Consider the following 56,868-nt stretch of genomic DNA (forward strand, 5'->3'; position numbering starts at 1 on the left):
AGCGAGCTGGATTCCACCGTAGTGTGCTTGGCGCCGTCGTTGCCTTTGGTCAGGGTCGGGCAGGCCTCGAGCACCTGATCGCGGAAACAGTGGCCTTCACCGAGCAGCAGCAGGCTCTTGTCGTTGAGCAGGCCGGCGTCGATGGACTCTTTCTTGGTCCACGGGTGCTGGGCCGGCATCAGGACGTAGAACGGCTCGTCGTAAAGCGGCAGGGTCAGCACGTCGGCTTCATTGAACGGCAGGGCGATGATGATCGCGTCGAGCTCGCCGTTGCGCAGTTTGTCGCGCAGCACGTGGGTGAAGTTTTCTTCGATGTACAACGGCATCTGCGGGGCAACCCGGTGCAGTTGTGGAATCAGATGCGGGAACAGGTACGGGCCGACGGTGTAGATGGCGCCGACTTTCAGCGGCGCGGTCAGCTGATTCTTGCCGGCCTGGGCCAGTTCGCGAATGCCTTGGGCCTGTTCCAGGACCTTCTGCGCCTGGGCGACGATGCCTTCGCCGACCGGGGTCAGGCGCACGGCGCTTTTGCTGCGCTCGAAAATCAGCACACCGAGTTCGTCTTCAAGTTTCTTCACGCCCACCGACAGCGTCGGCTGACTGACGTGGCAACGCTCGGCGGCATGGCCGAAGTGCTGCTCTTGGGCGAGGGTAACGATGTAGCGTAATTCTGTGAGGGTCATAGCAAGCGTCCATGAAGATGCGCGCCAAGCATACCGGCTGCAATCGATAGACGCACGTTATCAGACTGCGGGCTGAGTGCGACACCGGTCGAGGACGGTTTGCCGCTGGCAGATATGCAAAAGGCACCTTTCGGTGCCTCTTCCTGTTCACGCTGAGCCCTGTGGGAGCGAGCCTGCTCGCGAAAGCGGTGGGTCAGGCAAAAAATGTGCTGACTGACACGACCTCTTCGCGAGCAGGCTCGCTCCCACAGGTTGCGGTGTATCTATCGGCGGCGTTCGAGCGAATAAACAAACGGCGCAACAATTTCGATCGAGCCGTTGTTGAGCATGTCGGCCGGCGGTTTTGGCAGCGGTTGGGCGCGGCGGATCATGTCCAGGGTGGCCCGGTCCAGATCAGCGTTGCCAGAGCGGCCCACCAGTTCGAACGACAGCACATTACCTTCGCCATCAACCACGAAGCGCAGACGATTCAAGCCTTCCTTGCCACGCGATTGCGCACTCTGCGGGTACTTCTTGTACTTCTGCAGATGCGCGAGCAGGGTGCCTTGCCAACTGGCCTTGGCCGCCAACTGAGCCGGCGACGGACCTGGTGCAGGCTGGGCGGATTTCTCCGTCGGCGCCTGGGTCGGCTGAGTGTCGGCCGGTTTTTCCTCGGAAGGTTTTTCCTTCGGCGGCTCGGGCAGCTTTTTCTCGACCGGCTTCGGCGGTTTTGGCTTGGGCTTCGGCTTGGGTTTGGGTACCGCGATTTCCGCTTTCGGTGCTTCAGCCAGTTTCGGAATCGGCAATTCTTCCACCGGAGCCGGTGGCTGCGGCGGTGTGACGACTTTCGGCGGAGCCGGCGGTGGCGGGGCAGGCAACGGGGCCAGCTCGACCATCATTGCCTGCGGCGGCAATTCGATGGGCGGGCGGGCAGTCCAGTTCAGCGCCAGCGCGATGGCCAGCGCATGCACGCCCAGCACCACGGCCAGGCTACCGCTGTAACGCGTCAGCTTATGGCGCGTCGTGATCATTTCTTGGCTGCCGTCTCAAGACCGACCAGACCAACCTTCAGGTAACCGGCGGCGCGCAGGCTGTCCATCACGCTCATCAGGTCGCCGTAATCCACGCCTTTGTCGGCCTGGAAGAAGATGGTGGTGTCTTTCTTGCCCTGGGTCTTGGCGTCGAGGGTAGCGCCGAGGGTTTCGGCTTTCACTTCATCGTCACCGAGGAACAGGCGCTGGTCAGCTTTCACACTGAGGAACACCGGTTTCTCCGGCCGCGGCGCCGGTTTGGCGGTCGAGGCGGGCAGGTCGACTTTGATGTCTACAGTGGCCAACGGCGCGGCCACCATGAAGATGATCAACAGCACCAGCATCACGTCGATGAACGGCGTGACGTTGATTTCGTGGTTCTCGGCCAGATCGTCGTCTGCGCCTTCTTTCAAATGCAGGCCCATGGCCGATTACCCCACTTTAACCATGTGCGGCTGCGAGCTGCGCTCAGGCTGGTGGTCGAGATCGCGGCTGACCAGCAGCAGGACTTCTGCCGAGGCATCGGAGACCTGCGCCTTGTAACCGGCGATGGAGCGGGCGAAGACGTTGTAGATCACTACCGCAGGAATCGCCGCAACCAGACCCAGTGCAGTGGCCAGCAGGGCTTCAGCGATACCCGGTGCGACAACGGCGAGGTTGGTGGTCTGGGTTTTGGCGATGCCGATGAACGAGTTCATGATGCCCCACACGGTACCGAAGAGACCTACGAACGGTGCGGTCGAACCGATGGTGGCGAGGACGCCGGTGCCGCTGCTCATGTTGCGACCGCAGGCCGCTACGAGGCGCTCAAGGCGGAAGCTGACGCGTTCCTTGATACCCTCTTTCTCGCGGCTGTTGACCGACAGGCGCATCTCTTCGAGCGCGTCGTGCACCAGCAGGTTGGCGAGGGTGCCTTCTTTACCAGCGGTGGCGCTGGCTTCCTTGAGTGTGGTGGCTTTTTTCAGTGCGGCGATTTCGCCACGCAGACGACGCTTGGCGCCCATCAGCTCGAAGCCTTTGGCGATCCAGATAGTCCAGGTGATGATCGATGCGATGGCCAGACCGATCATCACGATTTTCACGATGATGTCGGCGTTCTGGTACATGCCCCACGGCGACAGGTCGTGGGCCATGCCCAAGGTGTTGTCGGCTTCGAGGACTTCAGGTGCGTCGGCCGCGTCGACAGCCTGCACCGGATCGGTGGCGGCCGGTGCAGCCGGAGCGGCAGCGGGTGCGCTCTGCTCGGTGGCGGCTGGGGTGGCGGGCGCTTGAGCGTCGGCGAAGGCGGCGGTCGGTGCCAGCATCAGGCTGAGCAACAGAGCCGCGACGGCGCTCCAGGCGCGAGGTCGAGTGGTTGGCGAAGCGGGAGTTTGATTACGTGTCATGCTGGCCGGACCTGAGATAGAAAAACGTTGTTGCTCTTCCAGGCCTCGTGAGGCCGAGAACAAAAGTGGCGTGCATTATTGCAAGTAATTCTTGTTAACAAAAGTAATAGAGTAACTTTTTTTCCTTCATCGCTAGCCGTTCGTCCTGTGCCAGAGCTAGTCTGTGCCTTTCCGATGGGAGTTTTCTGATGTCCGCGCCTTCTGTTTTGATTGCCGGTTGTGGTGATGTCGGCAGTCGTCTGGCCACGCAATTGCTGGCGGCTGGCTGGCAAGTCCATGGCCTGCGCCGGGATGTTTCCAAACTGCCGGAGGGTGTCATCGGCGTCGCCGGCGATCTGTTCAACGAAGAATGCCCGGCGACCTGGCCGGTGGGTGCCGTGGATTATCTGGTGTATTGCGCTGCGGCCACCGACCACGATGAAGAGGGCTACCGCAAGGCCTACGTGCAAGGCTTGCAGAACGTGCTGAGCTGGCTGGACGACTATGGGCAAGTGCCTGAGCGGCTGATCTTCGTGTCGAGCAGCAGCGTGTACGGCCAGCAGGATGGAGCATGGGTGGATGAGACCTCCGAGACTGTCGCGGCCGGATATTCAGGTCGCTTGATGCTCGAAGCCGAGCAGGTCGCGCTCAATAGCGGCATCCCGGCAAGTGTGCTGCGCCTGACCGGCATTTACGGCCCGGGTCGCGAGTGGCTGTTGACTCAGGTGCGTCGCGGCTACCGCGTGGCGATTGATCCGCCGCTGTATGGCAATCGGATTCATGCCGATGATGCAGCGGGGCTGCTGGCGTTCTTGCTGGAAAAAGACCGCGAGGGCGTCAAGCTGGACCAGCTCTATATCGGTGTGGATGACGCGCCGGCGCCGTTGGCCGAAGTGGTGGGCTGGTTGCGCGAATATCTGGGTGTGACTGAATGGGCCGAAGACGCCAGCGTGCGGCGCACTGGCAGCAAGCGTTGCAGCAATGCGCGGGCGAAAGCGTTGGGGTGGGTGCCGAAGTATTCGAGTTATCGCGAAGGCTATGCAGCGATTCTTGAAGGTAAGTGCTGAATTTTCAGCAACACAAAAACCACTGTGGGAGCGAGCCTGCTCGCGAATGCGGTATGTCAGTCATTATCAGTTTGACTGACCCACCGCGTTCGCGAGCAGGCTCGCCCCCACATTTGATCTTCTGAGATTTCGGAGGCAGGTTACTGCTTTTCCAGCAACCACTTGCGCTCACCCGCGGCGAACTGCGGTTGCTCATCCGCTAGCGCAGCGTTGACTGCTTGCAAAATCTCAAGCTCCTTGCCCTTGCGCACAAAGATCCAGTTGTTGCCCTGGCCATTGAGTTGCAGCCACATGCTGTCGTTGCCATTGCTCATCGATGCGCAATCGCCCGCCAGGCACAAGGCATAACGATCAACGCCCGGCAGGCCGGTCACCTGGCCGTCTGCCTGGAACTGCACAGTGCCGCCTTCACCCTGGCCGCTGGCGATGGTCCAGTTGCCGCCCAAATACGCTGAATACAGAGCGCGTTCGAAGCTTGCACCGATTGGCGCGCCTTCCGGCACCGGGATCTGTGCGCGATCGAAAACTTGTTCGGGTTCGTTGTCACTGGCAGCTTGCTGCAAAAGTCCACCGTCGCGTTTCAGTTCGCTGGCGGAGCTGCCATAGAAGTCGACTTTCCAGGCGCCGGACTCTTCGCCCAGCAGCCGTCCTTCGACGTTCTCAAAACCGTTGGTGTAGCGGGCCTGACCGGCCTTGGTGTTGACGTCCCATTCCAGATTCGGGCCGTAAGCCTGCAGCGCTTCACGCAGGGGACCGCCCTTGGCGGCGGCATCGATTGCCACCTGATTGATCCAGGTGCCGCTGATGTCACGGTCGGCAGGGTCGCTGGCGCAGCCGCCGAGAAACAGGGCGAGCAGCGAGAGAGCTAGCGCTTTGCGCATGGTGGAATCCTTCAAAACCTTTTCTTGCGGCAGTCGGCGTGGCGTGGAGGCCGCGCCGTGCGCATCACTCGATGACCAGAATGGCATCCATTTCAACCTGCGCACCCTTCGGCAGGGCGGCCACGCCAATGGCGGCGCGGGCAGGGTATGGCTGGTCGAAGTACTTGCCCATGATCTCGTTGACCTTGGCGAAGTGGCTCAGGTCGGTGAGGAAGATGTTCAGTTTGACGATGTCCTTGAACGAACCGCCGGCGGCTTCGGCCACGGCTTTGAGGTTCTCGAAGACCTGGACGGTCTGGGCTTCGAAGCCTTCAACCAGTTCCATGGTTTTCGGGTCCAGAGGAATCTGGCCCGACATGTAAACGGTGTTGCCTGCCTTGATCGCCTGGGAGTAAGTGCCGATGGCGGCCGGGGCCTTGTCGCTGGTGATGACGGTTTTGGTCATGTAGGACTCCTTGTAATAGGCAGGTTATGCACGCATGCGGGTGATGCGGATCACCCCGGTCAAAGCGCGCAGTTTCTTGATCACGCGGGCCAGGTGCACACGGTCGTGAACGCTGACCACCAACTGCACGACGCTGATGCGACCATCGCGTTCGTCCATGCTGATTTTCTCGATATTGCCGTCGGCCGCGTTGACGCTGCTGGCCAGCAGGGCGATCAGACCGCGCTGGTGTTCCAGCTCGACGCGCAGCTCGACGTTGAATTCGCCGGTGACATCCTTGGCCCACGAGAGCTGGATGCATTTTTCCGGGTTGTGCCTGATTTCACTGATGTTGCGGCAGTTATCCAGGTGCACGACCATGCCTTTGCCCGCCGACAGGTGCCCGACAATCGGGTCGCCGGGGATCGGCGTGCAGCACTTGGCGTAGCTGAGCACCAGGCCTTCGGTGCCGCGAATCGCCAGCGGACCTTCCGGGCTCGGCAGTTGCTCACCTTCGCCGAGCAGGCGACGGGCAACGACATAGGCCATGCGATTGCCCAGGCCGATGTCTTCGAGCAGGTCTTCGATCAGTTCGAGGCGGTACTCGGTAAGCATTGCCTTGACGCGCTCTGCCGGGATCTTCTCCAGGGAGCTGTCGAAACCGTTGAGCACCTTGTTCAGCAGGCGTTCGCCGAGGCTGATGGACTCGGAGCGGCGTTGTAGCTTCAGCGCATGACGAATGTGCGTGCGCGCCTTGCCGGTAACGACGAAGTTGAGCCACGCCGGATTTGGCCGTGCGCCGGGGGCGCTGACGATTTCGACCGTGGAGCCGCTTTGCAGCGGTTCGGACAGCGGCGCGAGACGACGATTGATGCGGCAGGCGATGCAGCTGTTGCCGACATCGGTGTGCACTGCGTAAGCAAAGTCGACTGCCGTGGAGCCTTTTGGCAGCTCCATGATCCGGCCTTTGGGCGTGAACACGTAGACCTCGTCCGGGAACAGGTCGATCTTCACGCTTTCGATGAATTCCAGCGAGTTGCCGGCACGTTGCTGCATCTCCAGCACGCCTTTGACCCACTGGCGGGCGCGGGCGTGAGTGCCTTTCGGTTGCTCGTCACCGCTGGATTTGTACAGCCAATGGGCGGCGATGCCGTTGTTGGCCATTTCTTCCATTTCGCGGGTGCGGATCTGGATCTCGATCGGTACACCGTGCATGCCGAACAACGTGGTGTGCAGCGACTGATAGCCGTTGGCCTTGGGGATCGCGATGTAATCCTTGAAGCGCCCTGGCAACGGTTTGTACAAATTATGCACAGCACCCAATACGCGGTAGCAGGTATCGACCTTGTCGACGATGATCCGGAACGCGTAGACGTCCATGATCTCGTTGAAGGCCCGACGCTTGCCGCGCATTTTCTTGTAGATGCCGTAGAGGTGTTTCTGCCGACCGCTGACTTCGCCCTGGATGCCGTCGATGGCGAGGCAGTGACCAAGGGATTCTTCGATCTTGTTGACGATTTCCTTGCGGTTGCCCCGGGCGCGCTTGACCGCCTGGTAGATCCGCGCGGAACGCATCGGGTGCATGGCCTTGAAGCCGAGGTCTTCGAATTCGATGCGGATCGCGTGCATGCCCAGCCGGTTGGCAATGGGCGCGTAGATCTCGAGAGTTTCCTTGGCGATGCGCCGGCGTTTTTCGCCGGACAGCACTTCCAGCGTGCGCATGTTGTGCAGGCGGTCGGCGAGCTTGACCAGGATCACCCGGATGTCGCGCGCCATGGCCATGGCCATTTTCTGGAAATTTTCCGCCTGGGCTTCGGCCTTGGTCTCGAAATTCATCTGGGTCAGTTTGCTGACCCCGTCGACCAGTTCGGCCACGGTTTCACCGAACTGCGCTTGCAGCGCTTCCTTGGCGATACCGGTGTCTTCGATCACGTCATGCAGCATCGCGGCCATCAGGCTCTGATGGTCCATGTGCATGTCGGCAAGAATATTGGCCACGGCAAGAGGATGCGTGACGTACGCCTCACCACTGCGACGGCGTTGACCGTCATGGGCTTGTTCGGCGTAGAAATACGCTCGGCGGACCAGGTTGACCTGGTCGTTGCCGAGGTAGGTCGATAAGCGATCGGCGAGGGCGTCTATGCTCGGCATGATGATTCCTGCCGAAAGCTGTGACCCCGCGCCGTGCTACGTCGACCAGGCATAGGCTTAGACGGCCTCGTTCGACTCGTCCTCGAACGCTGCGAACAGCGGTTCATCCTGGACGATTTCCTGCTCGGCGATGAACTCGTAGCTCATCAGGCCTTCAGCAATTTCACGCAGCGCGACAACGGTCGGCTTGTCGTTTTCCCACTGCACCAATGGCTCTTTGCCGCCGGTGGCCAGTTGACGGGCACGCTTGGTAGAGAGCATGACCAGCTCAAAGCGGTTTTCCACGTGTTCTAGGCAGTCTTCAACGGTTACGCGGGCCATGGTATTCCTCGGAGCGAATGCAATATGCGCGCTGCCCGGTTGGGCGAGCGGACTGAGCAGTTTAAAAAATCACCAGCGATTAGGGAAGCGCTGATTTTTTGACCAGACCCTTCAACGCGCTGCAAGCACCAATGTAAAGCGCTTGCAGGCATTTTGGGAAGTGTTGTTTCAGCCGAGCAATTCAGCCAGCAATTTGCCGAAACGCACTTGCTGGCGTTTCTGTTGCAGCTGATTGGCGCGGAAAATCGCTTTCAGATCGTCCAGCGCATGGGCGAAATCGTCGTTGATGATCAGGTAATCGTAATCGACGTAATGGCTCATCTCGCTGACCGCTTCGCGCATGCGGCCGTCGATGATCTCGTCGCTGTCCTGGCCACGGTTGGTCAGGCGCTGGTGCAGGGCTTGCAGCGATGGCGGCAGAATGAAGATCGAGCGCGCCTGCGGCATCAGCTTGCGCACTTGCTCGGCGCCTTGCCAGTCGATTTCCAGAATCAGGTCGTGACCTTCGTCCAGGGTCTGTTGCAAACGGCTTTGCGAGGTGCCGTAGAAGTTGCCGAAGACTTCGGCGCGCTCAAGGAAGTCGCCGTGCTCGCCCATCTTCACGAACTCTTCGCGGGTCACGAAGTGGTAGTTCACGCCATCCACTTCGCCCGGACGCATGGCGCGGGTGGTGTGCGAGACCGAAACGCGGATCTCCGGATCGGCGTCGGTCAAGGCCTTGACCAGACTGCTCTTGCCCGCGCCCGAGGGCGCGGAAATGATGTACAGGGTGCCGGTGTGTTGGGTCATGTCAGGGTAGCCTTACTCAATATTCTGCACTTGTTCGCGCATCTGCTCGATCAACACCTTGAGGTTGACGGCGGCCTGGGTGCTGCGCGGGTCGAAGGCTTTGGAGCCCAGTGTGTTGGCCTCGCGGTTGAGCTCCTGCATCAGGAAGTCCAGACGCCGCCCGGCGGCACCACCGGACTTGAGCACCCGGCGAACTTCGATGATGTGAGTGCTCAGGCGATCCAGTTCTTCGGCCACGTCGCTTTTTTGCGCGAGGATGACCATTTCCTGTTCCAGGCGCTGCGGGTCGAGCTCGGCCTTCATGTCGGCGAAGCGGTCGAGGACCTTCTGGCGCTGGGTGGCGAGCATCTGCGGCACCAGTTCTCGCAGGGTCACCACGTCTTCTTCGATGGACGTCAGGCGGTCGTTGATCAAACGAGCCAGCTCCGCGCCTTCGCGCTCGCGGCCAGCCTTCAGATCCTTCAAGCCCTGATTGAACAGCGCCAGCGCTTCGGCGTTCAGCGCTTGCGGGTCGGTCGCATCGGCCACCAGCACGCCGGGCCAGGCCAGCACTTCCAGCGGATTCAGCGCAGCCGGATTCTTGATCAGCCCGGCAACGGTTTCCGCAGCGGCCACCAGTTGCGCGGCGCGCTCGCGGTCCACTTGCAGCGGTTTGCCGGTGCTTTCTTCGGTGAAGCGCAGCGTGCACTCCAGTTTGCCTCGCGACAGGCCCTGACGCAGCGCTTCACGCACGGCGCCTTCGAGGTCGCGGAACGATTCGGGCAAACGCAGATGCGGTTCCAGATAGCGGCTGTTGACCGAGCGCAGTTCCCAGCTCAGGGTGCCCTGAACGCCGGCTTTCTCGACGCGGGCGAAGGCGGTCATGCTGTGCACCATGGCGGTGACCTCGCAATGCAGATCGGCGCGAAACGCTGTTTCGCAGGCGCGATTTCAATGAATTTAAGCCGACTGGCAGCAAAGGCGCAGGATTGTAGCGCAGTGCGGCGAATGCGCCCAAACACACGGTGTGACGGTGTGACAAACCGCTGCAGCCCGTCGGTTATGCGCGCTTGAGGGGCTTCGGTCGTCGGCCGGCGGTTTTAACCAGTGCCCACTCGCGGTGCAGCGCTCTATAATGCTCGGCAGTTTTCCGTCCTCAGTACAGGTATCCCTATGAAACGTCCAAGTGGTCGCGCTGCCGATCAGCTCCGCTCGATCCGCATCACCCGCAACTACACCAAACACGCCGAGGGATCCGTACTGGTCGAATTCGGTGATACCAAAGTCATCTGCACCGTCAGCGTCGAAAATGGCGTGCCGCGTTTCCTCAAAGGTCAGGGCCAGGGCTGGTTGACTGCCGAGTACGGCATGCTGCCGCGCGCCACCGGCGAGCGTAACCAGCGTGAAGCCAGTCGTGGCAAGCAGGGCGGTCGTACTCTGGAAATCCAGCGCCTGATCGGCCGCTCCCTGCGCGCGGCACTGGATATGTCCAAGCTCGGCGACGTGACCCTGTACGTCGATTGCGACGTGATCCAGGCCGATGGCGGTACTCGCACCGCGTCCATCACCGGCGCCATGGTTGCGCTGGTCGATGCCCTGAAAGTGATCAAGAAGCGCGGTGGCCTGAAAGGCGGTGACCCGCTCAAGCAGATGATCGGTGCGGTCTCGGTCGGCATGTACCAGGGCGAGCCGGTGCTGGATCTGGACTATCTTGAAGATTCTGCAGCTGAAACCGACCTGAACGTGGTGATGACCAGCACCGGCGGTTTCATCGAAGTGCAGGGCACCGCAGAAGGCGCGCCGTTCCAGCCTGACGAGCTCAATGCCATGCTGGAACTGGCCAAGCAGGGCATGAACGAAATCTTCGAGCTGCAGAAGGCTGCACTGGCCGACTGAGGTTTTTGACCACAAGGGGGACGTGATGAGTGACGAGCAAGAGTTGCTGCCCAAACCGAGCCAGGAGGTTCGCCAATGGGCGATGTTCTGTCACTTGTCCGCCTTGCTGGGGATCTGGATTCCGTTCGGCAATCTGATCGGGCCGCTGATCCTTTGGCAGATGAAGCGCGAGAAGGACCCGTTCATCGATGCGCAGGGTAAAGAGGCGCTGAATTTTCAGATCACGGTGGCGATAGCCTCAATGATCTGCTTCCTGCTCATGCTGCTGATCATTGGTTTCTTCCTCTTTGGTTTGCTTGCAATCGCGGCATTGGTCCTGACGATCATTGCAGGGGTCAAAGCCAACGAAGGTTTCCCGTACAGATATCCGTTCACTTGGCGACTGATCAAGTAACAGTCTCTTGTATCGCAATATGGAAATGCCCCGGCTTATCGGGCATTTTTATTTGTGCAACTCAATAATTGGTTTTTGTTGTAGGACTAGTCTTTTAACGATGTGCGGTTTGGCATTTATTTGCTGATATTTCTCTATTACATGTTTGGTCACAACTGATCGACCACGTGCTTATTCTCGTTCTTGTTATTGACGCGAGCGGGTTGTTAAAGTTGCCCGATGCAATGTTTCGATTGAAACATTTCGATATGTTCAAGCCATCGATGGCACTTGAATTCCCCAGTAATCAGTGTTGATAAAATCAGCCGGTTCACCCGTCGAGCCCAGGTAAACGCTCGCCTCGTGAATACTTAGCCAAGAATAATCCACATGATTGAGCTCGATTTCTACGGCACGCTCGTGGCCGCTTCTTTAGTACTACTGCTCGGACGCGGACTTGTTGCGCGTGTTGGCTTTCTGCGAAGTTACAATATTCCTGAACCGGTAGCGGGCGGCCTGGTGGTTGCCGTGCTCCTGTTGATATTGCGCACTTTCGATATTGAAGTCCGCTTCGATACATCATTGCAAACCCCCCTGATGTTGGCTTTCTTTGCCACGATTGGCTTGAGTGCCGACCTTGCCAGTCTGAAGAAGGGCGGGCGCATCGTCGGTATCTTCCTGTTGGCGGTCATTGGCTTGCTGGTGGTGCAGAACGCCATGGGCATCGGATTGGCAACCTTGCTCGGACTCGATCCTTTAATGGGCTTGCTGACGGGTTCGATCACATTGGCCGGAGGCCACGGTACGGGCGCCGCATGGGGCGCGGTATTCAGCGAGAAATATGGCCTGGCGTCGGCTTCAGAGCTGGCGCTGGCCTCAGCGACGTTCGGTCTGGTGCTCGGTGGGCTGATCGGTGGGCCCGTCGCGCGGTTGCTGATCAAGCGCGTGCAAGTGCCGGGCTGCAGTCCCCAGCAAGCGCCGCGACTGCCGAAAGGCTTTGAACAGCCAAACAAGGAACGCTCGATCACGCCGTTTTCGTTCGTCGAGACGCTGGCGCTAATTGCCGTCAGCCTGCTCGCTGGCAACCTTCTGAATGGCTTGCTGCATGGCACTGCGTTCGAACTGCCGACGTTTGTTTGCGTGCTGTTTGTAGGTGTGGTGTTGCGCAACAGTCTGTCAGCACTTGGCTTGTATCAGGTGTTCGAGCGTGAAGTTTCCGTGCTCGGCAATGTCAGCCTCTCGCTGTTTCTGGCGATCGCGCTGATGTCGCTGAAGCTTTGGGATCTGGCGGCGTTGGCATTGCCGATCTTTATCATTCTGGCCGTGCAGGCGCTGGTCATGGCGCTGTTCGCGATTTTCGTGACGTTCCGGGTGATGGGCAGCAACTACGATGCCGCAGTGCTGGCTGCGGGACATTGCGGCTTCGGTCTGGGCGCCACGCCGACAGCGATTGCCAACATGCAAGCGGTGACGCAGCGCTATGGGCCATCGCAAATCGCGTTTCTGGTAGTGCCGATGGTAGGAGCGTTCTTCATCGATATCGTTAACGTCATCGTGATCAAGCTGTACCTGGCCTTGCCATTCTTCGCTGCCGTCTAGAAAGCATGGCGCATAAAAAATGCCCGCATCTCACGATGCGGGCATTTTTTTTGGCTGCGAGGACGCTTAGATGGTCAGCGTCCAGTCGTAGTCGACGATCAACGGCGCGTGCTGCGAGAACCGTGGCTGACGCGGCAGGCGTGCACTGCGCACCGAGCGACGCAGGCCCGGGGTCAGGATCTGGTAATCGAAACGCCAGCCCAGATTGAGCATCTCGGCCTGTTCGTTATCCGGCCACCAGCTGTACTGGTCGCCTTCGCGGCTGACTTCGCGCAGCGCATCGACATAGCCCATGTTGCCGACAATCTCGTCCATCCAGGCGCGTTCCGGCGCCAGGAAGCCTGGAGATTGCTGGCTGTCGCGCCAGTTCTTGATGTCGAGTTTCTGCTGCGCAACGTACAGCGAGCCACAATAAATGTACTCGCGACGTTTGCGTCGCTGTTTGTCCAGGTACTTGCCGAAATCGTCCATGAGCTTGAACTTCTGGTTCAAGTCTTCATCGCCGTTCATCCCCGAAGGAAACAGCAAGGTGGCAATACTGACTTTGTCGAAATCTGCTTGCAGGTAGCGCCCGTAGCGGTCGGCCGTCTCGAAACCGAGACCGCTGATGACAGCCTTCGGTTGCAACCGCGAATACAAAGCCACGCCGCCTTGGGCAGGGACTTCAGCATCGCAGGCATAAAGGAAGTAGCCATCCAGTTGGAAGGCTGGGTCATCCAGTTCAAAGGCGGAGGCACGGGTGTCCTGCAGGCAGATGACGTCGGCATTCTGGGCTTGCAGCCAACTGAGCAAACCGCGCTCGACTGCCGCCTGAATACCATTGACGTTCACACTGATGATCCGCATAAATGGCCCCAAAAATCGCGTGCGTGTATGATACACGGCGTCAAGCTAATTAGCTAAATCCGTGGTATTTGGGGTTTTTTTCATGCAAGCGTATCAGCGCGATTTCATTCGTTTTGCCATCGATCGCGGCGTTTTGCGCTTCGGTGAGTTCACCCTGAAGTCCGGGCGCACCAGTCCCTACTTCTTCAATGCCGGCCTGTTCAACTCCGGTTCGGCCCTGGCCCAGCTGGGGCGTTTCTACGCCGCCGCCATCGCCGAGAGCGGCATCTCCTTCGACGTCCTGTTTGGCCCGGCTTATAAAGGCATTCCGCTGGCGGCCACGACCGCCGTTGCGCTGGCCGAACATCACGACCGTGACCTGCCATGGTGCTTCAACCGCAAGGAAGCCAAGGCCCACGGCGAGGGCGGCAGCCTGGTTGGCGCACCGCTGACTGGCGAAGTCTTGATCATTGACGACGTGATCACCGCCGGCACCGCGATTCGTGAAGTGATGCAGATCATCGCTTCTCAGGACGGCGCCAAGGCCGCCGGTGTGCTGATCGCACTGAACCGCCAGGAGCGTGGCAATGGCGAATTGTCGGCCATCCAGGAAGTCGAGCGCGACTTCGGCATTCCGGTGATCAGCATCGTCTCGCTGAATCAGGTGCTGGAGTTCCTCGCCGACGATCCGCAGCTCAAACAGCATTTGCCAGCCGTGGAAGCGTACCGCGCGCAGTTTGGCGTGTGACCAATGTGGGAGCGAGCCTGCTCGCGAATGGCCGTCACCTGTCAGCGATGTGAGGCACATTAGGCGTTCGCGAGCAGGCTCGCTCCCACAGAAAAAAGACCCGGTTCAGGCAGGCTCAACCGGGCCTTTTTTTGTTGGCGATCAACGCAGATTTCGCCATTTCATCAGCAGTCTCAGCGCCAATGCAGCGTTCACTAGCGCAAACACCAGCAGCGCAACAACCACCATCACGTACAACGTGCGATCCACATCGAAATCCCACAGGTCCAGCGTGCTGCTGTGCATGATCCCGACTGCTGCCGGCAAGTTAACGTAAAACAGCGCCACGAAAGCGCACGTCAATGGCAATGCTCGCCAGTAGAAAGCAGCCATCACCTTGTCTCGACTGCGCTTGCGGCCCTGCGAACCTTTTTGAAATTCATCCTCAGCCAGCGCTTCATTGAGCGCCGGCCACGCCAGATTGAACATGAACGTGGTCAGGGTCAGCAGCAAGCCACTGACCGCGACGATGTCACTGAACGGCATTCAGACCCAGCGTTGCACAGAGCAATGCGTGGGAATCTTCGCTGATCTCGAACTGCCCGGCGCTGCCCTTGCGTTTGGTGATGGGTTTGAAGGTCGGCTCGTTCTGGGTGATGAGCATGTTCAATTCATCGCGGATCACGTCCGAGCTGATCACCACCAGAAACACGTTTTGCGCATGCTCGGCGGACTGGATTACGGCGCGCATGCTGTGCTGCAGGATGTCGTCGAGCTGGTTGCGAAAACGCGAAACGGTGTTTTTCAACAGGGTTTTGCTTTGGCTCTGGGTCAGCTGAAAGATCGTCGAGATCTGCGATTCGGTCGGCAGGGTTTGCCCGAAGTAACTCTGAATCAGATACAGCAGGCGATCTTGCTTGGCTTCGTCGGCCCGGCTGGGCATGCCGCCCTCGACCAGCATTTTCAGGTATTCGGTCAGGCTGGCTTTGGCGATGCGCTCCAGCGCATGGGCGATTTCAGCGTCGCCGATGCGCAAGGTCTTTTTCACCGGTTCCTTCTGTTCCTGCTCGAAAGCGTCGGCGTCGATCGTGAACGAGATCTGCATGGCTCAGGCGCTCCGGGATTATTTTTTGCTGGCAGCCGGCTTTTCGGATTTTTCCGGGTACGGATCTTGTGGGGCGTCACCTTGGCCGGTGAGGGTTTTCCAACCGTTCAGGACATGCGCCGTTTTCCTGAACTGCGGGCAGGGCGGCATAGAGGTTTTGGCTTGATTGGAATAACGATGTCCGCAGTCCACGCATTCGTAGGTGCCTGCTGAAACATCGCTGCCGTAGGGAACGTAATCTTTCTGCATGAGTGAATCTCCGTTGGATGAGAGGAAGATCCTAGGGAGATTTATTCTGAAGGGATGTCGGACGTTTCGCTGTGTCGAGTCAGGCTTTTCCTGCGCGCACAAAAAAGATCGCAGCCTTCGTCAGTTCCTACAAAGCGGATTCTCGCGTGTGCGAAATCCCTGTAGGAGCTGTTGAAGGCTGCGATCTTTTGCTTTCAGCTATTAGCGATCAAGGACGCTTGCGATTGCTGATCAGCGTGCCCACACCGGTATCAGTGAAGATTTCCAGCAGGATCGCGTTCGGCACACGACCGTCGATGATCAACGAACTACCTACGCCACCCTGAACCGCTTCCAGTGCGCAGCGGATCTTCGGCAGCATACCGCCGTAGATCGTGCCATCGGCGATCAGGTCGTCGACCTGCTGCGTGCTCAGGCCGGTCAACACGGTGCCCGACTTGTCCATCAGGCCGGCAATGTTGGTCAGCAGCATCAGCTTTTCAGCTTTCAGCGCTTCGGCAACCTTGCCCGCCACCAGGTCGGCGTTGATGTTGTACGACTCGCCGTTCTCACCGACGCCAATCGGCGCGATGACCGGGATGAAGTTGCCTTTGACCAGCAGGTTCAGCAGTTCGGTGTTGATGCCGACGACTTCGCCAACGTGGCCGATGTCGATGATTTCCGGCTGGGTCATCTCCGGGGTCTGACGGGAGACGGTGAGCTTCTTCGCGCGAATCAGCCCGGCATCCTTACCGGTCAGGCCGATGGCGCTGCCGCCATGGCGGTTGATCAGGTTGACGATGCTTTTGTTGACCTGACCGCCAAGGACCATTTCCACCACGTCCATGGTCGCCGCGTCGGTGACGCGCATGCCGTCGACGAAATGGCTTTCGATCGACAGGCGCTTGAGCAGGTCACCGATCTGCGGGCCGCCGCCGTGCACGACCACCGGGTTGATGCCCACGGCTTTCATCAGCACGATGTCGCGGGCGAAGCCGGTTTTCAGCTCCTCGCTTTCCATCGCGTTGCCGCCGTATTTGATCACCAGGGTCTTGCCGACATAGCGTCGGATGTAAGGCAGCGCTTCGGACAGGACCTTGGCAGTGTTGGCGGCGGCTTCGCGTTCGAGGGTCATTCAGGGCTCCGGGTGGATCAGAACGGTAGTTGGAGATCAGGTGCAACGCGTTTCAGTTGGGCGTGGAACACATCCTTGATGCGCTGCAATTCAGCCTCGTCATCGGCCTCGAAGCGCAGCACCAGCACCGGTGTGGTGTTGGACGCGCGCACCAGGCCCCAGCCTTTGGCGTAATCGACCCGCACGCCGTCGATGGTGGTCAGGTCGGCGCCTTCGCCCCACTGAGCATCGTGCAGTGCATCAATGATGCTGAATTTGCTCTCTTCGGTCACATGGATATTGATTTCCGGCGTGGAAATATCGTTCGGGAAGGTCGCAAACAGCTCTTCCGCGGTGGATTTTTCCTTGCTGAGGATCTCCAGCAGACGTGCGGCGCTGTAGATGCCGTCGTCAAAACCGAACCAGCGCTCCTTGAAGAAGATGTGCCCGCTCATTTCGCCGGCCAACAGCGCGCCGGATTGTTTCATTTTCTTTTTGATCAACGAGTGACCGGTCTTCCACATTAGCGGCCGACCGCCGTATTCCTTGATCAGCGGCACCAAACGGCGAGTGCATTTGACGTCGAAGATGATTTCCGCGTCCGGGTTGCGCGCCACTACGTCGCGAGCGAACAGCATCAGCAGACGGTCCGGGTAGACGATACTGCCGGTGTTGGTCACCACGCCGACGCGGTCGCCGTCACCGTCGAAGGCCAGGCCGATATCGGCGTTGGTTTCCTTGACCTTGGCGATCAGGTCGACAAGGTTTTCCGGTTTGCCCGGATCCGGGTGATGGTTAGGGAAGTTGCCGTCGACTTCGCAGAACAGCGGGATGACTTCGCAGTTCAGCGCTTCGATCAGTTGCGGGGCGATCACGCCGGCCGCGCCGTTGCCGCAGTCGACCACGACTTTCAGGCGACGGGCCAGTTTGATGTCCTGGACGATTTCGGTGTTGTAGCGGTCGAGGATTTCGACTTGGGTGACGCTGCCCTGGCCAGTGCTCAGGTCGTTGTTCTTGATGCGCTCGTGGAGCACTTGAATCTGCTCGTTGGCGAGGGTGTCGCCGGCGATGACGATTTTGAAACCGTTGTAGTTCGACGGATTGTGGCTACCGGTGAGCATCACCCCGGACTTGCCGGCCAGCACGTTGGCGGCGTAATACAGCGCTGGCGTTGGCACCAGGCCGACATCGCTGACATGGCAGCCGCTCTCGGCGATGCCGCGAATGAGTTCCGCGACCAGCTCCGGGCCGGACAGGCGACCGTCGCGACCGACCGACACATTCGGTTCGCCCTGGGCCAGGCTCTGCGAGCCGATGGCACGGCCGATCCAGTAGGCGGTTTCGCCGTTGAGGAATTCCGGCACGGTGCCACGAATGTCGTAGGCGCGGAAAATGCTGTCAGGCAGCTTCGGGGCGATCTTGGCGGGGGTGCTCATCTGTGGACATGCTCCATCTCGAAAAGGGCGGGACAGACCGACGAATGATTCGACGGCAGGCTCAAACTGAAGGGTATGACGGCGTTTTCCACAGAGAGTTCGTGCTATGAAAGGGCCATGACGCCTCGGCTGGCGTGGCTTTCGGCCGGCAAAACCTTGATTTATGGTGTTAAAACCTGCTGCCGATGTAGCGCATTTTTTGTGGTGAGGGGATAAACCCCCTCACCACAATAATTTTTATCCGGTTATTTGGTGCCGGTATGGCCAAAACCACCGGTACCGCGCTCGGTCTCGACAAACTCTTCAACCATTTCGAAATGCGCCTGCACCACCGGTACCAGCACCAATTGCGCCAGACGTTCGCCGACGGTCATGGTGAAGTCGCTCTGGCCGCGGTTCCAGCAGGAAACCATCAGCGGGCCCTGGTAATCGGAGTCGATCAGGCCGACCAGATTGCCCAGCACGATGCCATGTTTGTGGCCCATGCCCGAGCGCGGCAGGATCAGCGCGGCGAGATTCGGGTCGCCGATATAGACCGACAGGCCGGTGGGGATCAGCACGGTTTCACCCGGTTTGATCACGATGTCCTGTTCCAGCATGGCGCGCAGGTCGAGGCCGGCGGAGCCCGGCGTGGCGTATTGCGGCAGCGGGAATTCGGTGCCGATGCGTGGATCGAGGATCTTGGCTTGCAAAGCGTGCATGTAAATTAAACCTGGTTCAGACGTTCGGCGATAAAAGTGACCAGTTGACGAGCGATCTTGCTCTTGCTGGTCTGGGCGAAAACCGTGGCGTGCAGCTCACGGTCGATGACGCTGCAGGCGTTTTCTTCGCTGTTGAAACCGATGCTCGGGTTGGCGACGTCGTTGGCGACGATCAGATCGAGATTCTTGTCCTTCAGCTTGCGTGCAGCGTAGTCGAGCAGGTGTTCGGTTTCGGCGGCGAAGCCGACACTGAACGGACGGTCGGGACGGGTCGCGATGGTGGCAAGGATGTCCGGGTTGCGCACCATTTGCAGGACGAAGCCGTCGCCGCTCGTAGGATCTTTCTTGAGTTTATGCGGAGCTACTACTTCCGGGCGGTAGTCCGCCACCGCTGCCGACGAGATGAACACGTCGCAAGGCATGGCCGATTCGCAGGCGGCGAGCATGTCGCGGGCGCTGACCACATCGATCCGCGTCACGCGATCAGGCGTCGGCAAGTGCACCGGGCCGCTGATCAAAGTGACACGGGCGCCGGCTTCCACGGCTGCTTCGGCGAGGGCAAAACCCATTTTGCCGGAGCTGTGGTTGGTGATGTAGCGCACCGGGTCGATGTTTTCCTGAGTCGGGCCGGCGGTGATCACCACATGCTTGCCGGTCAGGGCCTGGCGCTGGAAGCAATCGGCGGCGAGCAGCGCCAGATCGGTGGCCTCCATCATGCGGCCCATGCCGACGTCGCCGCAGGCCTGGCTGCCCGAGGCCGGGCCGAAAGTCTTCAGGCCACGGCTCTCCAACAGTTGCAGGTTGGTCTGGGTCGCCGGGTCGCGCCACATCGCCTGGTTCATCGCTGGCGCGACAGCAACCACAGCGTCGGTGGCCAGCACCAGCGTGGTCAGCAGATCGTTGGCAATGCCTTGGGCCAGGCGGGCGATCAGGTCGGCGGTGGCCGGGGCGATCAGTACCAGATCGGCCCATTTCGCCAGCTCGATATGGCCCATGGCGGCTTCGGCGGCAGGGTCGAGCAAGTCGAGGTGAACCGGGTGGCCCGACAGGGCCTGCATGGTCAGCGGGGTAATGAATTCGGCGCCGCCATGGGTCATGACCACGCGCACTTCGGCACCCTGGTCGATCAGGCGGCGAACCAGATCGGCGCTCTTGTAGGCCGCAATGCCGCCGCCGACGCCCAGAACGATGCGTTTCCGATACAGCCGCTGCATAGGTCTGCCTTTCATTTCGTTGATGACTGCGGTGCGATGCCCCTCCCCAGGGTTGAATCGACCGCCAAAAAGATGGGCTACGATATCACAGCGACCGCTACGGAACAGCGGCGCCCACAGACAAGGAGGTGCTATGAGTATTCGCGATTGGCCGGCGGCGGAACGGCCGCGGGAAAGGCTGTTGGAACACGGCGCAGGGAGTCTTTCGGACGCTGAGCTGTTGGCGATTTTTCTGCGCACCGGATTGCCCGGAAAAAGCGCAGTCGACCTTGCCAGACATCTGCTGACGCAATTCGGTGGCCTGCGTTTGTTGCTTGAGGCCGATCAGGACGCATTCAGCAAACAAATGGGCCTCGGCCCGGCCAAGTTCGCCCAGCTGCAAGCCGCGCAGGAAATGAGCAAGCGCCATCTGGCCGAGCGCTCACGACAGAAGCCGGCACTGGAGAACCCCCAAGTCGTCCGCGATTACCTCAAGGCGATGCTGCGGCATGAGCCGCACGAGGTGTTCGGCTGCCTGTTTCTCGATTCAAAGCATCAGGTGCTGAATTTCGAGGCGCTGTTTCGCGGCTCGATCGACAATACCAGCGTGCACCCTAGGGAGGTGGTGAAGCGCGCGCTGGCCAATAACGCCGCAGCGGTGATCCTGTGTCACAACCATCCGTCCGGCAACACCGATCCGAGTCAGGCCGATCGGCTGCTGACCAAGCGCCTGCAGAAAGCGCTGGAGCTGATTGACGTGCGAGTGCTCGATCACTTCATCGTCGGAGACGGCGAACCGCTGTCGATGGCGGAGTGTGGCTGGATGTAAAAGAGCAGCGGCAAGCCTCTAGCTGCAAGCGGCAAGCTGGAGCTGCGCGCGGAGTGCTCTAGCTTGCCGCTTGCCGCTTAGGGCTTGAGGCTGATCTTGGAATAATCCTGCCGGCCGAACGGGCTGACGGAATAACCCTGAACATCCTTGCGCGTCAAAGCGTAGGCCGTTGGGTGCGCCAGTGGCAGCCACAACGCCTGCTGCTGGATCTGTGCCTGTGCCTGTTCATACAGCTTGGTGCGCACGCCTTGCTCGCTGGTGGTCTTGCCGGCGCTGATCAGCTTGTCCAGATCGGCGTTGCAGTACCGCGCGAAGTTGGTCCCGGATTTCACCGCCGCGCAGGAAAACTGCGGGGTGAGGAAGTTGTCCGGGTCGCCGTTGTCGCCGGCCCAGCCCATGAACAGCAGGTCGTGTTCGCCGGCCTTGGCGCGGCGAATCAGTTCGCCCCACTCGATCACGCGGATCTCCGCCTGGATGCCGATCTCGGCCAGATCCGACTGCAACATCTGCGCGCCGAGACTCGGGTTCGGGTTGAGCAGGCTGCCTGATGGACGCGTCCAGATTGTGGTCTGGAAGCCATCCTTCAAGCCGGCCTTGGCCAGCAGCGCCTTGGCTTTGGCCACGTCGTGCGGATAGCCCGGCAGGTTCTTGGCGTAGCTCCAGGTGTTCGGCGGGTACGGGCCGTTGGCCGCTTCGGCGGTGTCTTCGAACACGGCTTTGATGTAGTTGGCCTTGTCGAAAGCGAGGTTGATCGCCTGGCGCACTTCCGGTTTGTCCAGTGGCGGATGCTGGCTGTTGATGCCCACGAAAGCGGTCATGAACGCGTCAGTCTTTTCGACTTTCAGCGTCGGCTCCTTCAGCGCAGCCTGTACGTCCAGTGGTTTTGGCGACAGGGCGATCTGGCATTCATTGCGTCGCAGCTTTTGCAGGCGCACGTTGGCGTCCGGCGTGATGGCGAAGATCAACGGGTCGACCGCAGGCTTGCCACGGAAATAGTCCGGATTGGCCTTGTAGCGAATCGCCGCGTCTTTCTGGAAGCGATTGAACACGAACGGGCCGGTGCCGATCGGCTGGCTGTTGAGTTTGTCGGTGGCGCCGGCCTTCATCAGTTTGTCGGCATATTCGGCGGAATAGATCGAGGCGAAACCCATGCTCAGCGTCGCGAGGAAGGTCGAATCCGGATGGTCGAGGGTAAAACGCACGGTCAGCGGGTCGAGGGCGTCGATCTTCTTGATCAGGGTCGGCAGTTGCATCGACTGCGCATGGGGGAAGCCGCTCTGGGCGACCTTGTGCCACGGGTTGGCCGGGTCGAGCATGCGGTCGAAGCTGAACTTGACGTCTTCAGCGCTCAGCTCGCGGCTCGGTTTGAAGTAGTCGGTTGTATGAAATTTCACCTGCGGGTGCAGTTTGAACACATAGGTGAGGCCGTCGGTGCTGACTTCCCAGCTGTCGGCCAGGCTCGGGATGACCTTGCCACTGGCGGTGTCGAAATCCACCAAGCGGTTCATCAGTACGTCAGCCGAAGCATTGGTGGTGGTCAGCGAGTTGTACTGCACCACGTCGAACCCTTCGGGACTGGCCTCGGTACACACGCTCAACGCGGCGGCCTGGGCGAGGGGGCTCAGCAACAGCGGAGCGAGTAACAGGGGTAGGGCAGCGAGGCGCATGGTCGGTTTCCTTTACAGATCGAAGGCCCATCTGCAAGTGCAGTCTGGAAAAGTCCTACCCTAGAGCTCTGAATTGCAAATGACTATCCCCTTTTTGCATTTTCAGGCGCACTCTTGCGCGGTTTCGAGCGTGGGCAGCCAGATGAAAAGTCTGAATCGGCTGTAGGGCGGGATTTCTGCGACGAGTGGTCAAAACTGGCCGCAGCCTTTGTCCAAGGCGTCTGCGGCGGAAAAAATCGCCCTTTTGCCGATTGATTGCACACCGATTGTTGTTGCACCCCGGTCTTTCTGGTATAAAGCAGCGCTCTTTTCTAGGGGCCCGGTTCCTTCACTGTAGGTGTAGCCGGTAAGACCTCTAAAGAAACGCGGCGCCTGGCGCCAAATGACTGAGAGATTAAGCGGCCAACCCATGCCGGGTTGGGCATGTGGTTTTAGAGGGCTGAGGCATGTCGAGAGTATGTCAAGTTACCGGTAAGGGTCCGGTGACTGGGAATAACATTTCCCACGCAAACAACAAAACCCGTCGTCGTTTCCTGCCGAACCTGCAGCATCACCGCTTCTGGGTTGAAGAAGAGAAACGTTTTGTGCGTCTGCGCGTATCTGCCAAAGGCATGCGTATCATCGACAAGCGTGGCATCACTGTCGTGCTCGCCGAACTTCGCCGCGATGGCAAGATTTAAGGGAGCTAATCATGCGTGAATTGATTCGTTTGATCTCGAGCGCCGGTACTGGTCACTTCTACACTACCGACAAGAACAAGCGTACTACCCCGGACAAAATCGAGATCAAGAAATATGATCCGGTTGTTCGCAAGCACGTGATGTACAAGGAAGGCAAAATCAAGTAATTGATTTTTCCTGACTGCGAAAAAGGCCCGTATCGTGAGATACGGGCCTTTTTTGTTTGCCTTGCATTTGGTGTTGCCTGTCCTGCACTCCCACAATGGAATACGTTCGAATGTGGGAGCGAGCCTGCTCGCGAAGAGGGCGGTGAAATCAGCGCAAAGACTCAAGCCTTCTGTTCAAAGATCACATAAACCTTGCGGCAAGCCTCCAGCACTTCCCAGGTGCCGCGAAACCCCGCCGGAATCACGAAGCGATCACCAGCGCGCAAGGTCTTGGCATTGCCATCGCTGTCACGCAATACCGAAACCCCCTGCAGAATCTCGCAGTACTCATGTTCGGTGTAATTCACCGTCCACTGACCCACCGCGCCTTCCCACACACCCACGCCCATTTGCCCACAAGGGCTTTCGTATTGATGAAACACCGCCTGCTCAGGATCGCCCTTTAGCACTTTCGCCGGGTCCGGCCGATAGCGCTCGGCTTCGCTGCTGGCGAGGCTGATGTCGACGACGTTCTGGATGTTCATTGTTGTTTTCTCCGCTAGTGACGGCGCATTGGCTGGAATGGGCCAAAGTCTATGTTTATTAAAATGAACACCGCAAGGCCGTATGGCCAGCTTATGTCAAATATATTGAAACAAACCCGGTCGCTGGTTTAGGGTGGCGGGTGCCTCGGGCCGAAAGTGCAGGCTGGCCGGGCAGGATTCTTGAACAGCGCCGCAGCGCTTGCGGTGCTCGTATTCAATAAGAGGAGGACACCCGAATGACCACCCTGACTCGTGCCGACTGGGAACAACGCGCCCGCGATCTGAAAATCGAAGGCCGCGCCTTCCTGAATGGCGAATACACTGACGCCGTCTCCGGCGAAACCTTCGAATGCATCAGCCCGGTCGATGGCCGCCTGCTCGGCAAGATCGCCAGCTGTGACGCCGCCGACGCCGACCGTGCTGTAGAAAACGCCCGCGCTACTTTCAATTCCGGCGTCTGGTCGCGCCTGGCGCCGACCAAACGCAAAGCCACCATGATCCGCTTCGCCAGCCTGCTGAAACAGCACGCTGAAGAACTGGCGCTGCTGGAAACCCTCGACATGGGCAAGCCGATCAGCGATTCGCTGTACATCGACGTACCGGGCGCGGCGCAGGCGTTGAGCTGGAGCGGCGAAGCGATCGACAAGATCTACGACGAAGTTGCCGCCACCCCGCATGACCAACTGGGTCTGGTGACCCGTGAGCCGGTGGGCGTGGTTGGCGCTATCGTGCCGTGGAACTTCCCGCTGATGATGGCTTGCTGGAAGCTCGGCCCGGCGCTGTCGACCGGTAACTCGGTGATCCTCAAGCCGTCGGAAAAGTCGCCGCTGACCGCCATCCGCATCGCTGCGCTGGCCATTGAAGCCGGGATTCCGAAAGGCGTGCTCAACGTGCTGCCGGGCTATGGCCACACCGTCGGCAAGGCGCTGGGTCTGCACAATGACGTCGACACGCTGGTGTTCACCGGTTCGACCAAGATTGCCAAGCAACTCATGGTCTATGCCGGCGAATCGAACATGAAACGCGTCTGGCTGGAAGCCGGCGGCAAGAGCCCGAACATCGTCTTCGCCGATGCGCCGGATCTGCAGGCCGCCGCTGAATCCGCCGCCAGCGCCATCGCCTTCAACCAGGGCGAAGTGTGCACCGCCGGTTCGCGCCTGCTGGTCGAGCGTTCGATCAAGGACAAATTCCTGCCAATGGTGATCGAGGCGCTGAAAGCCTGGAAGCCGGGCAATCCGCTGGACCCGGCGACCAACGTCGGTGCGCTGGTCGATACCCAGCAGATGAACACCGTGCTGTCGTACATCGAATCCGGCCATAGCGATGGCGCCAAACTGGTCGCCGGCGGCAAGCGCATCCTCCAGGAGACCGGTGGCACTTACGTCGAGCCAACCATTTTCGATGGTGTGAGCAATGCGATGAAGATTGCCCAGGAAGAGATTTTCGGCCCAGTGTTGTCGGTGATCGCTTTCGATAGCGCCGAAGAAGCCATCCAGATCGCCAACGACACGCCATACGGTCTGGCCGCAGCGGTGTGGACCCAGGACATCTCCAAGGCGCACCTGACCGCCAAGGCCTTGCGCGCCGGTAGCGTGTGGGTCAACCAGTACGATGGCGGCGACATGACCGCGCCGTTCGGTGGCTTCAAACAGTCGGGCAACGGTCGCGACAAATCGCTGCATGCCTTCGACAAGTACACCGAGCTGAAGGCCACGTGGATCAAGCTGTGATTCATTAAGAGAGCCTGAGTTAATCAGGCTCTCGAACCTACAGAGATCCCCTGTGGGAGCGAGCCTCTGTGGTGAGGGGATTTATCCCTGTTCGGCTGCGAAGCAGTCGCTAAACCATTGCACGCGGTGTACCTGGTACATCGTGGATGCAGGTTTTGGGGCCGCTGCGCGACCCAACGGGGATAAATCCCCTCGCCACAGGGGCTCGCTCCCACAGTGATTTTGTGGTGCATATAAAAATATCCACAGGAGCGTGGAACATGCGTTGGGCGACGTATTTCGCCGTGTTGGCGTCTGTCTTGAGTGTCGGCCTGGCCCTGGGGGTCAGCATGCCGCTGGTGTCGTTGCGTCTGGAGGGCTGGGGCTACGGCTCGTTCGCCATCGGTGTGATGGCGGCCATGCCGGCAATCGGCGTGCTGCTCGGGGCGAAGATTTCCAGCCACCTCGCCGCGTATTTCGGCACGGCGAACCTGATGCGTTTGTGCCTGTGGGCCGGGGCATTGTCGATCGGCCTGCTGGCGCTGCTGCCGAGTTACCCGATCTGGTTGCTGCTGCGCCTGCTGATCGGGGTGATCCTGACCATCGTGTTCATCCTCGGCGAGAGCTGGATCAATCAACTGGTGATCGAGCAGTGGCGCGGGCGTCTGGTAGCGCTGTATGGCAGCAGCTATGCGCTGAGCCAACTGTCCGGTCCGTTGCTGCTGGGGGCGCTCGGTACCGAGCATGATTACGGTTTCTGGGTCGGGGTCGGCCTGCTCACGCTCTCGCCCTTTCTGCTGCTGGGGCGCAGCGGGGCGCCGAGCAGTGAGGCCAACAGCGTCACGTTTGGCGATCTGTGGGGCTTCGCCCGCGAGTTGCCGGCGATTGCCTGGGCGGTGTCGTTGTTTGCCGCGTTCGAGGCGATGATCCTGACGCTGCTGCCGGTGTACTGCCTGCAACAAGGGTTCACCGCCGAAATCGCGCTGGCCATGGTCAGCACCGTGGTGGTCGGCGATGCGCTGCTGCAATTACCGATCGGCGCGTTGGCCGATTACCTGTCGCGGCGCACGCTGTTCGCCGGATGCGCGGTGGTGTTGATGCTGTCGAGTCTGGCCATTCCGATGTTGCTCGACACGCTGCTGATCTGGCCGTTGTGGGTGCTGTTCGGCGCCAGTGCCGGCGGCTTGTTCACCCTGTCGCTGATTCTGATTGGCGAGCGTTATCGAGACGATGCGCTGGTTCGCGCCAATGCGCATATCGCGCAGTTGTGGGGTGTCGGTTGTCTGGTCGGGCCGTTGGCGGCAGGGGCGGGCAGTCAGTGGATCAATGGTCATGCGTTGCCGCTGTTGATGGCGGCTGGGGCGTTTGGTCTGGTGCTTTTGTTGTTGCGCCAAGGCGCCTTTGGCACAACGGCAGAAGCTGCCTGAGCGCATTCCTGTGGGAGCGAGCCTGCTCGCGAAAGCGGTGCATCAGTCAGCTCATTTGCTGGATGTGAAACCGTTTTCGCGAGCAGGCTCGCTCCCACAAAGGATTACAACATCCGCTCCAGGCCGACGCTGGTGCTGAACCACGAGTTGAAGCGCCGCCACCAGCTCCCCGGCTCCTTGGTCAGAGTGTGCATCTGGCCGTTGTCCTCGGTGACCCAGACGACCTTGCCGTCCTCGAGTTTCGCCTGATAACTCAAGGTCGGCGCCATGCCTTGCAGCGCCAGTGCGCGCACGTGCTCGGCCAGTTCCGGGCTATCGACCAGGACGCCGACTTCGGTGTTCCACAGCACCGAGCGCGGGTCGAAGTTGAACGAGCCGATAAACGATTTGCGCCGGTCGAAGATCATCGCCTTGCTGTGCAAACTCGAATCCGAACCGCGAAACGACTTGCTGTAGAACACCCGCGGCCCGCTGCCATAGTTATCCCCAGGCTGGCGGCGCAGTTCATAGAGTTTCACCCCGTGTTCAAGCAACGCCTTGCGATAAGGCGCGTAACCGCCATGCACCGCCGGCACGTCAGTGGCCTCCAGTGAATTGGTCAGCAGGCTCACGGAGACCCCGGCATCGGCGCGCCCGGTCAGGTAGACCAGCCCCGGCTGGCCGGGCACGAAGTAGGCGGAAATCATGATCAGCTCTTTGCTGACGCCGGTCAGTTCCGGCGCCAGCTGCGTGGTCAGCAGCAGATGCGGATCCGGTTCGCCCTTGGACAGGACCTTGCTCGGCGCGTCCCACAAGGCCTGGTTCCAGGCCCAGATCAGCTCCTTTCGCCAGATGTCCATGCGCGGATCGGTGGTGAACTTCATCAACTGTTGATAAAGCGCGTGGTTCTGCTTGCGGGTTTCTTCCAGTGATTCTTCCAGGCGCGTGCGCGTGTTTTCCAGGTCGGCGGCGGTCGGCTGGCTGGAGAGAAATTCGTCGATCGGCTTGCTCAGCGCGCTGTTCCAGTACTGGTCGAAACTGTGTCCGAGCTGTTCGGCCACCGGGCCGATGCTGAGCATGTCGATGTCGGTGAAATTCAGGTTGGGTTCGGCGTCGAAATATTCATCGCCCAGATTGCGCCCGCCGACGATTGCCGCGCTGTTGTCCGCCAGCCACAATTTGTTGTGCATGCGCCGGTGCTGCACGGACAGATTGAACAGTCGCCCGGCCGCGCGCGTTACGCCGGTGCTGCGCCCCAAGTGCAACGGATTGAACAAACGAATCTGGATCTGCGGATGTGCCGCCAGCGTCGCGATGATCTGGTCGAGGCCGTCGCTGGTGGTGTCGTCGAGCAGGATGCGCACGCGCACACCACGGTCGGCCGCCTTGAGCACTTCCTCCACCAGCATTCGCGTGCTGATGCCGTCGTGGACGATGTAGTACTGCAAATCGAGGCTGACCTGGGCATGGCGAATCAGCTCGGCCCGGGCGGTAAACGCCTCGCCACTGTCGGAGAGCAGGCGAAACCCCGATTGCCCTTTGTAGGGTGCGGCCTGAGCCTGAATCGAACGGCCGAAGCTGGAGTCCGACGCCGGCAGGGCCTGGCTTGGTTCGCGCGGCACATCAAGGCTGGCGCAGCCGCTGAGGAACGAGGCGAGTATCAGTAAAGCGAGTAAGGGCTGTCTGAAGCTCACGTAGGGTCGTTCCGGTTGGCGGCTGAGGTCGGCAATTTGGACGCCGGGCGCGCAAAAAAGGTCAGTCGGTCTCAGCGAGTAGTTTGATTGCCGCAGCGCCGACCTTGCGCACCGCTTCTTCGATCTGCGCTGTTGGTTTGGCAGCGTAGTTCATCCGCAGACAATTGCGGTACTTGCCCGAGGCGGAAAAGATGCTGCCGACAGCAATCTGTACGCCCTGATCGTGTAGCGCGCGATTCAGTTTCAGCGTGTCGAAACCTTCCGGCAGCTCCACCCAGAGCATGAAGCTGCCCTGCGGGCGACTGGCGCGGGTGCCGGCCGGGAAATAGCGCGTCACCCAGTCGATCATCGCGTCACGATTGCGTTGGTACTGCATGCGCATACGCCGCAAGTGCGGCTCGAAATGGCCGGCCTTGATGAATTCGGCGATGGCGATCTGCGGTTGTGGTGCGGTGGAGCCGGTGCTGATGTATTTCATGTGCAGCACTCGCTCCAGATATCGGCCCGGCGCCACCCAGCCGATGCGCAGCCCCGGCGCCAAGGTTTTGGAGAACGAGCTGCACAGCAACACGCGGCCGTCTTCGTCGAAGGATTTGATCGTGCGCGGGCGCGGGTAGGTGTAGGCAAGTTCGCCATACACATCGTCTTCGATGATCGCCACGTCGAAACGCTGGGCCAGGGTCAGCAAGGCGCGTTTGCGCGATTCGGGCATGACGTATCCGAGGGGGTTGTTGCAGTTGGGCGTGAGCTGAATGGCCTTGATCGGCCACTGTTCCAGCGCCAGTTCAAGGGCGTCGAGGCTGATCCCGGTGAGCGGGTCGGTGGGAATCTCCAGGGCTTTCATGCCCAGGCCTTTGAGGGTCTGCATGGCGCCGTGGAAACTCGGCGAATCCACCGCGACGATGTCGCCCGGCTCGCAGATCGCGTGGATGCTGGTGGACAGCGCTTCGTGGCAGCCAGTGGTGATCACCAGATCGCTGGCGCTCAACTGGCAGCCGGAATCGAGCATCAGCCGTGCGATCTGTTCGCGCAGTTCGAGGTTGCCGTGGATGTTGTCGTAATACAGACCAGGCATGTCCTGCCGGCGACTGATACGCGCCAGCCCGCGCAGCAGCGGCTTCATGGTTGGCGAGCCGACATCGGGCATGCCACGGCCCAATTGCACGACGTCCTTGCGCGGTACCGCGCGAATGAGTTCCAGCACCTGATCCCATTGCGAAATCTCTACCGGCCGTTGCGCGGGGCGGCCTACTGCGGGCAGCTCCGGCAACTCGCGGCCGACTGGGACAAAGTAGCCAGACTTGGGTTTCGGCGTGGCGAGGCCGCTGTCTTCAAGCACGCGATAGGCCTGCTGCACCGTGCTCAAACTGACTCCGTGCTCGACACTCAAGGCTCGCACCGACGGCAAGCGATCGCCAGGACGATAGAAGCCTTGTTCGATGCGGGTGCCGAGCAATTCGGCGAGATTTACATACAGAGTCATGGTGGCCTCGGTGCGTCTTGGTGGAAACCAGTACAGATGCGGCAAAAATCAGTCATTCAGTCGGTGAATCGGCAAATCTGTATGGAGTTAATACAGGTTCTTTGAGTCTGTAATGGTTTTGCCGGCCCGCGCATCATGGAATCTCTGGCTACCCAAGTAAACAGGAGCAACGAAAATGAACGGCTTGAGCGATGTGCGGCTGACGTTACACAGTCAGGAACTGGCGGCAGGGCAGAAGGACAGCGCGCGCAATCTGCTGCGTAACGCACCGTCCGGCCTCAGTCGCTGGGGTCTGTTCTGGCATCGTCTGCACACGCGCAAGGCGTTGCTAGGCCTGACACCGGAGCAACTCAGGGATGTCGGGTTGACGCTGGAGCAGGCAAGGGAGGAGGGATTGAAGCCGTTTTGGCGGATATGAATACCACAGAGCGTTCCCACGCTCTGCGTGGGAGCGCCGCCCCGGACGCTCTGCGTGGGAGCGCCGCCCCGGACGCTCTGCGTGGGAACGCCGCCCCGCACGCTCTGCGTCCGCTGTGACGCAGAGCGTCACTGGATGCATTCCCACGCGGAGCGTGGGAACGATCCTGATTCGTCAGACCAACTCTTTCAGCCGATGCCACAACATCCCCAACGCCAACAACGGCGAGCGCAAATGCTTGCCGCCGGGGAAGGTGATGTGCGGCACCTTGGCGAACAGATCAAAGCCGCCGCTGTGCTGCCCGCTGATTGCTTCGGCAAGCAGCTTGCCGGCCAGGTGTGTGGCATTCACGCCATGTCCGGAATACGCCTGGGCGTAATACACGTTCGGCTGCTCGGCGAGCCGGCCAATCTGCGGCAGGCGGTTGGCACCGATGCCGATCATTCCGCCCCACTGATAATCGATTTTCACCCCGGCCAGTTGCGGGAACACTTCAAGCATCTTCGGCTGCATATAGGCGCCGATGTCTTTCGGATCGCGTCCCGAGTAATGACACGCGCCGCCGAACAGCAAACGTCGATCCGCCGAGAGCCGGTAGTAATCGAGCGCCACCCGCTGGTCGCAGACCGCCATGTTCTGCGGCAGCAGGTTGTGCGCCTGCTCTGCGCTCAGCGGTTCGGTGGCGATGATGTAACTGCCGGCGGGCAGGACCTTGCCGCTCAGTTGCGGGTTCAAGTCATTGAGATAGGCATTGCAGCCCAGCACCAGGGTCTTCGCCCGCACCGAGCCTTGCGCGGTGTGCACCTTTACTTCGGGGCCGTAATCGATGCGCGTCACGGCCGAACGCTCGAACAACCGCACGCCCAGTTGCTGCGCCGCTGCCGCTTCGCCCAGTGCCAGATTCAGCGGATGCAGATGTCCGGAGCCCATGTCGATCAAGCCGCCGACATAGCGCTTGGAACCGACCACGGTGTGCATTTCACTGGCCTGCAACATACGGGTTTCATAGCGGTAACCGAGGCCGCGCAACTCTTCGGCATCTTCGGCAAAACCGTCGAGATCGGAAGGCTTGTTGGCGAGGTCGCAGTAGCCCCAGGTCAGGTCGCAGGCAATGCCGAAACGCTCGACGCGCCGGCGGACAATCTCCACCGCTTCCAGGCCCATGAGTTTCATCTCGCGCACGCCTTCGGCACCGATGACATTGGCGAACTGATCAAGGCCGTGACCGACACCGCGAATCAACTGCCCGCCGTTGCGACCGCTGGCACCCCAGCCGATCCTGTGCGCTTCCAGCAACACCACGCTGAAACCGCGCTCGGCGAGTTCCAGCGCCGTGTTCAGCCCGGAAAAGCCACCGCCGACCACGCAGACATCCGCCACCACCTCGCCTTGCAGCACGGGATGGTCAGGCTGCGGCAGGCTGCTGGCGGCGTAATAAGAGGCAACGTGGGGTTGGCTCGCGGTGGTCTGGGCGCGGGCGGTCATGGGCATCATCCAACGGCTGAGTGTCGAGAAAATTTGACGGAGCATAAGCCGCACGCCCGAACGTGGGCAACATCGGTCGGCCTGCGGTGTCTGGATCCGGGCTTTTGCGGCACAATCGTTATCCCGCCACTTTGGTCACCGTTTCGATGAGTTGCAACAGCCAGAAAATCCGCAACCTGCGTCAGCAGATCCCCACGTTCGACTGCGTGCCGGGCTGCCACGACTGCTGCGGGCCGGTGACCACTTCGCCCGAGGAAATGGCCCGGCTGCCGCGCAAGACCCGCGCCGAGCAGGATGCCGCGCTGGAAGAACTCAACTGTGTGCACCTGGGGCCGAATGGCTGCACGGTGTATGAAGAGCGACCGCTGATCTGTCGATTGTTTGGTACCACCAAGACGCTGCCATGCCCGAACGAGCGGCGGCCGGTGGAGCTGATTCATCCGCGGGTCGAGAAGCAGATTTTCCAGTACATGGCGGCGAATCGGCAGGTGTTGGTGTAAGCGATCGTTCCCACGCTCTGCGTGGGAATGCCTCTTCGGACGCTCCGCGTTCGGCCTTTGGGACGCAGAGCGTCCCGGGCTGCATTCCCACGCAGAGCGTGGGAACGATCATTGCGGTGATCAGTCCGGAATTGGCAGGCACAGGCTCTCTTTCACCTCTTCCATGACGATATAGCTCTTCGATTCACGCACATGCGGCAGCTTCAAGAGAATGTCGCCGAGCAGTTTGCGATACGAGGCCATCTCGGAAATCCGCGCCTTCACCAGATAGTCGAAATCCCCTGACACCAAATGGCACTCCAGCACATGCGGCAGCTTCAGCACCGCGCGTCTGAATTCTTCGAATGTGTCGCCGGATTTGTAGTCGAGGCTGATCTCGACGAACACCAGCAGGCTACCCTTCAAATGCTGCGGATTGAGCCGGGCGTTGTAGCCCATGATGATCCCCTCGCGCTCCAGACGCCGCACACGCTCGGTGCACGGCGTGGTCGAGAGGCCGACCTTTTCGCCCAGTTCGGTGAAGGAAATCCGCCCGTCCGCTTGCAGGATGCGCAAGATGTTGCGGTCGATCTTGTCCAGCTCACGTTTGGTCTGAGTGTTGGTACGCATAGGGGATGCGCCTCCGTGAAAAGGGTTTTTGCCGAGAATTGTCGCCAAATATAGGCGCTTATATAGTGAAAAGCACTGGCATTTCTTTTTTACACTGCGCCCATCATTGCTCTAACAAACAGTTCGGCGAAAAGCCGCGATGAGGGATTGAAAATGCGCGTCATGGTCTTGGGTAGCGGCGTCATCGGTACCGCCAGTGCTTACTATCTGGCCCGTGCCGGGTTTGAAGTGGTGGTGGTCGACCGGCAGCCTGCTGCGGCCATGGAGACCAGTTTCGCCAACGCCGGCCAGGTCTCGCCGGGTTACGCCTCGCCGTGGGCCGCGCCGGGCGTGCCGCTCAAGGCCATCAAGTGGTTGCTGCAACGCCATGCGCCATTGGCGATCAAGGCCACCGCCGATATCGACCAATACCTGTGGATGGCGCAAATGCTGCGCAACTGCACCGCCAGCCGTTACGCGGTTAACAAGGAGCGCATGGTGCGTCTGTCCGAGTACAGCCGTGACTGCCTCGATGAATTGCGCGCCGAAACCGGAATCGCCTACGAAGGCCGCAGCCTCGGCACCACGCAGTTGTTCCGTACTCAGGCGCAACTGGATAACGCCGCCAAGGACATCGCCGTGCTGAAAGAATCCGGTGTGCCGTTTGAAGTCCTCGATCGCGCCGGTATTGCCCGCGTCGAGCCGGCGCTGGCAGGCGTGACTGACATTCTCGCTGGCGCGCTGCGTCTGCCCAATGACCAGACCGGCGACTGCCAGATGTTCACCACCCGTCTTGCCGAAATGGCGCGCAAGCTCGGCGTGGAATTCCGTTTTGGCGAGGACATTCAGAAACTCGACTACGCCGGTGATCGAATCAACGGCGTGTGGATTGACGGCAAGCTGGAAACCGCTGATCGCTACGTGCTGGCGCTCGGCAGCTACTCGCCGCAACTGCTCAAGTCGTTGGGCATCAAGGCCCCGGTGTATCCGCTCAAGGGCTACTCGCTGACCGTGCCGATCACCAACCCGGACATGGCGCCAACGTCGACCATTCTCGACGAGACCTACAAGGTCGCGATCACCCGTTTCGACAACCGCATCCGCGTCGGCGGCATGGCCGAGATCGCCGGTTTTGACCTGTCGCTGAACCCGCGTCGGCGCGAAACCCTGGAGATGATCGTCAACGACCTTTATCCTCAGGGCGGCAATCTGGCCGAAGCGAGTTTCTGGACCGGCCTGCGTCCGACCACGCCGGACGGTACGCCGATCGTTGGCGCCACGCCGTTCAAGAATCTGTTTCTCAACACCGGTCACGGTACGCTCGGCTGGACCATGGCCTGTGGTTCCGGCCGTTTGCTCGCCGACCTGATGGCGAAGAAAAAGCCGCAGATCAGCGCTGAAGGCCTCGATATTTCCCGTTACGGCAACCAGACCCAGGAGTCCGCAAAACATGTCAATCCAGCGCCAGCTCACCAATGAGCGCATGAGTCAGATCGTCAGCCACAACGGCACCGTGTATCTGGCCGGGCAGGTCGGCGACGACTTCGACGCCGGAATTGAACAGCAGACCCGCGACGTGCTCGCCAATATCGAACGTCTGCTCGATCTGGCCGGGACGGACAAACAGCATCTGTTGTCGGCAACGATCTATTTGAATGACATCGAAGCGCACTTCGCCGGAATGAACGCGGTGTGGGACCAGTGGCTGCCCAAAGGCGCCGCGCCGGCCCGCGCCACCGTCGAAGCGAAGATGGCCAAGCCGAGCATTCTGGTGGAGATCTCCATCGTCGCCGCGCTGCCATAACGTTCCCAAGATCCCTCTCCCGGTGCTGTTGGCGGTTCACGTCGTCAGTCAGCGCCGGTTTTTCTTCCCATGACCGCCCAGAAGTCTGCCGCCATGCGTCCTGCCCGTGCCCTGATCGACCTTCAAGCCCTGCGTCACAACTACCGAATTGCCCGCGAAGTCACCGGCGCCAAGGCGCTCGCGGTGATCAAGGCGGACGCGTATGGCCATGGCGCGGTGCGTTGCGCCCAGGCGCTGGAAGCCGAGGCGGATGGTTTTGCCGTGGCTTGTATCGAAGAAGCACTGGAGCTGCGTTCCGCCGGGATTCGCGCGCCGGTACTGCTGCTGGAAGGCTTCTTCGAAGCTGATGAGCTGGCGTTGATCGTCGAGCATGATTTCTGGTGCGTGGTGCATTCGCTGTGGCAGCTCGAAGCGATCGAGCAGGCAGTCCTGAGCAAACCGCTCACGGTATGGCTCAAGCTCGATTCCGGCATGCACCGCGTCGGCCTGCATGCGAAGGATTATCCAGCGGCCTATCAACGTCTGCTGGCCAGCGGCAAGGTGGCGAAAATCGTGTTGATGAGCCATTTCGCCCGCGCTGATGAACTCCATGCGCAGAGCAGCGCCGAGCAGGTCGCGGTGTTCGAAGCGGCGCGTCAGGGGCTGGCGGCGGAAGTCAGCTTGCGCAACTCGCCAGCCGTGCTCGGTTGGCCAGAAATCCAAAGCGATTGGGTCCGCCCGGGCATCATGCTCTACGGCGCGACCCCGTTCGAAGAAGCCAACGCCGTCGCTGAACGCCTGCAACCGGTGATGACCCTCGAATCGAAAGTCATCAGTGTGCGTGAATTGCCGGCCGGCGAGCCGATCGGTTATGGCGCCAGGTTCATCACCGACAAGCCGATGCGCATCGGCGTGGTCGCTATGGGTTACGCCGACGGCTACCCGCGCCAGGCACCGACCGGCACACCCGTGCTGGTGGCGGGCAAACCCAGCCGCCTGCTAGGGCGCGTGTCGATGGACATGCTCTGCATCGATCTGACCGACGTAGCGGAAGCGGGGCTTGGTTCAACTGTCGAGCTGTGGGGTAAAAACATCCTCGCCAGCGACGTGGCAAAGTGGGCCGATACCATCCCGTATCAGATCTTCTGCAACCTGAAACGGGTGCCAAGGCTCTATTCCGAGGGTTGACGCCGCTGCGGGGGCCAGCTGTTGTAAATACTGAACGCTGTCGCCATGATAACGCTCAATATTCTTACAACATCAGGAGGCTCCCGCCTTGGACGTCGGTGAACGACTGCAATCGATCCGCAAGCTCAAAGGGCTTTCCCAGCGTGAACTCGCCAAACGTGCGGGCGTCACCAACAGCACCATTTCGATGATCGAAAAGAACAGCGTCAGCCCTTCGATCAGTTCGCTGAGAAAGGTGCTCGGCGGCATTCCCATGTCAATGGTCGAGTTCTTTTCCGAAGAGATCCTGCAGGACCAACCGACCCAGATCGTCTACAAGGCCAATGAGCTGATCGACATCTCCGACGGCGCCGTGACCATGAAACTGGTCGGCCGCGCGCACCCGAGCCGCGCCATCGCCTTCCTCAACGAAATCTACCCGCCGGGCGCCGACACCGGCGAAGAAATGCTCACCCATGAGGGCGAGGAAACCGGGATTCTGGTGGAAGGTCGCCTCGAACTGGTGGTGGGTCTGGAAACTTTTATCCTCGAAGCCGGCGACAGCTACTATTTTGAAAGTACCAAGCCGCATCGCTTCCGTAACCCGTTCGACGTGCCGGCGCGACTAATCAGCGCAGCCACGCCGGCGAATTTCTAAGCAGAAGGCGCCAGGCCAATACGGCAAAGGCCCCAGAACCGTTTTACCGATGGGCAACAAGACCCCTCTAACCATGGGGTTGTTTCAGTACAGCGGCCTACCCGCTATACTTGCGCCCGCCTGCGAACCGTGGCCGCAGGCGTGAATAGCCACCATTGAGGGTGAACGCGTGAACCTAATTATGAAAATGCTGGCTGCACCAGCAACCGTACTGGCCCTCTGGGCTGTCAGCGCTCAAGCTGCGACAAATGACGACATCGCCAAACGCCTCGAGCCCGTCGGCCAGGTGTGTGTTCAAGGGCAGGAATGCAAGGGTATGGAAGTGGCTGCTACCGCTGGCGGGGGCGGCGGAGCAAAGGCCCCTAAAGACGTGATCGCCAAGCACTGCAACGCTTGTCACGGCACGGGCCTGCTCGGCGCGCCGAAGATCGGCGACAAGGCAGCCTGGAAGGAGCGCGCCGATCATCAGGGTGGTCTGGACGGCATCCTCGCCAAGGCCATCACCGGCATCAACGCCATGCCGCCAAAAGGCACCTGCGCCGATTGCACCGATGAAGAGCTCAAGGGCGCGATCAAAGAGATGTCCGGTCTGTAATCAGCGCCGGCTTTGAAAAAAACCGTCTTCGGACGGTTTTTTTGTGCCTGCAATCTCACTGCATGTTTTTCGTGATGTAGGCGCCGGCAGAATTGAGCACCGCTTTGTACACGGCGTAAGCATCGGTATCTTCAGGCGCTATTTGCTCGCAGCGCCCTCCTGATATCTGCCTAAGATCACATCCCGGGATCGACATGATGAGGGGAGAGTGAGTAGCGATGATGAACTGCGCGCCGCCGCGCGACAGCTCCATTATCCGGTTGATAAAAACCAATTGCCTCAACGGGGATAACGATGCTTCCGGCTCGTCGAGCACATACAGACCTTGGGCTTTGAATCGATGTTGAAACAACGCCTCCATGGCTTCACCGTGCGACAGGCAATGCATATCCACGCCGCCGTAGTAGCTCTTTATTTCGGGATCAAAGCTCGCCTCTGCATCAAGCTTGCGAATTGCAGTATTCAAGTTGTAGAAGGTTTCTGCCCTGTAGAAAAAAACGTCCTTCTCCCTTCGGTAGCCTTTTGAGAGCGTCAGGCTTTCGTACAGTTTTGAATGAGTATTCTCAGTCGAGAAATTGAAATTCTTCCCACCGCCTTCTGGATTGCAGCCTGACTTGATGGCAATAGCTTCAAGTAATGTGGATTTCCCAGCACCATTTTCGCCGATAAAAACCGTTATCGAGTTGCTGAGCTCAAGCGGGAAGAGGTTTTGTAGCCGGTCACCCACCGTCATGTCTGGCTTCAGGCGTATTTGCTGGATAAACAGATCATTCATATCGATGCCCTCTGAAGATTCTATCGACGGATACCTTCACGCCAATCATCGTTATGCCGAGTCTTATCGAACCAGTGCTGGCCATGGTAAAAATTCCGATATAACCGAGACAGGCAATAAGACGCTCGCCAAATAATTCCGGCGTGGCAGCGGCGCTGAAGAAAATAACCGATACCGTCCCCGCCGATATAGCCATTTCCGGCCAGAAGGATTGTATGGCGCTTGCTTTCAGATACTTGTAGCGTGCTCTTACCGTGTCCTTCAAATATCCATAGCTTCTGATGAGTTGCATTTTACTTTGCTTGCCATCGCTGGAAACGTTGAAGGCGCTGATAAGCGACTCTTTGTACAAATCTTCCTTCGACATTTCTGCTGCATATAACCGCTGGATTACAGGCTTGGCAAATCTTAATTGCACACACGTCAACACAATAATTAAAGCGATGGGCAGGAAGAAATAGATGTTTTCCCGGAGCAGAATATAGGCTGCGGAAACCGTCAAAATGCAAGAGCCCATGAGGTGGATTGTGTCATGAATGACGGAAGCAATTTTTTCCGCGTCTTCTTTTATCAATGTCACCCGAGAACATAATGGAGAGGGGCGTTTATCATGCACAATGAAGTTGATAAGTAGAAAGCGGGATCTTGCTTCTATGAGCGTTGCCAAGGAATTGCCCAGAGCTTGGCTTGATAGCTTGGTTAGAAAAACAGCGATAAGAGTGAAATAAAATTCAGCGTTAATGGAGCCAGTAGTAAGAGCCGACAGGCTCTTTGCGATGACTGATGGTATTAACAATTGACATATACTTGCTACGGTAAGGCAAATAACCGAAAGCAGAAAAACGGTCAGGTTATTTCGCAAGCATATAAACATAGTTCAATGCCCCTCGTGCTGCAGTTCGTAGCTACGAATTCGACTACGTCTATAAGATGCCTCTCTGCTCGAGTAGTAGATAGATATCAGTGACATCGTGGGGCTCAGAACGCGTTCAAGATAGATGGCTGAGGCAAAAATTGAGCCTATATTCGTTTCGCCAACGCTTAGCAGATGGGCCGATACCAATAATAAAACCACTATCGCTACCGGATAACATGTGCCTGACATTGATTCGAATGTTGTGGCTTTGAAACTTGAGCGAAAAGCGAGGCGCTCGATATTTTTTATATCGATCTTGATCCTGTTGGTGTATGGCTTTGCATTAAGCAAAAGCTCACAGATGGCGCCTATTGTTACGGTGTTTTCTTGAACGTACTCAGCAAACAGTGAGTTGCTATTTTTTCGAGTTATAAGGTATGCCGCAATAGCATAAACGAGGCCGGTAAGTGGTGCGAGTGCCAGAAGTGGATGATAGTGGGCAGTCACCAGGAGAGCAGCGATAATGATGCTGCAGTTCAGCGATACATCCAGATAAATTGAGTGATACAAATATATCGAGCCATCAACGTCGCCATCGATGAGTTCGATCCGCTCGCCTGGTTTTTGCGTATGCTCGAAGCTTCTGTCTAGTAGGTGATTCAGGATTGCCTTCTTCAGAATAAATCTTGTTTTGGACGCGGTTTTTTGTAGATAGATGTTGGCTGCCAGCTTTAATGGGGGCGTGGCGATGAGGGAGAACGAAGCGCCCGCGAGCGCGTATAAATATAAACTGTCACTTGCCAAGTATAGATTGATTGAGTTGCCTATTAAATAGGGTGATGCGCTTGTAAGAATCGCAATGCCTACACCAAAGCAGCAGAGTTTTAGATTATCCTTCATGATTCTAGAAACCCCATTTGGTGGGGGAGGAATGGAAATTCATAGTCATGCTCGATTAGCCCAATTGAGCCGATTAGCGATCCCACTCTTCCAATCCACAAACCCAAAGGATCTGCAGTCTTTGTTCTAAGGTTTCGACTGCCTTGCTCACTGAGGTTGATGATGTTTGACCATAGAAATATCTTAGGGTTACTTAGCGAATCTGGTGAAAGCTTTTTAATTATATTAAGAATTCCAAAAGCGCCATGACATAAAGAGTCGTTAATAGGGCGCTTTCTTTTTTCTAGATCGTAGTAAGAAAATGCAGTCTTAGACGGATGTTTCTCCAAGAACTCTGTTGCCAGTCTCACTCCCTTTCTAGCAAAATAATCTATTGCCAAGAAGTTTCCTGGTAAGCCATGGCTCCATGAAAACTCGCCCGCACTTGATGCTGAACGTTTTCTATAGTCATGCCAGTTTTCAATCGTTCCATCATATTGGTCGAGCTCCCAAGATAGAAATCCTAAGAATAAATTCTTGATTGAGTCGTCTTTTGCGATCAGATCGTTGAAATAAAATAACGAATATGCGCACCCCATAATGCCATGGGACAATCCGCTCAATAGAGCATCGCTTCTAGTAGTGACTGCATTATCAAATGTCGCTAGTTTGCGGCCGGCTATAGGCGTGAGTTCTGTTTTTAACTTATCGTATAAGGATTTCGCTAAATCAGAAAAGCATTTGTCTTTCGTGAGGCTGAAGAGATGAGTCAGTACGTTTAAAGTTCCGAACATACCTGATAGAAAGTCCGAGCCCCAAAAGTATTTTTGCCACCAAGGCTCAATGAGTGCCTCTTCAACATATCTCTTGTAGAGTTGTAGTAGTTCGTGTTCCCTTTCATCATCAAAATAGTCTAGGCTTATCAATAGCGGTATAATTGCGGAGGATAAGCCGAAGTGAAAACCACCTAAATGCGTACCTTTATTCGAAAGTTTTTGGATCACTCTGCTGTAACAAATATTTAGCAGTTGGCTTACCAGCTTTTTATCTATAGCGCTGCTGCGGCTAGTAGCGACCACGCACCCGTAGAGAATGCCGGACAGGCCGTAGTAGAAATCGTCCCCTAACTCTGAGAACTCCATGTAACCGCCAGGTGATGAATGAAATCCCAACCAAAGTCCATTGCTGGAAATTTCACTGCCTAACATCTCATTGATCAACTTCGCATTGACCTCTGATGATGACCTGAGTTTGTTAATGATCTCATCTACGTTTGAATACCGAGGGTCGTTCAGGTCGTCGTATTGTCTGAATGTGTGGTCCGTCAGCTTATCACCATGTTCATACATATTTTTCATTGCTAATAAAGTATTCGCAGTCAGTTTTTCTTCAAATGCGATTCTGTTCTTGCTCATGGTTTGAACGTATTGGAGGCTGTTATCGATTCCGTTTATATAGTCATTGCTATCTAGGTGGCCATTGCCATCGTATCTTGGTTCAAAGAATTCAAGGGCCCCAGTTTGTCCTTGAGCAAAAGGTACGTCTAAATCCAAGCAAGCGGCGATCTCTGCCTTGAGAAAGCCTATGGCAGGGGCGGTGTCGTTATTGAGAATGTTCTCTAGGAAGGCTCTACGTTTTTTAGTGCATCGCATTAAAGTCGCATGCAAGGAGCATTGGATAGCGTAGTGATATGTGGCGGTCGGCCTCGGAATATACCTATTTCTTCTTCCTCGGAGAGAACCAATAATTTCGATGATTGAAGCCTGATTACTATTCACAATGGAGAACAATTTGTTCAGGCCTTCAATGATTTCTTTTTCGTAGTGCCACGGCTGCGCCGCTTTTCCATCGATATACAAAACGTTTTGGTTTGGAAATATTTTCACTCCGTCCATGCCAAACTGGCTCTGTCCACTCTCGTCTTCCAGATGTTGATACAGATTTAAGCTGACATATTGCTCCGATAGTCCACCTAACGCACTCAGGTCTACACCTATGCCGTCGGTGCCTTTCCACGTCCAGTTTGGAAGTATGCTTGTTTGGGTGACATTCCAGCGTACTTCTTTTGGAATGGTTTCAATATTAAGGGTGCTATAGAAAATGGTTTCGAGATCAATTGGGATAGGGCTTGCGCCATGTGCAATCAAATTGTCAGAGGTAATATCGGCGGCCATAAAAGTGGTGCAGTAGCCTAAAAGAAATCCAGCTCTTTTAAAGTAAGAAGAAACTTCGGCTTCGTTTTCTGCCTGAGTTTGAGGTGTGTGCTCTGACCAGCCGTGTTCTTTTTTTACAAGATACCTTGGTAATTTCCAGTTTTCGTAATCATCTCCGGCAGCATTGCTCAAATGCAGTAGTAAATCAGATGCTTCGGCTTCAAGTTCCAAATTTCTCGGTTTGTAAATTATCTTAATGGAACCAAAAGAAAGTATACAAACGGTCCTAGATCCAATGTGAGTTTCGCTGGATGAAACATCAACGGAGGAAAGTGTGGATCCGGTCGGTATATCGAATTGTTTGTTTATATCTTGTCTGTCTTCGATGAGAGCGAGGACTAACTGTATCGTGAATTCGATAAAATTATTTGAAAGTTTGGTCAGGACTCGATCCATTTCAGGGTAGGCGCTAATAATGTCGAGGAGGTAGTTCCTATTTTCACCAACCAATTTGAAATATGCAGAAGTCTCCATTTTGCTGCTGATGGTCTTTTCAAACACTATTTTTTCCGTTATCAAGACATTATTTGCCGCGTTAGTAAGTCGTGCTGCAAGGTTGGTTACAAAGCCATTGATGACCGTTGATTTCAATGCTTCGTTGTTTTTACATGATTTCGGAAATTGTTTTTCGATATGGAAGATGTAATAAGACAGGTATGGCCAGACTGGACAGTCAGTAGCGTAGCCGCGTTTCATGGGCGTTGTTCCGCTTAAAAAATCTTTAGGATTTTTCATTGTCTTATCCTTAAATAGTGAGGGCGGCCACTCGGTTCGAGTGCCACCCAATTTTATTTACATATAGGTCGCGTAGCAGCATCCTTGCCAACACTGTGAACAGCAGCTAGTGCATGGTCGTGAACCGCTGCTTGCTGCGCTCAAGTTACTGAATGCTTGAATCGCCAAAGTTGAGATTGGTGTCGTTGAGTTTAGAACGCGTGCTCGGGCACGACGGATTGCTAAGAAGTCGATTTCCATAATTGAGCCTTGACGTGAATTAGTGTTTGCCTTGATGGCATAAGTTTCTGGAGTGTTACGTTATGAATCCTAGCGAGGATTGAAATAACTTCAATTCAGACGCTTCCTGTAGTGATGCATGATTAAATTCGGTTCGATGTAGGAAAAATACCTAGAAGTTTGTGAGGTGATTCATTGGGCGCGGACAATTCATTGTTATTGCTATATATTTTTTGTAGGTATTTGCAACCTAACTTGAGGTTCGACCCATCAAGAAATTTCGCGGTTTTTCTTTTTAATCACCTTCCCTCTGAAGTAATTCCCCGGCAATCTCGGTCTACCCCTATCAACAGAACGAGCGGGAGGCTTCAGATGGTGCAGTTGTGTTCGATCGAACAGGCGGTGGACGACGTATTGGCGCGTTTGCCTGCGCACATCCACATGGGCCTGCCGCTGGGGCTGGGCAAGCCGAATCACTTCGTCAACGCGCTGTACCGGCGCATCAAGGACCTGCCCGAGCGGCAGCTGACGATCTATACCGCACTGTGCCTCGGTCGGCCGAATCTGGGCGATGGCTTGCAGAAGCGCTTTATCGAGCCTTTCGTCGAGCGGGTGTTTGGTGATTATCCGGAGTTCGATTTCCTCGCCGATCTGCAGCGCGACAGCCTGCCCGCCAACATCCGTATCCAGCAGTTTTTCATGCAGCCTGGCAGTCTGCTCAACAGCGCGCCGGCGCAGCAGGATTACGTCAGCAGCAATTACAGCCATGCCGCTCGCGACATCAACGCAGCGGGTCTCAATCTGGTGGCGCAATTGCTCGCCAGCAGCAGCGAACACCCTGATCGCTTAAGCCTGAGCTGCAACCCGGACATCACCCTCGACCTGTTGCCGATGATCGCCAAGCGCCGCGAGGCGGGGGAGACCATTGTGCTGGTCGGCCAGGTGCATACGGATCTGCCGTACATGCCCGGCGATGCGGAAGTCGACATCGACACGTTTGATCTTCTGATCGACGAGAAGGACAGCAGCACGCTGTTTTCAACGCCGAACATGCCCGTGGGCTTTCAGGATCATTTCATTGGCTTGCACGCCAGTACGCTGGTGCGCGATGGCGGCACATTGCAAATTGGTATCGGCTCGATGGGGGATGCGTTGACCGCTGCGTTGCTTGCCCGTCAGGCCGATAACGCCGGCTATCAGGCGGTGCTCGATGACATCAACCTCAGTCAATGGGCGCAATTGATCCAGCGCGAGGGCGGCACCGCGCCATTTGCCAAAGGCCTTTACGGTTGCAGCGAGATGTTCGTCAACGGGCTGTTGGTATTGGCGGATGCCGGGATCATTCGGCGCAAGGTCTATCCGGATGTGCCGACTCAGCAGCAGGCCAACGCCGGTACCCTCGACCAAGCCGCGCAGCCCGACGGTATCTCGGTGCACGGCGGCTTCTTCCTTGGCCCGCGCAGTTTTTATGAGCGGCTGCGCGAGTTGCCGCAAAGCAAGCTGCTGGAATTCAACATGACCCGCATCAGCTACATCAACGAGCTGTACGGCCAGGAAGAGCTCAAGCGCTTGCAGCGCATCGATGCGCGCTTCATCAACACCGTGTTCACCATGACTCTGCTCGGCGCCGGCGTGGCTGATCAATTGGCAGACGGACGCGTGCTCAGCGGTGTTGGCGGCCAGTACAACTTTGTTGCTCAGGGCCACGCGCTGGAGGGCGCGCGATCGATGTTGATCCTGCGCAGCTGGCGCGAGTCCGGCGGCGAGGTCAGCTCCAATATCGTCTGGGACTACGGCCACTGCACGATCCCGCGGCACCTGCGCGACATCGTCGTCACCGAATACGGCATCGCCGACCTGCGCGGCAAAACCGACGCGGCGGTGATCGAAGCGTTGCTCAATATCAGCGACTCGCGGTTCCAGCCGGGACTGATCGAACAGGCGCAGACAGTCGGCAAGCTGCCGAAGGACTTCCGTCTCGATCCACGGTTTGCCGACAACACACCGCAACGCTTGCAGGCGATTGCCGCACGGCATCCGAACCTGTTTCCGGAGTATCCGCTGGGCTGTGATTTCACCGCCATCGAACGGGATCTGCTGCGGGCGCTGAACTGGCTGAAGAGCAAGTTCAAGCTGACCGAGATTCTCGACTTGGGCAAGGCAGCGCTGGATGCGCCGGAGGCCTCAGTGTTCCCGGAACATCTTGAACGGATGCAGCTGACTAATCCGGAAGGTCTCAAGGAAGACCTGTTCCAACGCCTGCTGCTCACAGGCCTGAAAGCTACCGCGCAATAACTGACCCCCCCCAGAACCCACTGTGGGAGCGAGCCTGCTCGCGAAAGCGGTGTGTCATTCACTCAACAGGGTGACTGACACAATGCATTCGCGAGCAGGCTCGCTCCCACAGGGGTAACTCGGTGCCGCTGGTTACTCGATGAAGGTGACGACGCCATCCTTCAGCGATTGCACGCGAGCCAGCGACTCGACGCGGTAGCCCTGCGAGTCCAGTTCGGCGCGGCCGCCCTGGAACGACTTTTCGATGACGATGCCCAGACCGGCAACGGTGGCGCCGGCCTGTTTGATGATCGAGATCAGCGCTTGCGAGGCCTTACCGTTGGCGAGGAAATCGTCGATGATCAGCACGCGGTCGCTGCTGGTCAGGTGGCGCGGGGAGATGGCCACGGTGCTTTCGGTCTTCTTGGTGAACGAGTAGACGGTCGCCGAGAGCAGGTTTTCAGTCAGGGTCAGCGACTGTTGCTTGCGGGCAAAGATCACCGGCACGCCGAGGTTCAGACCGGTCATGATCGCCGGGGCGATGCCCGAAGCTTCGATGGTGACGATCTTGGTGATTCCCGAATCCTTGAACAGCGCGGCGAATTCGTCACCGATCAGCTTCATCAGGGCCGGGTCGATCTGGTGGTTCAGGAAAGCGTCGACTTTCAGGACCTGATCGGAAAGCACGATGCCTTCTTCGCGGATTTTTTTGTGCAGTGCTTCCACAACAGCTTCCTCTGTTGGCGCGATGGGCGCCGAAGGTAGATTAAAAAGTAGTCGATTCTAGCGCTTTAACATCGCGCGTATGTCGGCCAATGCGCTATTGCCACGCACGGCTTTGACTTCAGTCGGGGTGTCGTCGTTGCCTTCCCAGGCCAGATCGTCCGGCGGCAGCTCATCCAGAAAGCGACTCGGCGCGCAGTCGATGATTTCACCGTACTGCTTGCGCTTGGCTGCGAAGGTGAAGGCCAGGGTCTGGCGGGCGCGGGTGATGCCCACGTAGGCCAGGCGGCGTTCTTCTTCAATGGTGTCGGCTTCGATGCTGGAGCGGTGCGGGAGGATTTCCTCTTCCATGCCCATGATGAACACGTAGGGAAATTCCAGCCCTTTGGAGGCGTGCAGCGTCATCATTTGCACACCTTCGGCGCCGTCCTCTTCTTCCTGCTGGCGCTCGAGCATGTCGCGCAGCACCAGTTTGCCGATGGCGTCCTCGACGGTCATTTCGCCGTCCTCGTCCTTCTCAAGGGTGTTTTTCAACGCCTCGATCAGGAACCAGACGTTGCCCATGCGGTAGTCCGCCGCCTTGTCGCTAGAGCTGTTGGTACGCAGCCAGTTCTCGTAGTCGATGTCCATGACCATGCTGCGCAGCGCCGAGATCGGATCTTCGCCGGCGCACTGCTCGCGGACCTTGTCCATGAAGCGCTTGAAGCGCGCCAGGCGATCAGTAAAGCGGCTGTCGAGATGTTCGCCAAGACCGATTTCGTCGGTGGCGGCGTACATCGAGATCTTGCGCTCGGTGGCGTAGTTGCCGAGCTTTTCCAGGGTGGTCGAGCCGATCTCGCGACGCGGCACGTTGATCACGCGCAGGAAGGCGTTGTCGTCATCCGGGTTGACGATCAGGCGGAAGTAGGCCATCAGGTCCTTCACTTCCTGGCGACCGAAGAAGCTGTTGCCGCCGCTCAGGCGATACGGCACCTGATGGTGTTGCAGCTTCAATTCGATCAGCTTGGCCTGGTAGTTACCGCGATAAAGAATCGCAAAATCGCTGTACGGGCGGTCGGTGCGCAAGTGCAGGCTGAGGATTTCCATGGCCACGCGCTCGGCTTCGGCGTCCTCGTTGCGGCAGCGGATCACGCGGATCTCGTCGCCATGGCCCATCTCGCTCCACAGCTGCTTTTCGAATTCGTGCGGGTTGTTCGAGATCAGCACGTTGGCGCAGCGCAGGATGCGGCTGGTGGAGCGGTAGTTCTGCTCGAGCATCACCACTTTCAAGGACGGATAGTCGTCCTTGAGCAGCATCAGGTTTTCCGGGCGTGCGCCACGCCAGGCGTAGATCGACTGGTCGTCGTCGCCGACCACGGTGAACTGGTTGCGCTTGCCGATGAGCATTTTCACCAACAGATACTGGCTGGCGTTGGTGTCCTGGTATTCGTCGACGAGCAGGTAACGGACCTTGTTCTGCCACTTTTCGAGAATGTCGCCGTGTTCTTCGAAGAGCTTTACCGGCAGCAGGATCAGGTCATCGAAGTCCACCGCGTTGAACGCCTTGAGCGTGCGCTGATAGTGGGTGTAGACGATGGCGGCGGTCTGCTCCTTCGGGTTGCGCGCGTTTTCCAAGGCCTGGGCGGGCAGGATCAGGTCGTTTTTCCAGGCGCCGATCATGTTCTTGATCTCGTCGACGCCGTCGTCGCCTGCGTATTCCTTCTGCATGATGTCGGTCATCAGGGCTTTGACGTCGGTCTCGTCGAAGATCGAGAAACCGGGTTTGTAGCCCAGCCGCGCATGCTCCTTGCGGATGATGTTCAGGCCCAGGTTGTGGAAGGTGCAGACGGTCAGGCCACGCCCTTCGCCGGCACGCAACAGGGTGCCGACCCGCTCTTTCATTTCGCGCGCGGCCTTGTTGGTAAAGGTCATGGCGACGATGTACTGGGCGCGGATGCCGCAGTTCTGGATCAGGTGCGCGATCTTGCGCGTGATCACGCTGGTCTTGCCGGAGCCAGCACCGGCGAGCACCAATAGAGGGCCGCCGACGTAGTTCACGGCTTCTTGCTGCCGGGGATTGAGTCGGGACATACGAAAATTCGGGAGTCGTTGACGAAATGGGCCGGCATTTTAACAGGCTCAGCGATTTGTGCTGCTCTGTCCGACTTGTGACGCAACACGCGATTCAGATTTGCCGGTTTTGTTACTTTCACGCAGGATACGCGGGGATTTTGCGGCTAATGTTCTCATTCGTGACACAAAATAACGTTTCGATGCCGTTGTCATCAGACAACGCATTGGTCATTGTTCAGCACACCGGCATAATGCCCCGCCTACATCATTGCAGAGTCTAGGGAGTCAGCTTGTCTACGCCTGTCGAACCCTTGCGTTTGCTGCTACTGGCCGAAGAGCCAGCGTGGACAGCGTTGTTGCGTGAGTGTCTGGCTCCGATGGGGAGCGCGGCGGTGCTGATCAGCGCGCCGAACTGGGATTCGGTCAGCCGCCTGTTCGAAGACAACCGCCACGCGGTACTGCTGACCCTGCCAGCGTTGCAGCCGCCGCCCGGGCGTTGCAGCCTGCCGACCGTTCTGCTGCTGGAGCACGAGCCGGCCACCGCGCCGGTCGGTGTCAGCGACTGGCTGGTGTTCGACGCCCTCGACGCCGGCATGCTCCAGCGTTGCCTGCGCCATGTGCGCGAGCGCGGCGTGCTGGAAAACACTCTTCAGCGCCTCGCCGAACAGGACCCGCTGACCGGTATCGCCAACCGTCAGGGCTTCCAGACTCTGCTCACCGCGCGCCTTGCCGAAGGCGACGGTCGCGGTCTCGCCCTCGGCCATCTCGATCTCGACAACTTCCGCCATGCCAACGATGCCCTTGGTCATCAGGCCGGCGATCGCTTGATCCTGCAAGTTGTCGCGCGGCTGAAAAGTCAGCTGGAGGCCGGCGATCAACTGGCACGGCTGGGCAGCGATGAATTCGCTCTGCTGATCGATACCCGCCGCGCGCCGCAACGCGCCGAGTGGATGGCCGAACGCATCACTGAGGCGTTGGCCGAACCTTATTGGGTCGACGGCGAGAGCCTGCTGATCGGCTCCAGCCTTGGCATCGCCCATGCCCGTGCCAACGGCGGTGCCGATCCACTGATGTGGCACGCCCATATCGCCATGCAGCAGGCCAAGAGCACGCAGGGCTGCACCTTTCATATCTTCAACGAACGCATCAACCGCAACGCGCGCAGCATGGCCGACCTCGAAAGTGAACTGCGCCGGGCCTTGCGCCGCGATGAGCTGGAACTGCATTACCAGCCACGCCTGAATCTTGAAGACGGCCAGATTGTCGGCCTCGAAGCGCTGGTGCGCTGGCGTCATGGCGAGCGCGGTCTGTTGCCACCGAGCGAGTTCGTCCCGCTGGCCGAGCAGAGCGGTCTGATCGTGCCGCTGGGCTACTGGGTGATTTCCCGCGCCTTGCGTGATATGCAGGCCTTGCGCGAGCAGGGGCTGCCGGCGCTGCACATGGCGATCAATCTGTCGTTCCGCCAGTTTCAGGACAGCCAGTTGCTGCCGACACTTAGCCGCCTGATCGCCGAGCGCGGCGTCGAGGCGCAGTGGCTGGAATTCGAACTGACCGAAACCGCCGTGATGCGGCGCAGCGATCTGGTCAAACAGACCATGGATGCGCTCGGCCGCCTCGGTGTGCGCTTCTCGCTGGACGATTTCGGCACCGGGTTTTCGTCGTTCGTGCACCTCAACAGCTTGCCGATTACATTGCTGAAGATCGACAAGAGTTTTGTCGGCGGCATGGTACAGCGCGAGGAGAACCGCAAACTGGTGCACGCGATGATCAACCTTGCGCACAACCTGCACCTGGAAGTAGTTGCCGAAGGGGTCGAGACGCCGGAGCAACTGGAGTTGCTGCGCGGGTTCGGCTGCGATCAGGTGCAGGGTTACCTGATCAGCCGACCGCTGCCGTTGGATGAGTTGGTGGAATATCTGGCGTCTGGATCGAACCAGCAGCCGGCTTTGGAAATCGTCGGTTGATCACGATTGTTGCGGCCGGCAAAAATCCCCGTGGGAGCGAGCCTGCTCGCGAAGGCGTTATGTCAGCTGAATGATCTGGGCCTGACACTCGGTCTTCGCGAGCAGGCTCGCACACAAAGGAAACCCTCATTCGGCCTGGGGGATGTTGAAACCTTGAGCTTGCGGCTCGCGCCGAATCATCCGCTGCATCTTCCATTCAAACGCCAGCGTCAGGCTCACCGCCGCGCACGCCAGGCCCAACGCCAGACCCCACCAGACGCCCGTCGGCCCCCAATTGAGATGGAACGCCATCCACCACGCCGCTGGTGCGCCGATCAGCCAATAGCAAGCGAGCCCCACGAGAAACGTAGTCTTGGCATCCTTGAGCCCACGAATACAGCCCATGGCAATCGTCTGCGTGCCGTCGAACAGCTCGAACCACGCCGCTACGGCCAGCAGGCTCACCGCCAGACGGATCACTTCGGCAAACGCCGGATCGTTGTGGTCGAGGAACAGGCCGACCAACTGGTTCGGCCACAGCCAGAACACCAGGGCAAAACCGAGCATCACCACGGCGCCGAAGGCGATGCCGACACGCCCGGACATGCGCGCATCGACCAATTGCCCGGCGCCATAGTGTTGGCCGACGCGCATGGTGATGGCGTAAGACATCCCGGCCGGGACCATGAAGGCCACCGACACGATCTGCAGGGCGATTTGATGCGCGCCCATCTGCGTACTGCCCATGGTGCCCATGCACAACGCGGCAAAGGCAAACAGCCCGACTTCCACCGCATAGGTGCCGCCAATCGGCAGGCCCAGACGCCACAGTTCTTTCAGGTATTGCCGGTTCGGCCGCGACAGACCGGCGCGCAACGGATAAGCGTCATACGCCGGATGCCGGCGGATATGCCAGGCCAGCGCCAGTGCCATGCAGTTGGCGACAATCGCCGTGACCAGACCGATACCGGTCAGGCCCAGTTGTGGCAGGCCGAACATGCCGGTGATCAGCGCGTAGTTGAGCAGGAAGTTGGCCACCGTACCGGCGAGGCTGATGACCATCACTGGCGTCGCCCGGCCAATCGCACTGGTAAAACCGCGCAGGGCCATGAAGCTCAGGTAGCCGGGCAGGGCGAAGGGCAGGGCGATGAGAAATTGCCCGGCGGCGTTGACGTTGGTTTCGGTTTGGCCGAACAGCAGCAACACCGGTTTGAGGTTCCACAACAACAGCCCGGCGCCGAGGGCCATCAGCCAGGCCAGCCACAACCCGGCCTGGGTCAGGCGCGCGGCACCGATGATGTCGCCGGCACCCTGACGGATCGCCACCAGTGTGCCGACCGCTGCAATCACGCCGATGCAGAAAATCGACACGAACGAGTAGCTCGCGGCACCGAGGCCGCCACCGGCCAGCGCCTCGGGACTGAGGCGCGCCATCATCAGGGTGTCGGTCAGTACCATCAGCATGTGCGCCAACTGCGAAGCAATCAGCGGCCCCGCCAGCCGCAGAATGGCCCAGAGTTCGGTACGCACAGGATGCTGCATGGTCATCACCACCCAAATATCAGAGGAAGCAGAAGAGCGTCGATTCTCGGCGCTTGGCAGGCTTTGCACAAAGGGATAAAAAGGATGGGTGGCATGATTAATACTCATCCTGAATCGTCCTGCCGAATTGGCTGTATCCCCGCTATTGGAGCTTTGTGTATGTCCCGACGCCTTCCGCCGTTGTATGCCCTGCGCGCATTCGAAGCGGCAGCGCGACACAGCTCGTTCACCCGCGCGGCGGAAGAACTGTCGATCACCCAGAGCGCGGTCAGTCGGCACATGCGCACTCTTGAAGAACACTTCGCCTGCCGGCTGTTTCACCGCAGCGGGCGCAATCTGCAACTGACCGAATCGGCGCGGCTGCTGCTACCCGGTATCCGCGAAGGCTTCGCCGCCCTTGAGCGCGCCTGCAATACCTTGCGCGCCGAGGACGACATTCTGCGCATGAAAGCGCCATCGACCCTGACCATGCGTTGGCTGCTGGCGCGGTTGAGTCGCTTCCGCCATTTGCAGCCGGGCAATGAGGTGCAACTGACCAGCGCATGGATGGATATCGATTCGGTGGACTTCAACAATGAACCGTTCGATTGCGCGGTGTTGCTCAGTGACGGGCATTTCCCACCGGACTGGGAAGCGAGCCTGCTGTTTCCCGAGGAATTGATTCCGGTCGGCGCGCCGAACCTGCTCAATGACCAACCTTGGGACGTAGCGCGTCTGGCGGCTGCTGAACTGCTGCACCCGACCCCGGATCGCCGCGATTGGCGCAGTTGGCTGGAGCGCATGGGGCTGTCCGATCAGGTATCGCTCAAGGGCGGGCAAGTGTTCGATACGCTGGAGCTGGGCATGATCGCCGCGGCGCGCGGCTATGGCGTTTCGATGGGTGATCTGTTGATGGTCGCCGAAGACGTTGCGCAAGGACGCTTGAGCCTGCCGTGGCCGACCGCCGTCGCCAGTGGCCTGAATTATTACCTGGTGTGGCCGAAACCGCGTCCGGGAGGTGAACGTTTGCGCCGTCTCAGCGATTTTCTCCAAGGCGAAGTACGCGCTATGCAATTGCCGGCGGTAGAGCGCTTGAGCTGAAACGTTCGAGCCGGCACAATGCCACTACTGCGCCATACCCACGCAATCCGCTCAAGTATTCGGATTTTCCGCCGACTACGAGCATGTGGAACCGTCGTGCCGGTTCCGCGCTACCCCCATTATTAGAATATTTTCCGGGCAATTACCGCGATCAAGGAGGATTCGGTGGCTCGGCCAGGAGCTGTTCATGTCTCAACCTCGTGCTCGGATCGCCTCGCAGCTGGGCCTTGCCCTTGCTGTGATACTGGCGATAGTCATCAGCGGCAGTACGGTGTTCGCCTTGCGTTCGCTGGATTCCGCCAACCTCGCCACCCGTGAAGAGCATCTGGCCAGTGAGGCCCGGCTGCTGGCCGATCAACTGAGTACCTTTCACGGTACGCTGCGTGAAAGCACCCTGCGCCTGAGCGGGCTGTTCGAAAAGCGCTTCGGCAGTGGTTTGAGTGTGCACCCCGATCAGCCAGTGACCGTGGCCGGCGTGCAGACTCCGGGTCTGCACCTGGGCAACGAGGTGCTGAACAACAACTTCAAGGAAGTTGACGAGTTCAAGCAGATGACCGCTGGTGTGGCCACGGTATTCGTGCGCAGCGGCGAAGACTTCATTCGCGTCAGCACCAACGTCAGCAAGCAGGACGGCACCCGTGCCATCGGCACCGTGCTCGATCATGCCAACCCGGCGTACGCGAAGTTGATGGCGGGGCAGAGTTATGTCGGCCGCTCGTTGCTGTTCGAGCGCTACTACATGTCGCAGTACACCCCGGTGCGTGATGCGGGCGGCAAGATCATCGCCGTGTTGTACGTAGGTTTCGATTACACCGACGCGCAGAACGCGCAGTTCGCCAATCTCAAGCGCTTCCGCATTGGCAAGACCGGCTCGCTGGCGCTGCTCGACGAGCAGAATAAATGGCTGGTGCCGATTGCCGGCGTCGAAAACCTGGATCAAGCCGCCCCGACCATCAACAACCTGGTGAAAACCCCGGGCAAGGGTGAGTTCTGGAGCGACAAGGGCGAGGACTTCTACAGCATCGCCGTGCCGTTTGAAGGTGGTCCGTGGTCGGTGGTGGCGAGCATGCCGAAAGCCGAGATCCGCGCGGTGACCTGGAGCGTCGGTACGCAACTGGCGATCGGCAGCCTGCTGGCGATGTTGCTTGCGGTCGGTTCCGTGGTCTGGCTGCTGCGCAGCAAACTCGCACCGCTGGGTGATCTGGTGCGTCAGGCCGAGGCCTTGGGTGCTGGTGATCTGAGCGTGCGGCTGAACGTATCGAGCCACGATGAAATCGGTCAGCTGTCGCGCGCGTTCAACCAGATGAGCCAAGCGCTGTCGACCATGGTCGAGCACATCCGCCGCGCTTCGGAAGAGGTCAACAGCCGTGCGCAGGCGCTGTCCGGTTTGTCCGGCGGTGCGTATGAAGGCATGGAGCAGCAATCGGGCGAAATCACCAGCATGGCCGGCGCCGTGGAAGAGTTCAGCGCCACCTCGCTGAACATTGCCGACAACATGGGCGCGACCCAGCGCCTGGCGCAGGAAAACGCGCAGCAAACCCAGATTGGCCGCAACTCGATGGAAGAAGCGTCGTCGTCGCTGGAGCAGATCGCTGGCGCGCTGAACAGCACCGCCAGCGTGATCAACACGCTGGGGCAGCGCTCGCAGGAAATCGGCGGCATTGTCGGCGTGATCACTTCGATCGCCGAGCAGACCAACCTGTTGGCACTTAACGCTGCCATCGAAGCCGCGCGTGCCGGTGAGCAGGGTCGCGGTTTTGCCGTGGTCGCGGACGAAGTGCGCAGCCTCGCCTCGCGTACCCGTCAGGCGACCGATGAAATCTCCAGCATGATCCACAGCATCCAACAGGAGACCGGCAACGCGATCAGCACCATGGAGCAGGGCAATGTGCTGATGCAGGAAGGCCTGTCGCGCAACGCCAATGTCGCCTCGGCACTGGCGCGGATCGATGAGCAGAGCCGTTCGGCAGGCCAGCAGTTCGCCGCGATCACCACCGCCACTCAGGAACAAAGCAGCACTGCGACGTTGCTGAGCAGCAATTTGCAAAGCATCGCCTTGGCCAACAGCGAGCAGCGTGAGGTGGTGTCAAACCTGGCTGTCACCGCTAAAGAGCTGGAGAAGCTGGCGGCGGATCTGCGTTCCGAGGTTGACCGCTTCCGTTGATGCATCTTTGAAACAGCTATCGCGAGCAGGCTCACTCCCACAGTAGTCGGCGTAATTCACAAATATTGTGAAGGCCCGAAATCCCTGTGGGAGCGAGCCTGCTCGCGAACGCCTATCACCGACAGCTTCTTTGGACTTGCTGAAACGTTTCCGCAGCGCTATAAAAATGGCACAACTCCAATAAAGGCTGCTGCCATGACCCCGCTCAAACTCCTCGTCGCCCTCGGCGCGTTCTCTGCCGCTTCCCACGCCATGGCCTGGGACTATGTCCTGCTCGACGCCAACACTCCGGCAAAAAACTGGACGATCACCAGCGAGCAACTTGGCGTAAAAACCGCCAAACCGTTCTCCGTGACCCTGCGTACCCTGCATGGCGGTCGTCAGGAGGGCGTCAGCATTGTCGATATCGATAACGGCACGATGAAACTCTCGGTAGTGCCGACCCGTGGCATGAACGTGTTGCAGGCTTCGGTGGGCGACGTGCGGATGGGCTGGGACTCGCCGGTCAAGGACGTCGTCAACCCGGCGTTCATCGAACTCAACGGTCGCGGTGGCCTGGGTTGGCTCGAAGGCTTCAATGAGCTGGTGACCCGTTGCGGTTATGAGTGGGTTGGCCATCCCGGCATGGACAACGGCGAATTGCTGACCTTGCACGGTCGCGCCGCCAACATCCCGGCCAGCACCGTCACTTTGCACATCGACGAGAAGCCGCCGTATGCCATCACGCTGCGTGGCGAGCTGAAAGAGCAGGCATTCAAGAAAGTCGATTTCTCGGTAGCGACTGAACTGGTCACCGAACCGGGCAGCGCCAGCTTCGCCCTCAACGACACCCTGACCAACAACGGCGACTATGCGAAGGAATATCAGGCGCTGTATCACAGCAACTTCAGCACGCCGTTTCTTGAGCAGGGCGCAAAGTTCGCAGCGCCGGTGAAGCAGGTTTCGCCGTTCAACGACAAGGCCAAGGGTGATCTGCCCGACTGGCAGACCTATCGCGGGCCAACCAAGGACTACGACGAAACTGTCTACAACGTCGTGCCGTATGCGGACGCCAAGGGTGACACCGTCACCGTGCTGCACAACAAGGCCGGTAGCCTCGGCGTATCCGTTGGCTTCAATACTCAGCAGTTGCCGGTGTTCTCGCTGTGGAAAAACACCGACACCCAAGGGCAGGGCTACGTCACCGGGCTGGAGCCGGGAACCAGTTTTTCCTACAACCGTCGCTATCAGCGGCCGTTGAATCTGGTGCCGACCATTGCGCCGAAAGAACATAAACAGTTCCAGATCAGCTACAGCCTGCTGGCCGACAAAGGGGCGGTGGACAAGGCCCTCAAGCGCGTGACTGAAATTCAGGCCGGGCGCGACACTGAAGTGCGTCAGGCACCGCTGGTTGATCTGACTGAGCATTAAGGTGTCGCCGGTCGGTATTGCAGTGCCTCGGCCAGATGCTCGCGGGTAATCGCATCGGCCTGTTCAAGATCCGCCAGCGTGCGCGCGACCTTGAGCAGGCGATGCGCCGAGCGCAGCGACAGGATCAATCGCTCGCAGGCCGCTTCCAGCCATTTTTCATCGGCTGTGGATAACTTGCAGTGACGCTTGAGCCCCGGCAGATCGAGAAACGCATTGGCACAGCCCTGACGTTTCTGCTGGCGCTCCCGCGCTTCCGCCACCAACGCCGCAGCGCTGGCGCTGTTTTCGCCTGGCTTGGCTGCCGGATTCAATGCGGTTGCCTCCCGCGCCACGGTCAGGTGCAGATCAATCCGATCCAGCAGCGGCCCTGACAGCTTGTTGCGATAGCGCTGGACCATGTCCGGTGTGCACGAGCATTTGCCGCTGGGCTCGCCAAGATATCCACACGGACATGGATTCATCGCTGCCACCAATTGAAACCGTGCGGGGAAACGCACGCGATCCTTGGCCCGGGCGATGACGATATGCCCGGACTCCAACGGCTCGCGCAGCACTTCCAGAACCTTGCGATCAAACTCCGGCAACTCATCGAGAAACAGCACGCCGTGATGGGCGAGGGTGATTTCGCCGGGTTGCGGTTTCGAACTGCCACCGACCAATGCCGGCCCGGAAGCGGAATGGTGCGGTTGGCGGAAGGGGCGTTGCGGCCAGTGAGTCAGAGGCACCCCGCTGGCGACCGATTGAATCGCTGCCACTTCCAGTGCCTCGCATTCGGATAGCGGCG

At 58.8% G+C, this 56,868-nt stretch carries 53 protein-coding genes and 1 pseudogene (2 of these 54 running past the window's edge); 22 read left to right on the top strand and 32 right to left on the bottom strand.

Translation table 11 applies throughout. The features are described 5' to 3' along the window. The 4 genes from D8U61_RS00805 to exbB all read right to left on the bottom strand — a co-directional run. Nucleotides 1-683: the 5' portion of a hydrogen peroxide-inducible genes activator gene (locus D8U61_RS00805; RefSeq protein WP_024014805.1), read on the bottom strand. 247 nt of this gene lie to the left of the window's left edge; 683 of the gene's 930 nt are visible here — the first part of the coding sequence; it begins with the start codon at nt 681-683; its stop codon lies beyond the left edge, outside the window. Between the two features lie 263 nt (nt 684-946). Continuing rightward, nucleotides 947-1,693 carry an energy transducer TonB gene (locus tag D8U61_RS00815; protein WP_042608108.1) on the bottom strand — a complete coding sequence of 249 codons (747 nt, stop codon included), beginning with the start codon at nt 1,691-1,693 and terminating at the stop codon, nt 947-949. Then, the gene (gene exbD, locus D8U61_RS00820; protein WP_016772535.1) at nt 1,690-2,118 is read right to left on the bottom strand and encodes a TonB system transport protein ExbD; all 429 of its coding nucleotides are present in this window, start codon (nt 2,116-2,118) and stop codon (nt 1,690-1,692) included. Before exbD ends, D8U61_RS00815 begins: the two co-directional genes overlap by 4 nt. 6 nt (nt 2,119-2,124) lie before the next feature. Beyond that, nucleotides 2,125-3,078, bottom strand: a complete 954-nt coding sequence (gene exbB, locus D8U61_RS00825; protein WP_024014803.1) for a tonB-system energizer ExbB — start codon at nt 3,076-3,078, stop codon at nt 2,125-2,127. A gap of 188 nt (nt 3,079-3,266) precedes the next feature. On the opposite strand from exbB, the gene D8U61_RS00830 reads away from it, so the two are divergent. Continuing rightward, complete coding sequence (locus D8U61_RS00830) at nt 3,267-4,124, top strand: SDR family oxidoreductase (RefSeq protein ID WP_024014802.1); 858 nt, start codon at nt 3,267-3,269, stop codon at nt 4,122-4,124. A 140-nt stretch (nt 4,125-4,264) separates the two neighbouring features. Here the strand turns inward: D8U61_RS00830 and D8U61_RS00835 are convergent, their stop codons facing one another. The 6 genes from D8U61_RS00835 to D8U61_RS00860 form a co-directional block, all read right to left on the bottom strand. Continuing rightward, nucleotides 4,265-5,005, bottom strand: a complete 741-nt coding sequence (locus D8U61_RS00835; RefSeq protein WP_130926269.1) for a hypothetical protein — start codon at nt 5,003-5,005, stop codon at nt 4,265-4,267. Nucleotides 5,006-5,069: 64 nt separating this feature from the next. Next, on the bottom strand, nt 5,070-5,450 hold the full coding sequence (locus D8U61_RS00840) for a RidA family protein (RefSeq protein ID WP_014340863.1): 381 nt from the start codon (nt 5,448-5,450) through the stop codon (nt 5,070-5,072). Nucleotides 5,451-5,474: 24 nt separating this feature from the next. Then, entirely contained in the window at nt 5,475-7,580 is a 2,106-nt protein-coding gene (spoT, locus tag D8U61_RS00845) for a bifunctional GTP diphosphokinase/guanosine-3',5'-bis pyrophosphate 3'-pyrophosphohydrolase (protein ID WP_007920338.1), read from the bottom strand. A gap of 57 nt (nt 7,581-7,637) precedes the next feature. After that, the gene (rpoZ, locus tag D8U61_RS00850) at nt 7,638-7,901 is read right to left on the bottom strand and encodes a DNA-directed RNA polymerase subunit omega (RefSeq protein WP_008030604.1); all 264 of its coding nucleotides are present in this window, start codon (nt 7,899-7,901) and stop codon (nt 7,638-7,640) included. Between the two features lie 168 nt (nt 7,902-8,069). Next, nucleotides 8,070-8,690, bottom strand: a complete 621-nt coding sequence (gmk, locus tag D8U61_RS00855; RefSeq protein WP_039757364.1) for a guanylate kinase — start codon at nt 8,688-8,690, stop codon at nt 8,070-8,072. Nucleotides 8,691-8,702: 12 nt separating this feature from the next. Then, complete coding sequence (locus D8U61_RS00860) at nt 8,703-9,566, bottom strand: YicC/YloC family endoribonuclease (protein WP_016770639.1); 864 nt, start codon at nt 9,564-9,566, stop codon at nt 8,703-8,705. Between the two features lie 276 nt (nt 9,567-9,842). Here D8U61_RS00860 and rph point away from each other — a divergent pair, with 276 nt between their 5' ends. From rph to gltS, 3 genes are all read left to right on the top strand, one after another. Continuing rightward, on the top strand, nt 9,843-10,565 hold the full coding sequence (gene rph, locus D8U61_RS00865) for a ribonuclease PH (protein WP_024014799.1): 723 nt from the start codon (nt 9,843-9,845) through the stop codon (nt 10,563-10,565). Between the two features lie 25 nt (nt 10,566-10,590). Further along, nucleotides 10,591-10,959, top strand: a complete 369-nt coding sequence (locus tag D8U61_RS00870) for a DUF4870 domain-containing protein (protein ID WP_016772541.1) — start codon at nt 10,591-10,593, stop codon at nt 10,957-10,959. A gap of 369 nt (nt 10,960-11,328) precedes the next feature. After that, nucleotides 11,329-12,537 (top strand): sodium/glutamate symporter, encoded by a 1,209-nt coding sequence (gltS, locus tag D8U61_RS00875; RefSeq protein ID WP_130926270.1) that lies wholly within the window; start codon nt 11,329-11,331, stop codon nt 12,535-12,537. 66 nt (nt 12,538-12,603) lie between these two features. On the opposite strand, the gene D8U61_RS00880 is transcribed toward gltS, so the two are convergent. Then, entirely contained in the window at nt 12,604-13,383 is a 780-nt protein-coding gene (locus D8U61_RS00880; protein WP_016772543.1) for an exodeoxyribonuclease III, read from the bottom strand. A gap of 82 nt (nt 13,384-13,465) precedes the next feature. Here D8U61_RS00880 and pyrE point away from each other — a divergent pair, with 82 nt between their 5' ends. Then, nucleotides 13,466-14,110 carry an orotate phosphoribosyltransferase gene (gene pyrE, locus D8U61_RS00885; protein WP_027616815.1) on the top strand — a complete coding sequence of 215 codons (645 nt, stop codon included), beginning with the start codon at nt 13,466-13,468 and terminating at the stop codon, nt 14,108-14,110. 141 nt (nt 14,111-14,251) lie between these two features. On the opposite strand, the gene D8U61_RS00890 is transcribed toward pyrE, so the two are convergent. The 7 genes and pseudogenes from D8U61_RS00890 to coaBC all read right to left on the bottom strand — a co-directional run bounded on the left by D8U61_RS00890 (nt 14,252) and on the right by coaBC (nt 19,887). Next, nucleotides 14,252-14,635: a hypothetical protein gene (locus D8U61_RS00890; protein WP_130926271.1), complete on the bottom strand. Its 384-nt coding sequence runs from the start codon at nt 14,633-14,635 to the stop codon at nt 14,252-14,254. Further along, nucleotides 14,622-15,194, bottom strand: coding sequence for a hypothetical protein (locus D8U61_RS00895; protein WP_016772546.1), 573 nt, complete (start codon nt 15,192-15,194; stop codon nt 14,622-14,624). The genes D8U61_RS00890 and D8U61_RS00895 overlap by 14 nt, the downstream gene beginning before the upstream one ends. 18 nt (nt 15,195-15,212) lie before the next feature. Continuing rightward, entirely contained in the window at nt 15,213-15,443 is a 231-nt protein-coding gene (locus D8U61_RS00900; protein WP_016772547.1) for a hypothetical protein, read from the bottom strand. 208 nt (nt 15,444-15,651) lie between these two features. Further along, nucleotides 15,652-16,557: an acetylglutamate kinase gene (argB, locus tag D8U61_RS00905; protein ID WP_016772548.1), complete on the bottom strand. Its 906-nt coding sequence runs from the start codon at nt 16,555-16,557 to the stop codon at nt 15,652-15,654. Nucleotides 16,558-16,574: 17 nt separating this feature from the next. Then, nucleotides 16,575-17,978, bottom strand: a pseudogene (locus tag D8U61_RS00910) (phosphomannomutase/phosphoglucomutase); the annotation flags it as partial. 239 nt (nt 17,979-18,217) lie between these two features. Next, entirely contained in the window at nt 18,218-18,673 is a 456-nt protein-coding gene (dut, locus tag D8U61_RS00915; protein ID WP_016772550.1) for a dUTP diphosphatase, read from the bottom strand. A 5-nt stretch (nt 18,674-18,678) separates the two neighbouring features. After that, nucleotides 18,679-19,887: a bifunctional phosphopantothenoylcysteine decarboxylase/phosphopantothenate--cysteine ligase CoaBC gene (gene coaBC, locus D8U61_RS00920; RefSeq protein ID WP_130926285.1), complete on the bottom strand. Its 1,209-nt coding sequence runs from the start codon at nt 19,885-19,887 to the stop codon at nt 18,679-18,681. Between the two features lie 133 nt (nt 19,888-20,020). Between coaBC and radC the strand changes: the two genes are divergently transcribed. Then, nucleotides 20,021-20,695: a DNA repair protein RadC gene (radC, locus tag D8U61_RS00925; RefSeq protein ID WP_016772552.1), complete on the top strand. Its 675-nt coding sequence runs from the start codon at nt 20,021-20,023 to the stop codon at nt 20,693-20,695. Between the two features lie 77 nt (nt 20,696-20,772). Here radC and D8U61_RS00930 read toward each other — a convergent pair whose 3' ends face one another. Beyond that, complete coding sequence (locus D8U61_RS00930; protein WP_122751214.1) at nt 20,773-22,362, bottom strand: ABC transporter substrate-binding protein; 1,590 nt, start codon at nt 22,360-22,362, stop codon at nt 20,773-20,775. Nucleotides 22,363-22,808: 446 nt separating this feature from the next. Between D8U61_RS00930 and rpmB the strand changes: the two genes are divergently transcribed. Further along, the gene (gene rpmB, locus D8U61_RS00935; RefSeq protein WP_007920377.1) at nt 22,809-23,042 is read left to right on the top strand and encodes a 50S ribosomal protein L28; all 234 of its coding nucleotides are present in this window, start codon (nt 22,809-22,811) and stop codon (nt 23,040-23,042) included. 11 nt (nt 23,043-23,053) lie between these two features. Beyond that, the gene (gene rpmG / locus D8U61_RS00940; RefSeq protein ID WP_016772554.1) at nt 23,054-23,209 is read left to right on the top strand and encodes a 50S ribosomal protein L33; all 156 of its coding nucleotides are present in this window, start codon (nt 23,054-23,056) and stop codon (nt 23,207-23,209) included. Between the two features lie 161 nt (nt 23,210-23,370). Here the strand turns inward: rpmG and D8U61_RS00945 are convergent, their stop codons facing one another. Beyond that, nucleotides 23,371-23,733 (bottom strand): cupin domain-containing protein, encoded by a 363-nt coding sequence (locus D8U61_RS00945; protein WP_073470919.1) that lies wholly within the window; start codon nt 23,731-23,733, stop codon nt 23,371-23,373. A 236-nt stretch (nt 23,734-23,969) separates the two neighbouring features. Here D8U61_RS00945 and D8U61_RS00950 point away from each other — a divergent pair, with 236 nt between their 5' ends. Further along, entirely contained in the window at nt 23,970-25,463 is a 1,494-nt protein-coding gene (locus D8U61_RS00950) for an aldehyde dehydrogenase (RefSeq protein ID WP_016772556.1), read from the top strand. A 260-nt stretch (nt 25,464-25,723) separates the two neighbouring features. After that, nucleotides 25,724-26,869 carry an MFS transporter gene (locus tag D8U61_RS00955; RefSeq protein ID WP_130889061.1) on the top strand — a complete coding sequence of 382 codons (1,146 nt, stop codon included), beginning with the start codon at nt 25,724-25,726 and terminating at the stop codon, nt 26,867-26,869. 104 nt (nt 26,870-26,973) lie between these two features. On the opposite strand, the gene D8U61_RS00960 is transcribed toward D8U61_RS00955, so the two are convergent. Both D8U61_RS00960 and D8U61_RS00965 read right to left on the bottom strand, forming a co-directional pair. Further along, entirely contained in the window at nt 26,974-28,542 is a 1,569-nt protein-coding gene (locus D8U61_RS00960; RefSeq protein WP_130926272.1) for a phospholipase D family protein, read from the bottom strand. 61 nt (nt 28,543-28,603) lie between these two features. Then, entirely contained in the window at nt 28,604-30,025 is a 1,422-nt protein-coding gene (locus tag D8U61_RS00965; RefSeq protein WP_041476641.1) for a PLP-dependent aminotransferase family protein, read from the bottom strand. Between the two features lie 175 nt (nt 30,026-30,200). Here D8U61_RS00965 and D8U61_RS00970 point away from each other — a divergent pair, with 175 nt between their 5' ends. Then, a complete protein-coding gene (locus D8U61_RS00970) occupies nt 30,201-30,443 on the top strand; it encodes a DUF1127 domain-containing protein (RefSeq protein ID WP_073470922.1) in 243 nt (80 codons plus the stop codon). A gap of 174 nt (nt 30,444-30,617) precedes the next feature. On the opposite strand, the gene D8U61_RS00975 is transcribed toward D8U61_RS00970, so the two are convergent. Further along, entirely contained in the window at nt 30,618-31,928 is a 1,311-nt protein-coding gene (locus D8U61_RS00975) for an FAD-binding oxidoreductase (RefSeq protein ID WP_122612748.1), read from the bottom strand. A 146-nt stretch (nt 31,929-32,074) separates the two neighbouring features. Between D8U61_RS00975 and D8U61_RS00980 the strand changes: the two genes are divergently transcribed. Next, nucleotides 32,075-32,428 carry a YkgJ family cysteine cluster protein gene (locus tag D8U61_RS00980; RefSeq protein ID WP_122603584.1) on the top strand — a complete coding sequence of 118 codons (354 nt, stop codon included), beginning with the start codon at nt 32,075-32,077 and terminating at the stop codon, nt 32,426-32,428. A gap of 120 nt (nt 32,429-32,548) precedes the next feature. On the opposite strand, the gene D8U61_RS00985 is transcribed toward D8U61_RS00980, so the two are convergent. Beyond that, nucleotides 32,549-33,037 carry an Lrp/AsnC ligand binding domain-containing protein gene (locus D8U61_RS00985; RefSeq protein ID WP_010465173.1) on the bottom strand — a complete coding sequence of 163 codons (489 nt, stop codon included), beginning with the start codon at nt 33,035-33,037 and terminating at the stop codon, nt 32,549-32,551. 153 nt (nt 33,038-33,190) lie between these two features. On the opposite strand from D8U61_RS00985, the gene dadA reads away from it, so the two are divergent. From dadA to D8U61_RS01010, 5 genes are all read left to right on the top strand, one after another. Further along, nucleotides 33,191-34,495, top strand: coding sequence for a D-amino acid dehydrogenase (gene dadA / locus D8U61_RS00990; protein ID WP_130926273.1), 1,305 nt, complete (start codon nt 33,191-33,193; stop codon nt 34,493-34,495). Then, on the top strand, nt 34,467-34,820 hold the full coding sequence (locus D8U61_RS00995; protein WP_016772564.1) for a RidA family protein: 354 nt from the start codon (nt 34,467-34,469) through the stop codon (nt 34,818-34,820). The genes dadA and D8U61_RS00995 overlap by 29 nt, the downstream gene beginning before the upstream one ends. 93 nt (nt 34,821-34,913) lie before the next feature. Beyond that, complete coding sequence (gene alr, locus D8U61_RS01000) at nt 34,914-35,987, top strand: alanine racemase (protein WP_130901952.1); 1,074 nt, start codon at nt 34,914-34,916, stop codon at nt 35,985-35,987. Between the two features lie 88 nt (nt 35,988-36,075). Beyond that, nucleotides 36,076-36,624: a cupin domain-containing protein gene (locus D8U61_RS01005; RefSeq protein WP_016772566.1), complete on the top strand. Its 549-nt coding sequence runs from the start codon at nt 36,076-36,078 to the stop codon at nt 36,622-36,624. Nucleotides 36,625-36,805: 181 nt separating this feature from the next. Further along, on the top strand, nt 36,806-37,219 hold the full coding sequence (locus tag D8U61_RS01010; protein ID WP_016772567.1) for a c-type cytochrome: 414 nt from the start codon (nt 36,806-36,808) through the stop codon (nt 37,217-37,219). A 55-nt stretch (nt 37,220-37,274) separates the two neighbouring features. Here the strand turns inward: D8U61_RS01010 and D8U61_RS01015 are convergent, their stop codons facing one another. From D8U61_RS01015 to lanM, 4 genes are read right to left on the bottom strand one after another with little or no spacing between them, the layout of a single operon-like run. Next, entirely contained in the window at nt 37,275-37,994 is a 720-nt protein-coding gene (locus tag D8U61_RS01015) for an AAA family ATPase (RefSeq protein ID WP_125916829.1), read from the bottom strand. Then, nucleotides 37,987-38,868 (bottom strand): ABC transporter ATP-binding protein, encoded by an 882-nt coding sequence (locus D8U61_RS01020; RefSeq protein WP_130926274.1) that lies wholly within the window; start codon nt 38,866-38,868, stop codon nt 37,987-37,989. Before D8U61_RS01020 ends, D8U61_RS01015 begins: the two co-directional genes overlap by 8 nt. Before the next feature lie 3 nt (nt 38,869-38,871). Further along, nucleotides 38,872-39,750 carry an ABC transporter transmembrane domain-containing protein gene (locus D8U61_RS01025; protein WP_130926275.1) on the bottom strand — a complete coding sequence of 293 codons (879 nt, stop codon included), beginning with the start codon at nt 39,748-39,750 and terminating at the stop codon, nt 38,872-38,874. Beyond that, nucleotides 39,747-42,677: a type 2 lanthipeptide synthetase LanM gene (gene lanM, locus D8U61_RS01030; RefSeq protein WP_130926276.1), complete on the bottom strand. Its 2,931-nt coding sequence runs from the start codon at nt 42,675-42,677 to the stop codon at nt 39,747-39,749. The genes D8U61_RS01025 and lanM overlap by 4 nt, the downstream gene beginning before the upstream one ends. Nucleotides 42,678-43,268: 591 nt before the next feature. On the opposite strand from lanM, the gene D8U61_RS01035 reads away from it, so the two are divergent. Beyond that, nucleotides 43,269-45,191 carry an acetyl-CoA hydrolase/transferase C-terminal domain-containing protein gene (locus D8U61_RS01035; RefSeq protein ID WP_130926277.1) on the top strand — a complete coding sequence of 641 codons (1,923 nt, stop codon included), beginning with the start codon at nt 43,269-43,271 and terminating at the stop codon, nt 45,189-45,191. A 132-nt stretch (nt 45,192-45,323) separates the two neighbouring features. On the opposite strand, the gene D8U61_RS01040 is transcribed toward D8U61_RS01035, so the two are convergent. After that, a complete protein-coding gene (locus D8U61_RS01040; protein ID WP_016772573.1) occupies nt 45,324-45,896 on the bottom strand; it encodes a xanthine phosphoribosyltransferase in 573 nt (190 codons plus the stop codon). A 57-nt stretch (nt 45,897-45,953) separates the two neighbouring features. Continuing rightward, nucleotides 45,954-47,963: a DNA helicase Rep gene (rep, locus tag D8U61_RS01045; RefSeq protein WP_130926278.1), complete on the bottom strand. Its 2,010-nt coding sequence runs from the start codon at nt 47,961-47,963 to the stop codon at nt 45,954-45,956. Nucleotides 47,964-48,235: 272 nt separating this feature from the next. Between rep and D8U61_RS01050 the strand changes: the two genes are divergently transcribed. Continuing rightward, entirely contained in the window at nt 48,236-49,909 is a 1,674-nt protein-coding gene (locus D8U61_RS01050) for a bifunctional diguanylate cyclase/phosphodiesterase (protein ID WP_130926279.1), read from the top strand. 126 nt (nt 49,910-50,035) lie between these two features. On the opposite strand, the gene D8U61_RS01055 is transcribed toward D8U61_RS01050, so the two are convergent. Continuing rightward, a complete protein-coding gene (locus D8U61_RS01055; protein WP_056791616.1) occupies nt 50,036-51,430 on the bottom strand; it encodes a NorM family multidrug efflux MATE transporter in 1,395 nt (464 codons plus the stop codon). 159 nt (nt 51,431-51,589) lie between these two features. Here D8U61_RS01055 and D8U61_RS01060 point away from each other — a divergent pair, with 159 nt between their 5' ends. From D8U61_RS01060 to D8U61_RS01070, 3 genes are all read left to right on the top strand, one after another. Beyond that, nucleotides 51,590-52,510 (top strand): LysR substrate-binding domain-containing protein, encoded by a 921-nt coding sequence (locus D8U61_RS01060; RefSeq protein WP_016772577.1) that lies wholly within the window; start codon nt 51,590-51,592, stop codon nt 52,508-52,510. A 187-nt stretch (nt 52,511-52,697) separates the two neighbouring features. Next, on the top strand, nt 52,698-54,674 hold the full coding sequence (locus tag D8U61_RS01065) for a methyl-accepting chemotaxis protein (protein ID WP_130889071.1): 1,977 nt from the start codon (nt 52,698-52,700) through the stop codon (nt 54,672-54,674). Nucleotides 54,675-54,869: 195 nt separating this feature from the next. Further along, nucleotides 54,870-56,084, top strand: a complete 1,215-nt coding sequence (locus tag D8U61_RS01070; RefSeq protein ID WP_130926280.1) for an aldose 1-epimerase family protein — start codon at nt 54,870-54,872, stop codon at nt 56,082-56,084. On the opposite strand, the gene D8U61_RS01075 is transcribed toward D8U61_RS01070, so the two are convergent. Beyond that, on the bottom strand, nt 56,081-56,868 hold the 3' portion of the coding sequence (locus D8U61_RS01075) for a YifB family Mg chelatase-like AAA ATPase (RefSeq protein WP_071172128.1). It continues 706 nt past the right edge of the window; the window shows 788 of its 1,494 coding nt (coding positions 707-1,494); its start codon lies off the right edge, out of view; its stop codon occupies nt 56,081-56,083. The two genes, D8U61_RS01070 and D8U61_RS01075, sit on opposite strands and share 4 nt — an antisense overlap.

Source organism: Pseudomonas sp. Sample_14 (assembly GCF_004307515.1).
GTDB classification, from domain to species: Bacteria; Pseudomonadota; Gammaproteobacteria; order Pseudomonadales; family Pseudomonadaceae; genus Aquipseudomonas; species Aquipseudomonas atacamensis.

Coding starts and splice junctions, on each gene's coding strand:
- D8U61_RS00895 (WP_016772546.1), bottom strand. CDS start 15,194: ATGCAGATCTCGTTCACGATCGACGCCGACGCTTTCGAGCAGGAACAG.
- D8U61_RS00930 (WP_122751214.1), bottom strand. CDS start 22,362: ATGCGCCTCGCTGCCCTACCCCTGTTACTCGCTCCGCTGTTGCTGAGC.
- D8U61_RS00975 (WP_122612748.1), bottom strand. CDS start 31,928: ATGACCGCCCGCGCCCAGACCACCGCGAGCCAACCCCACGTTGCCTCT.
- D8U61_RS01025 (WP_130926275.1), bottom strand. CDS start 39,750: ATGAAGGATAATCTAAAACTCTGCTGCTTTGGTGTAGGCATTGCGATT.
- D8U61_RS00955 (WP_130889061.1), top strand. CDS start 25,724: ATGCGTTGGGCGACGTATTTCGCCGTGTTGGCGTCTGTCTTGAGTGTC.
- pyrE (WP_027616815.1), top strand. CDS start 13,466: ATGCAAGCGTATCAGCGCGATTTCATTCGTTTTGCCATCGATCGCGGC.
- D8U61_RS01035 (WP_130926277.1), top strand. CDS start 43,269: ATGGTGCAGTTGTGTTCGATCGAACAGGCGGTGGACGACGTATTGGCG.
- D8U61_RS00880 (WP_016772543.1), bottom strand. CDS start 13,383: ATGCGGATCATCAGTGTGAACGTCAATGGTATTCAGGCGGCAGTCGAG.
- D8U61_RS01055 (WP_056791616.1), bottom strand. CDS start 51,430: ATGCAGCATCCTGTGCGTACCGAACTCTGGGCCATTCTGCGGCTGGCG.
- rep (WP_130926278.1), bottom strand. CDS start 47,963: ATGTCCCGACTCAATCCCCGGCAGCAAGAAGCCGTGAACTACGTCGGC.
- D8U61_RS01070 (WP_130926280.1), top strand. CDS start 54,870: ATGACCCCGCTCAAACTCCTCGTCGCCCTCGGCGCGTTCTCTGCCGCT.
- spoT (WP_007920338.1), bottom strand. CDS start 7,580: ATGCCGAGCATAGACGCCCTCGCCGATCGCTTATCGACCTACCTCGGC.
- D8U61_RS00835 (WP_130926269.1), bottom strand. CDS start 5,005: ATGCGCAAAGCGCTAGCTCTCTCGCTGCTCGCCCTGTTTCTCGGCGGC.
- D8U61_RS00870 (WP_016772541.1), top strand. CDS start 10,591: ATGAGTGACGAGCAAGAGTTGCTGCCCAAACCGAGCCAGGAGGTTCGC.
- D8U61_RS00815 (WP_042608108.1), bottom strand. CDS start 1,693: ATGATCACGACGCGCCATAAGCTGACGCGTTACAGCGGTAGCCTGGCC.
- D8U61_RS01015 (WP_125916829.1), bottom strand. CDS start 37,994: ATGAATGATCTGTTTATCCAGCAAATACGCCTGAAGCCAGACATGACG.
- D8U61_RS00900 (WP_016772547.1), bottom strand. CDS start 15,443: ATGCAGAAAGATTACGTTCCCTACGGCAGCGATGTTTCAGCAGGCACC.
- dut (WP_016772550.1), bottom strand. CDS start 18,673: ATGCACGCTTTGCAAGCCAAGATCCTCGATCCACGCATCGGCACCGAA.
- rph (WP_024014799.1), top strand. CDS start 9,843: ATGAAACGTCCAAGTGGTCGCGCTGCCGATCAGCTCCGCTCGATCCGC.
- argB (WP_016772548.1), bottom strand. CDS start 16,557: ATGACCCTCGAACGCGAAGCCGCCGCCAACACTGCCAAGGTCCTGTCC.
- D8U61_RS00860 (WP_016770639.1), bottom strand. CDS start 9,566: ATGGTGCACAGCATGACCGCCTTCGCCCGCGTCGAGAAAGCCGGCGTT.
- exbD (WP_016772535.1), bottom strand. CDS start 2,118: ATGGGCCTGCATTTGAAAGAAGGCGCAGACGACGATCTGGCCGAGAAC.
- coaBC (WP_130926285.1), bottom strand. CDS start 19,887: ATGCAGCGGCTGTATCGGAAACGCATCGTTCTGGGCGTCGGCGGCGGC.
- dadA (WP_130926273.1), top strand. CDS start 33,191: ATGCGCGTCATGGTCTTGGGTAGCGGCGTCATCGGTACCGCCAGTGCT.
- exbB (WP_024014803.1), bottom strand. CDS start 3,078: ATGACACGTAATCAAACTCCCGCTTCGCCAACCACTCGACCTCGCGCC.
- D8U61_RS00980 (WP_122603584.1), top strand. CDS start 32,075: ATGAGTTGCAACAGCCAGAAAATCCGCAACCTGCGTCAGCAGATCCCC.
- D8U61_RS00995 (WP_016772564.1), top strand. CDS start 34,467: ATGTCAATCCAGCGCCAGCTCACCAATGAGCGCATGAGTCAGATCGTC.
- rpmG (WP_016772554.1), top strand. CDS start 23,054: ATGCGTGAATTGATTCGTTTGATCTCGAGCGCCGGTACTGGTCACTTC.
- rpmB (WP_007920377.1), top strand. CDS start 22,809: ATGTCGAGAGTATGTCAAGTTACCGGTAAGGGTCCGGTGACTGGGAAT.
- rpoZ (WP_008030604.1), bottom strand. CDS start 7,901: ATGGCCCGCGTAACCGTTGAAGACTGCCTAGAACACGTGGAAAACCGC.
- D8U61_RS00950 (WP_016772556.1), top strand. CDS start 23,970: ATGACCACCCTGACTCGTGCCGACTGGGAACAACGCGCCCGCGATCTG.
- lanM (WP_130926276.1), bottom strand. CDS start 42,677: ATGAAAAATCCTAAAGATTTTTTAAGCGGAACAACGCCCATGAAACGC.
- D8U61_RS00945 (WP_073470919.1), bottom strand. CDS start 23,733: ATGAACATCCAGAACGTCGTCGACATCAGCCTCGCCAGCAGCGAAGCC.
- radC (WP_016772552.1), top strand. CDS start 20,021: ATGAGTATTCGCGATTGGCCGGCGGCGGAACGGCCGCGGGAAAGGCTG.
- D8U61_RS00965 (WP_041476641.1), bottom strand. CDS start 30,025: ATGACTCTGTATGTAAATCTCGCCGAATTGCTCGGCACCCGCATCGAA.
- D8U61_RS01020 (WP_130926274.1), bottom strand. CDS start 38,868: ATGTTTATATGCTTGCGAAATAACCTGACCGTTTTTCTGCTTTCGGTT.
- D8U61_RS00985 (WP_010465173.1), bottom strand. CDS start 33,037: ATGCGTACCAACACTCAGACCAAACGTGAGCTGGACAAGATCGACCGC.
- D8U61_RS00830 (WP_024014802.1), top strand. CDS start 3,267: ATGTCCGCGCCTTCTGTTTTGATTGCCGGTTGTGGTGATGTCGGCAGT.
- D8U61_RS01010 (WP_016772567.1), top strand. CDS start 36,806: ATGAAAATGCTGGCTGCACCAGCAACCGTACTGGCCCTCTGGGCTGTC.
- D8U61_RS01065 (WP_130889071.1), top strand. CDS start 52,698: ATGTCTCAACCTCGTGCTCGGATCGCCTCGCAGCTGGGCCTTGCCCTT.
- gltS (WP_130926270.1), top strand. CDS start 11,329: ATGATTGAGCTCGATTTCTACGGCACGCTCGTGGCCGCTTCTTTAGTA.
- D8U61_RS00970 (WP_073470922.1), top strand. CDS start 30,201: ATGAACGGCTTGAGCGATGTGCGGCTGACGTTACACAGTCAGGAACTG.
- D8U61_RS01060 (WP_016772577.1), top strand. CDS start 51,590: ATGTCCCGACGCCTTCCGCCGTTGTATGCCCTGCGCGCATTCGAAGCG.
- D8U61_RS00840 (WP_014340863.1), bottom strand. CDS start 5,450: ATGACCAAAACCGTCATCACCAGCGACAAGGCCCCGGCCGCCATCGGC.
- alr (WP_130901952.1), top strand. CDS start 34,914: ATGCGTCCTGCCCGTGCCCTGATCGACCTTCAAGCCCTGCGTCACAAC.
- gmk (WP_039757364.1), bottom strand. CDS start 8,690: ATGACCCAACACACCGGCACCCTGTACATCATTTCCGCGCCCTCGGGC.
- D8U61_RS00890 (WP_130926271.1), bottom strand. CDS start 14,635: ATGCCGTTCAGTGACATCGTCGCGGTCAGTGGCTTGCTGCTGACCCTG.